Consider the following 56225-nt stretch of genomic DNA (forward strand, 5'->3'; position numbering starts at 1 on the left):
TGCGTCGGCGAGATCCTCGAGGTCGTCCTCGTCGAGTTCAGGGGCCAGAAACCTCATGACAAGGGAGTGCTGGCCTCCGCGCTGGAGAACCTCGAGTTCGCGGAGGCGGCTCTGAAGTCGCTCGCGCCGGCGTCGCAAGGACCGGTAGATGGCCTCGGGCGAAGAAGCCAGTCGCCTCTGCAGGATGGTCAGAGCGAAGCCAACGGTGCCGGCTCGTTTCGCGTTTGCAAGTGCCTCAGCCCGGTTGAACTCCTCGCGCACGTAGGCGGTGACCGCGGCATAGAGACGGGCTTCCTCGTCGGACAGCCGGAAGGGCACGGTGTAGGCGATCCGCTCGGGGAACAGCGGCTTGCCGTCGAACTTGAGCAGCCGCTCCTTGACCATACGCCGCATCAGGTCGGAAACGTCCGTGGTGTGAACGCCGTCGCGGAAGCGGCCCTCAAAGCGGTCGCCGTCAAGCAACGCCATGAACAGCTGGAAGTCCGTCTCCTTGCCGTTGTGCGGCGTCGCCGTCATCAGCAGGAAGTGGCGAGTCAGGCCGGAGAGGAGTTGGCCCAGCCGGTAGCGCTTCGTGTACTTGATCTCGTTGCTGAAGTACGTCGCCGAGAATTTGTGCGCCTCGTCACAGACCACAAGGTCCCACTCGGCCTCCGGCACCTTCAGCTTCTGCTGAACGTCTTCGTCTCGCGACAGCTTGTCCAGGCGGGCAATGACGAGGTTCGCTTCGAGGAACCAGTTCCGCGTACGAGCGGCTTCCAACTTGTCGTTCGTCAGGATCTCGAACGGGAGATGGAACCGGCTGTACAGCTCGTCCTGCCACTGCTCGGCCAGACCGCCAGGGCAAACCACAAGGCAGCGCTCCAGGTCGCCCCGCGCGATCAGTTCCTTGATCAGTAGACCCGCCATGATCGTCTTGCCTGCCCCCGGGTCGTCGGCGAGGAGGAAGCGGAGGGGCTGTCGCGGAAGCATCGACTCGTAGACGGCGGTGATCTGATGCGGCAACGGATCGACGACGGAGGTGTGGACCGCCAACACCCGGTCGAACAGATGCGCGAGCCGGATGCGCTGCGCCTCGGAAACCAACCGAAACAGGGCGCCGTCCCCGTCGAAAGACCACGCTCGACCCTCCTCGACAAGCTCCAGCCTGGGCTCGTCTTCACGGTAGAGAAGCTCGGCGGCGACATCGCCGTCCAGCTTCTTGTAGGTCAGCTCGATCGCCTCCGAACCGTGCCAACGGACGTTGACGACCTCGACCGGCTCGTCAGGGTGAACGCCACGGACGGTGCAGCGTGGCTGGAGGTCTTCAAGGCGCACCGGCGGACGGTACCACTGTGGGCCGGGCTTCCAATCAGTCGATAGGCCTGGCCTGAGGCTTCGAACACCAAAAGCGAATCGAGACTACCCGCGCCCGTATCGCCGCCCCACCCTGGCTGCTACTGGCGGGATGCCAACGAGAGCCCCGAGGGTGCCTCCGCCTTCCTCCGATGGCGGTCGAGGCCGCACGGTTTCAACGATCGACTTGTCTCTCCTAGACGTCGTCGCTGACCCTCCAAAGCCGGGGCCACCAAGCGTCGTCGTGTCCGAGCTTCGACAGCTGCACCTTGATGACTGCGCGGAGCAGGAACTCGGCTGTGGCAAAGAACGAGCCGGCGTAGGCGGAGTTCGGACCGGAGTACATCAGTTCCGGCACCCTACCCTCATGGATGATCGTGTTCCGAGCTTTGCCGAACTCCATGAACCAGTGCTCCAGGTCGGTGATGAGTGTGGACTGAGCGTGACCCCACCGGTCCTTCCAGTGCCGCGGGTGAACAGGCTCTTCCTCCGGCGACCAAACCAAGATCTCAGAGTCCTCACGCGTTGTGTCCGGCAATGCCTCGAACATCTCCCGGAGCCAGCGGGCGCTCTTCCAGTTGTTGCTCGTGCCTGTCAGCGCTTCAAAGGCTATCTTCAAGTACACGAGCCGCTCCGCGTACTCTACGGTTGAAGTGTTCCGCCAGGCTCTGGCGAACCAGTCGACAGCGACTCGAAGCGCATCGGAACCACGACTCGCGCCCGGAAACCGCAGTGATCCCAGAACTGCCTCGTAGATGCCAGTCAGAATCAGAGGATCCGGGCTGTAAGCAAAGGAAGGCATGTGCAGGTCGACTGGTGGGCTTAGGACCAGTCCGCGATCACTGCCACTGGGAGCGACGGCGCGCGTTTCCACCAAGAAGCCGGTGCTCGTTATGACGCGTCCCTGTTCCAGGTCAATAGGCCACGCGTGTAAGTCCGCGTTGTCGGCCGTCACCATGGCCCAGCCGTGCTCGCGGTTATCGGGGCGGCTCCGTGGGTTGCCGTCAAGGAATGCGAAGACCAGGGAGAGTTGGAGGGCCCCCACCTCTTCCGGCGACGCCGCTTCACCGTCTAGTGACCGCCCTTCCCTGCATAGAATTGCCGGGTTTCTAATCGGCTTGCTGTCTGTTCCAACGAACTTGCTCAAGAAGGAGAGGGCCTGACGCTTGAACAGGGGATCGGCCCAGCGCTCCTGGAAGCACTCCTGTGGTCCCACTTCCCAGCCGGCGAACGTGACAGGCTCGTCCATTCGAAGGTAGGGGCAGAACAGCAGAACAGGATGTGACACTTCTGGTCCTTGGTCGGTGGTGAAGCGTGAGGCAATCGCAAGTAGAGATCAAGTCCGCCGAAATGCTAGTCGGTACCGGCTCAAAGACCGCCCCCTGTCCCGGTAGGCGCGGGTGCCTCCTGAGTGTGACTGCGGCTAAGTCGATACCGTCCACGGGGTGGCATAAGGGACGATCTTCGGCCGCCCCGTACCTGCTGGAACGCGTACGGTGGCCGAACCAACGATCCGCAATCGCAGTGGCGGCTTCCCCCTCTACACCTGCCTGTCAGTAACGCGCTGTAGGCAACGACGCCGGCTCCTTAGCAGGAGGCTCCGGAAAGTGGCATCGAGGACCGCCATTCAATGGTCCTCGCAGTACCAGCCGCGGAGCCGAAGAAGCTCGCGCGGTGGCTCGGAGATTCCCTGCCAGCCGCTCCCCTTGACCGCCCACAGGCACCGGGCCGCTTCTCCGAGCGGTACGTCGTCGAGCAGCTCAAAGCCGCGAGACGGTTCCGTGTAGTCTCGCCCAAGACGTGGGACACGAGAGGGGACACCCCACCGTGGCCAAACAACTGAGCGCAAAGTTCGTCCGCACCGTTAGTCGCCCCGGCAAGTATGGGGACCAGCACGGCTTGATCTTGCGGGTGAAGCCATCCGGCTCCAAGCAGTGGATCTGGCGCGGGACTGTTCGCGGCCAGCGGGTGGACCTAGGCTTGGGCGGGCACCCGTACACCAGCCTCAAAGAGGCACGAGAGCGGGCGTTCAGCTACCGGAAGCTGGCGCGGGCCGGCGGCGATCCGCGGACGCTCAGCCGCACGGTTCCGACGTTCGAGGCCGCGGCCGAGAAGGTGATCAAGATTCGCCGCGCGAGGTGGCGACCGGGGAGCAAGAGCGAAGCGCAGTGGCGGGCGAGCCTGAGGGACTACGCGATGCCGAGACTAGGACAGGAGCGGATCGACACGATCACGACCGCCGACGTGATGGCAGTCTTGCTGCCAATCTGGAGCGAGAAGCCCGAAACCGCGAGGCGGGTGCGACAGCGCATCGCCGCCATCATGCGGTGGGCGATCGAGCAGAGCTACCGGCCCGACGATCCGGCCGGACCGGCGCTAGGCGCCGCACTACCGAAGCACTACGGCCAGCAGCGGCACTCCAAGGCATTGCCGCCGAGCGAAGTCGCTACGGCGCTCTCGAAGGTGCGGGAGTCGAAGGCGAGGATGACCACCAAGCTTGCGTTCGAGTTTCTGGTCCTGACTGCGGCACGGTCCGGTGAGGTTCGCGCAGCGACCTGGGCCGAAGTTGACTTCGACGAAGCGGTGTGGACGGTGCCGGCGGCGCGCACGAAAGCCGGTCGACCGCATCGTGTTCCGCTGTCGTTTCGAGCATTCGCGGTGCTCGAAGAAGCCCGACAACTGGCGGACGACTCCGGACTGATCTTCCCGTCCACAACCGGGCTGGCCCTGTCGTCCGAAGCGCTCTCGAAGCTGGTCCGAGAGCTTGGTGTTCCGGCGGTGCCGGATGGCTTCCGCACGGCCTTCCGGGGCTGGTGCGCCGAAACCGGCGTCTCTCGCGAGGTCGCCGAAGCGTGTCTCGCTCACGCGATCCGCGACAAGGCCGAGGCCGCCTACCAGCGCTCCGACCTGCTTGAAGCGCGGCGCAAGGCTCTGGAAGCGTGGTCTGAGGTCGTCCGTGCAAGTCTGCCTGGGTCGGGGGTTCTCGAGTAACTGGAGTACGGCGGCCTGTACGCCCGCAGTGCCTGGGCGGAGCACGGTGGCAGCGGCTCCCAATAGAGTGGCCGCTTGGACACTGACGAGGGACCGTTCGGTCTTCGCTTTCTGGTCCACGACGAGTTGACTGGCGCTGCCGGCGTCTTGGCAGCGCTTCTATCCGGAGGCGCAGAGGAATGACGACTGACGGAACGATGGAGACGCTGCTGTACGTTTCGGCCGAGACGGGTCAGGTCCGCGAGGTGCAGCGGGCCGGGCCTTCCGAGCCCATGGTGCAGGTGGCCCTGGGCGAAGTACTGGAGGGTCGGAGATACAGCCGCGTTTCTGGGTGGGGCTGGCGGTTGAAGGCGGACGAGAGCTACGACGTGCTGACGATCCGGCTGTGGCCGCCGAGAATGGACTTGGCCAAGCCGTGCGGCGTGGCTGCGCGTATCGAACGCGGAAGTGCAGACTCCGCCCCGCGGTTGACCGTGAGTATGGCGGGGTTGGCCGACGCCGTGGCGGCTCTAGACGCCGGCGTCCTGGTGCAGGCGGTGGCCTGGGCCTGGCTGGACCGTGGGGACCCTTGATCGCGGTCACCGCGACGGGCGGAAGACACCGTAGGTGGGGCCCACGGCGCGTTACACCCGCCTCCCAGGTGCAGGCGACCGACGCGGCCGTGCTCTAGGCATGGCGCGGCCGGGCCATCGTGAACAAGACGGCGGCGGACGCGCCGCAGGACGTGACCGAGGAGGCGGTTGTTCGCTTCGCCGGCCACATGCACGACCGGGACCCGGCCGCCACCGCCGGCTACCTCAGCGAGAAGCTGGGACGAACGCACGCTTCGAGGCCCGTTCGCTTCCGACCCTGTCCGGCCGGGCGCGGGCGTTCAGCCGATAGTGGGCGGTGGCATGGACGCGCCGCGGGCCGCGGCGGTACGTGTACTCGGTCGGGCCTGCCAAGGCACTCATGGGCGAGGCCCCCTTCCGTGGGGACCACGGGTCGACAATCAGCGCCCGAACAGGTGGTCGAGTCCCCGGATGAACGCGGTAAGCAATCCGTATCCGCCAACTATCGCGGAAGGACCGACCAAGAGGTACATCGCCGAAGTGCGTTGAGCTTCGTCGCCGTAGAACAGGAAGTACAGGCAAAGCCCAACGTACGCGACACCGATCCCCAAGAGGCACGACACGAGACGCATGCCGAAGCGGCGCTTCTTCTTGCGGTCGTCGTCGTCGCGGCGGAGTTTCTCGGTGTGGAACTCGTACTGGCGTTGGTCGGAAGCATCCCTGAGGGCGATCACCTGACTCGCAAGATCGACCCGCTGGCGCTCGTTGTCGATCCGTTGCCGCTCTAGCGAGAGGAGTTCGGGCCAAAGCTCCTGTTGTAGAGCGCCGCCGCCTTCTGAATCCTCGCGCACGACGAGGTTGGTTCGCGACTCCTCGTCTTCGCTCATCGGTATGCCGCGGCCTTACGGCCACTAGCCAGTCCGGCGCCTGGTTGCAGCGGCTTCACCAGTTCATCGGCGTAGATGTCGACTGGAATGCTGTAGACGCGGTAGCCACTACCGTATGGGGACTCTTCGTGTTGGGTGATGTAGGCGTTGCCTTCGGGATCCGCCTTGCGACGGCGCTTCTCCTCAAAGACCTCCTCAAGGGTCTCGCAGTAGACATCCTTGAACATGAGCAACCTCCTGGAGATAGTTCTTCCAACGGGGAAGAGGCACCCCGTACGACAGCCAATCAGCCATGGCAAGCAGCGGAGCATACAGTGTACAACGCGGTTCACTGTCGCCAACTTCCCACTGTTCGGCGTAGCTTAGCCTCTTCTCCTGCTTGCACGTGCAAGCCAGTATCGACGGTGAAACGTGGGACACAAATGGGTACTCCAACGCCTGGCGATCCCACTAACCACTCTATCTTCCGTCTCTTTCGTCGTCTTCTTGGCGGAGAGGGAGGGATTCGAACCCTCGGTCCGAGTCACCCCGGACAACTGCTTAGCAGGCAGCCCTGTTCGACCACTCCAGCACCTCTCCCGGACGGCGGAGTGTAGCAGCGGAGGGCGCTGTCGTGGGTGGGCGGACGTCCGGTTGCAAGACTCTCATCCGGCATGGAACTCGCTTGACCTCCAGACGGACGGGAATGAACCCGCACGCTGGAGGTGGCATGACCGACACTCGCGGCATCGAGCGGAACCTGTACGAGATTGCGCGTCAACTGGCGGCGCTGCGGGCCGTGCTGGAGCGGATTGAGCGGAGGTTGCGGTAGTCGCGCGGTCTGCGGACCAGTGTCGTCGCCGCTTCGCGGCGCGTTTCTCCGGCCGCCTGCGGCGGCAGCCGGCGGGGACGCCGGCGCACCCAGTGTGCGGGCGCCGTACCGAGGACGGCGCGCTCACTGTGCGGGCGAAGCCGCGGAGCGGCGCAGCCCGAAAAAGACACAGCCGCCGGCCGGCGACCTTTACCGCGGCGCTACGCCCGCGCCGAAACGTCGACCCGCGCCTGCGCGGTATCCACGCGGTCCTTCAGGGCACCCTGCTCCTCGAAGCTGGCGCGGGCGTACTCCGCCGCCAGCTCGTCGCGCTCGGTCGTGGCGGCAGCGGCGTCGATGTCCTCGGCCGGCTCCGCGGTCTCGGTCAGCACGGTCACGGTGTCGTCCGCGACCTCGCAGAAGCCCGGCGCCACGGCGACGAAGCGGCGCGCGCCGCCGTCGGCCGGCTGGTAGCTGAGCTCGCCGGGGCGCAGGGTGCTGATCAGCGCCGCATGGCCGGGCAGGATGCCCATGTCGCCCTTGCGCCCGGGCAGACCGACGTCCGAGCACTCGATCTCGAGCAGCTTCTCGGCGTGGGTTACGAGGATCAGGTTCAAGCCGGCCACGTTCGTTCGCTCCGCTGGTTTCGCCTCTGCGCCGGCTAGGCCGCCAGGAGCTTCTTGCCCTTGTCGACCGCCTCGTCGATGGTGCCAACCATGAGGAAGGCCTGCTCAGGCAGCTCGTCGAGGTCGCCGGAGAGGATCGTCTTGAAGCCCTCGACGGTGTCCTCGATCTTCACGTAGCGGCCTTCGAGGCCGGTGAACTGCGTCGCCACGAAGAACGGCTGCGACAGGTAGCGCTCGATCTTGCGCGCCCGGGCGACGACGAGCTTGTCCTCTTCGGACAGTTCCTCGACGCCGAGGATGGCGATGATGTCCTGCAGGTCCTTGTAGCGCTGGAGCACCTGCTGCACCTGGCGCGCGACGGCGTAGTGCTCGTCGCCGACGATGCCGGGCTCGAGGATCTTGGAGGTCGAGTCGAGCGGATCGATCGCCGGGTAGATGCCCTTCTCGACGATCGCGCGGGACAGGGTCGTCGTCGCGTCGAGGTGGGCGAAGGCGGTGGCCGGCGCCGGGTCGGTCAGGTCGTCGGCGGGGACGTAGATCGCCTGCACCGAGGTGATCGAGCCCTTCTTGGTCGACGTGATCCGCTCCTGCAGGGCGCCCATCTCGGTCGCCAGGTTCGGCTGGTAGCCGACGGCGCTGGGCATCCGGCCGAGCAGGGCGGACACCTCGGAGCCGGCCTGGGTGAACCGGAAGATGTTGTCGACGAAGAGCAGCACGTCACGGCCTTCGACGTCGCGGAAGTACTCGGCCACCGTGAGCGCCGAAAGACCGACGCGCAGCCGGGCGCCGGGCGGCTCGGTCATCTGGCCGTAGATGAGCGCCGCCTTGCTGTCCTTGAGCGCCCCGTGGTCGACCTTCGTCAGGTCGAAGTTGCCGGTCTCCTCGTAGTTCTCGAGGAAGCCTTCGCCGAAGTTGACGACGCCGGCCTCGACCATCTCGCGCAGGAGGTCGTTGCCCTCGCGGGTGCGCTCGCCGACGCCGGCGAACACGGAGAAGCCGCCGCCCTGCACCGCGACGTTGTTGATCAGCTCCTGGATGAGGACCGTCTTGCCGACGCCGGCGCCGCCGAACAGGCCGGTCTTGCCGCCGCGGGTGTAGGGGTGCACCAGGTCGACGACCTTGATCCCCGTCTCGAACATCTCGGTCGACGTCGCCTGGTCCTCGAAGGCGGGCGCCTCCCTGTGGATCGGCCAGCGTTCCTGGGCCTCAACCGGGCCCAGCGTGTCGACCGGCTCGCCGAGCACGCTCAGCACCCGGCCCAGGGTCGCTTCGCCCACCGGCACGGAGATCGGTTCGCCGAGATCTTTGGCCTCCATGCCGCGAACGACGCCGTCCGTCGGCTGCATGGACACCGCGCGCACCAGGTTCGAGCCCAGATGCTGTGCCACCTCGGCGGTCAGGTCGATGCTGCCGTCGTCGTTCTTGACGCTGACCGCGTTCAGGATCTCGGGCAGTTGCTCGGCCGGATACTCGATGTCGAGGACCGGGCCGATCACCTGGACCACCTTGCCGGTAGCGCCGGACGAGTTGTTCGTGTCGTTCACGGTTTGTGCCTCTCTTGTCTCTAGCCCTCTAGGGCGTTCGCGCCGGACACGACCTCGATCAGCTCGGTCGTGATCTCGGCCTGGCGCGAGCGGTTGTATTGCAGGGTCAGTGTGTCGATCAGTTCGCCGGCGTTCTTCGTCGCGCTGTCCATCGCCGTCATCCGGGCCGCGTGCTCGGCCGCCTGCGACTCGAGCAGCACCCGGTAGATCTGGAAGGTGACGAAACGCGGCAGCAGCTCGTTCAGGATCTCGGCCTCGGACGGCTCGTACAGGTACGGGCGGTGGCCGTTCGCCGACGCGCCCTCGTCGCCGAGGACGTCCTCGCGGGCGATCGGCAGCAGGCGCTCCCAGCTCACCCGCTGGCTGAGCACCGAGATGAACTCGTTGTAGACGGCGTACACCGCGTCGTACTCGCCGTCGGCAAAGGCCTTGGAGACCTCAGCCGCGAGTTCCTGGGCAGTGCCGTAGTTCAGGTCCTTGAACAGGCCCCGGCGGGCGCCGCGCATCGGCGCGCCGCGGTGGGTGAAGAAGTCGGCGCCGCGGTTGCCGAGCGCCAGGATCTCGCCGCCGCCGTTCAGGGCGGCCATCTCCTGCTCGGTCCGGCGCTGGACGTGGGCGTTGAAGGCTCCGCACAGGCCCTTGTCGCCCGTGACCACGAGAACCAGGGTCTTTCCGGAAGCGGCCCTATCGTCGCCTTCGCCCTCGTGCGGAGTCAGCAGCGGGTGCTCGACTTCGCCCGCCGCGACGGCGGCCAGGTGCTCCGTGACCTTTCGCAGCTCCAGGGCGTAGGGCCGCGTGGCGAGGATCTGGTCCTGGGCCCGGCGCAGCTTCGCCGCGGCGACCATCTTCATCGCCTTGGTGATCTGCTGCGTGTTCTTCACCGAGCGGATGCGCCGGCGAAGATCGATCAGGCTCGCCATCGTTCGGGCCTACCTCGGAACCTTCCCGTTCGTCTCGTTCTAGTTCTCTTCCAGCGCGGCGTCGGGGTTCTCGGCCACGAAGAGCTGGAAGGCCCGGCCGATCGCCTCCATGATCTGCGCGTCCAGCTCGTCGCTCAGCTTGCCCTCCGCGCGGATCCGGTCGCGGAGCTCCGGTTCCTCGTTCACGAAGTGCCGGTGCATGAAGTCCTCGAAGGGCCGCACCGCCTCGACCTTCAGGTCGTCGAGCGCGCCGCGGGTGCCCGCCAGGATCGAGAGCACCTGGTCCGCGATCGACAGCGGCGCGTACTGCCCCTGCTTGAGAAGCTCGACGAGCCGCTCACCGCGCGCCAACTGCTGCAGCGTGACGCGGTCGAGGTCGGAGCCGAACTGGGCGAAGGCCGCGAGCGACCGGTACTGCGCAAGGTCGAGCCGCAGGGTGCCGGAGTTCTTCCGCATCGCGCCGATCTGCGCGTTGCCGCCGACGCGGCTGACCGAGATGCCGACGTTGACCGCGGGCCGCACGCCGGAGAAGAAGAGGTCGCCCTCGAGGAAGATCTGGCCGTCCGTGATCGAGATCACGTTGGTCGGGATGTAGGCCGAGACGTCGCCGGCCTGGGTCTCGATGATAGGCAGCGCCGTAAGCGAGCCGCCGCCATTGGCTCGCGACAGCTTCGCCGCCCGCTCGAGCAGCCGGGAGTGGAGGTAGAAGACGTCGCCCGGGTAGGCCTCGCGGCCCGGCGGACGCCGGAGCAGCAGGGAGACCTCGCGGTAGGACGCGGCCTGCTTCGAGAGATCGTCGTAGATCACCAGCGCGTGCTGGCCGTTGTACAGGAAGTACTCGCCCATCGCGCAGCCCGCGTACGGCGAGATGAACTGGAGCGGCGCCGGCTCGGAGGCCGAGGCGGAGACGACGATCGTGTGCTCCATCGCGCCGTTGTCCTCGAGTGTCTTGACCACCTGGGCGACGGTCGAGCGCTTCTGGCCGATCGCGACGTAGACGCAGATCACGTCGCCGCCCTTCTGGTTGATGATCGCGTCGACGGCGACGGCCGTCTTGCCGATCTGCCGGTCGCCGATGATCAGCTCGCGCTGGCCGCGGCCGATCGGGATCATGGAGTCGATCGCCTTGATCCCCGTCTGCATCGGCTCGGACACCGGCTCGCGGTCGACGACGCCGGGGGCGATCCGCTCGAGCGGGTAACTGTCGGCGGCCTCGATCGGCCCCTTGCCGTCGACCGGGTTGCCGAGCGGATCGACCACGCGGCCGACCATCGCCGGTCCCACCGGCACCTCCATGATGCGGCCGGTGCGGCGGACCTCGTCGCCCTCGTCGACCAGGCGGGACTCGCCCATCAGCACGGCGCCGATCTGGTCCTCTTCGAGGTTCAGCGCCAGCCCGTAGACGTCATTCGGGAACGCCAGCAGCTCGCCGGCCATCGCCTGCTCCAGCCCGTAGACGCGGGCGATGCCGTCACCGACGCTCAGTACGGTGCCGACCTCGGCGACGTCGACCTCGGCCTCGTAGCCCGCCAACTGGCGCTCGAGGACCGCTGCGATCTCATCGGCTCTTACCTGCATGTTCGTTCCACTCCCCTGATAGGTGGCGCTCCGAGGCTGCGGAGCGTCTCCAAATCGTGTCGTTTCTAGGCTTCCGCCGTCGCAGTCGCCGACTCGGCGGTCAATCTGGATTCCAGTACGGCCAACTGGCCCCGAACGCTCGCGTCGTAGCGGTAGCTCCCGAACTGGGCCACGAAGCCGCCGATCAGGCTCGGGTCGACCCGGGCTTCCAGCCGGACCTCGGCGCCGGACAGCTGCTCGAGCGCCTTCTCCAGCCGCGCCCGCTGCTCCTCGTCGAGCTCCTCGGCCGCGGTCACCGTGGCGCTGACCACGCCATGGGCCCGGTCGAGCAACTCGTCGATCGCCTCCAGGATCGCCGGCAGGTGGACCAGGCGGTAGTTGTCGAGCAGCAGCCGCAGCATCCGCTGGGCCAACGCGCCCGCGCCCTGCATGCCGGCGATCTCGTCGACCACGGTGCGCTTGGTCGCCGGCGGCACGCCGGGATTCGAGGCCATGCGGCCCAACCGCGGGACGGCCCGCATCGCCTCCGCGAAGGCGTTGAGTTCATCGCGCGTCGCCTGCGCCGCCTCGAGCGAGCCGGCGGCGCCCATCAGGGCCTGGGCGTAGGGCCTCGCGTACCGGTAGATCATCGTGCGTCGGCTCCGGCCGAAGCGTCGTCCGCCCGGCTTTCCAGGCTGAGCAGTCCGCGGTCGAGAATCCGGCGGCGGGCGGCCGAGTCGACCTCGCGCTCCAGCCGCTCGGCCGCGAGCGAGGTGGCGAGCCGGGCCGCGTGCTGCGCCAGCTCGACCCTGGCGCGGGCCGTGCGGTTCCGGATCTCGGCGCGGGCCTGCTCCAGCATCCGCTCGCGCTCTCTCTCGGCCAGGGCCGCGATCTCGCGCGCGTCGCGTTCGCCTTCCTGCCGGGCGCGCTCGGCCGCCTGGGCGACCTCCGCTTCCAGGGCGGCGAGTTGGTCGTCGAGGCCGGCGTGCAGCTCTTCCGCGTCCGCGCGCTGGCGCCGGGCGGTCATCAGGCTGTCCCGTATCTGGTCCCGGCGATTCTCGAGCGCACTCATTGCCATCGGCCCGACCAGGTAGCCGAGACCACCGAAGAAGACGAGCATGTTGAACCAGGAAAAGACCCAGCGCGGCAGGCCGAGGAAGGTCGTCGACTCGCCGACTTCCGCGCCGAACGCGGCGGCCACGCCGGCGAACAGCGTCCAGAGCAGCGCCAGCGAGGCGACTCTCAGGACCGTGGAGCGCCTCACGAGGGGGCTCCCATCAGCTTCGCGGTCATGTCGGCCGCGAGCCGCTCGGCGCGGGCTTCAAGCGATCGGCGCTGTTCCGCGGTCTCGGCGTCGAGCGCGGCGATCGCCTGCTGGAGTTCGGCATCCGCCTCCTGGCGGGCTTCGGCGACCAGCGTCTCGCGGGCCTGCTGGGCCTCCTTGCGCATCCGGTCGCGGTGCGCGGCGGCCTCGGCGCGGGCTTCCTTCAGCTTCTCGCGCTGCGCCTCGACTCTCGCCTCGACCTCGGCCTGGGCCCGGTCGAACGTCTCCTGGGCGGTCACGATCTCGCTGTCGCGCTCCTTGAGCATGCGCATGATCGGGCGGACGAGGTAGAACCGGACCACCACATAGGTGGCCCAGAAGATCGCCATGATGACCAGGAGGCTGGCGTCGAAATCCACAGCTACTCGTCCCGCGGTCGTCCGGGTCTGTTTCGACGAGCGCAGACCTCTACCAACGCCTGCCAACCTGTCTCGCTCGCGCCCGAAAGCGGCGGTAACGTAACACGGCTGTCAGGGGTGGTCAACGGCCGTTGCGGGCACAGACCGGGCTTCAAGAATGCCGAGCTTCGCGAGCTGCGACCGGCGCTCGGAAGGACCCGGACCAAACGTCGACACTTTCCACTACAGTCGAAAATGTCCACGGGCATTTTCGACTACGGTCGAAAATCTTGGTAGTCTCGCGTGCCGTGGCGACCGCAACCAGGTACCTGGCGGATCAGATCGAGCGAGACCTCGAGCGGAAGATGGTCTTCGTCGCCGGCCCCCGGCAGGTCGGCAAGACGACGCTGGCTCGCAGCCTGCCCGGCGCCGACGACGGCTACCTCAACTGGGACGTCGCCGAGGATCGCGAGCACATTCTGAGACGCGAACTCCCGATCGCCGATCTCTGGGTCTTCGACGAGATCCACAAGTACCGGGACTGGCGGAACTACCTCAAGGGGCTGTACGACGCGCGGGGCGCCGCAGAGCGTCGGATCCTCGTGGTCGGAAGCGCCCGGCTCGACGCCTACCGGTTCGGCGGCGACTCGCTCCAGGGCCGCTTCCATCTCCTCCGCCTGCACCCACTGTCCGCCGCCGAACTCGAGCTGCGAACGGCCGGCGAACTCCGGGATCTGTTGCTGCTCGGCGGCTTCCCCGAGCCCTACTTCGGCGGCAGCGAAGTCGAGGCCCGCAGGTGGTCCCGCGAGCACCGCACGCTGCTGATCCGCGAGGAGGTGACGAGCCTGGAACGCATTCAGGACCTCGGCCGGCTCGAACTACTGATGCTCCGTCTCCCGGAACTGGTCGGCTCGCCGCTCTCGATCAACGCGGTCCGTGAGGATCTGCAGGTAAGCCACAAGGCAGTCGCCGACTGGCTGGGAGCGTTCGAGCGGCTCTACGCGATCTTCCGGCTGTCACCCTTCGGCGCCCCGACGATCCGGGCGGTCAAGAAGCAGCAGAAGCACTACCACGTCGACTGGACCGTCGTGCCGGCGGACGCGCCACGCTTCGAGAACCTGATCGCCTGCCACCTGCTCAAGTGGGTGCATCATCAGCAGGACACCCAGGGTCTCGACCTGGAGCTTCGCTACTTCCGCGACACGGACGGCCGCGAAGTCGACTTCATCGTCACCGACCGCCGGCAGCCTGTGCTCAGCGTCGAATGCAAGTGGGCAGACGGGCGGCTCGACAAGAGCCTCCGCTACTTCAAGGTCCGGTTCCCGGACTGCGAGGCGTGGCAGGTGTCGGCCACGGGGACGAAGGACTTCGTAACGCCCGAGGGCATCCGGGTTGCGCCGGCCCTGGAGTTGCTGGGCCGGCTGGTGTAGCGCGGGCCTTGCGGCCCGGACGTCAGGGAGGGACCTCGCGGGCCTAGTCCGTTGGCGCAGGTGGGCACACGACCACGACCGTCGCGTTGTCCTGCCAGGAAAGCGCCCGCTGCTCGATCCGCCGGATGATTGCGGCGGCGATCCGCGACGCTCCCGCCGACCGGTGGTCGCCGCAAATCGCCGCGACCTCTCTGTCGGAAAGCGCCTCAATGCCGTCGCTGGCGAGAACAACGACATCCCCGGCGGCGAGGTTGACCGCGCCCTCCGCCACCTCGTCGAGTGGCAGGCCCATCACCGCGCTCGTGATTGCGGCGCGTTCCGGGTGAAGGGCGGCGTGCGTTGCGCTGATCTCGCCGCGCGCGGCCCGGGCGTCGAGTTCGCGGCCGTAGGTGTGGAGCGGGTTAACACGCTCCAGGTCGCCGGCGCGCCAGTGGAAGATGAACGAATCGCCGACGCTGAGCCAGCGGAAACGGTCCCTGAAGAACAACGCAGCCACCAGGGTGGTACCCATGCCTCGAAGGGACGGATCGGCCTCGATCGCACGCGCCACCTCGCCGTTCGCGTTGGCGAGCGCGAAACGCAGGCGCTCAGCGGGCGGCTCCGGGATCAGCGCGTAGCTGCCGACGAAGCTACGGATCGTCATCCGGCTCGCCCGGTCGCCGGCCGGCATTCCGCCCAAACCGTCGGCGACCGCCACGAGTAGCAGCTCTTCGTCCGAACCGTCGTCGGACACGGGGCGGACGCTCCACGCGTCTTCCTGGCGTTTGCGCGCGCCGATCATGGTGGCCGCCGCGTAGTGGCGGCCTTCGATCACGCTTCTCCGAGGTCCAGGACCGGGATCTCCATCGCTCTGGCGGCTTCCGCCATGCGACGGTCGTAGGTAGCTAGCTCCACGCCTTGGCGTTGCCCTCGAAAGTAGTCAAGCGACGCCAGGTGCAGGGCGTCCAGTGTGCGAACCGGCGCCGGGAAGGCGCCCAACGCCCGGGTCAGTATGACCGGAGACAGTTCCAGCAGCGCGATCTGGCCGATCGCCTCCTCGGCGGCCTCGCCGTGGGTTTCTGCCCGTCCCCGGGCGTGAAGACGGTTCCAGACTTCGTACTCGACCAATCGGCTCGCCACGAGGCTCTCAGCCCAAAGATGTTCAGGTAGCCGCCGAATCTCCGCAAAGAGGTGCGCCAGCACGACCGAGGAGTCGATGTAGATCACCGGTCTTGCCGATCCGCTTCCAGATCCTGCAGCAGCTCATCCAACGACATGATGGGTGGCGGCTTCACCGGCGGCCCTGCTCCCTTCATGGCCGGCGGCGTCAACAGGCCCTTGCGCACGGCATCGGCCAGCAGCGCGTCGGCAATGAAGGGGCTGCGCTCTTCGCGCGGCGGCACGATCTCGGCGACTACGCGGTCTCTATCCGTAACCAGGATCGTCTCGCCCGCTGCAGCCATTCGCACATACCGGCTGAGCCGGTTGTTCAGCGTCTTGAGTCCCACAGATCTCATGGCGCAGAAATGTAGCTTCCGGTGGCCACCTTCGTCAAGGTCAGGCCGCGTTAGCCTGACCGCATGGTCCGCCTGGAGTGCGTCCCGAACATCAGCGAGGGCCGGCGCCGCGATGTCATCGACGCCTGTGTGGAGGCGGCTTCGACGACTGGGGTGTTGGTGCTCGACGTGTCTTCGGACCCCGACCACAACCGGACGGTTCTGACGTTGCTGGGCGAGGGCGGCGATCTGGTGCGGTCCGTGACGGCGTTGGCGGCAGCGGCGATCGAGCGCATCGATGTGGCCGAACACTCGGGTGTTCATCCGTTTCTCGGCGCGGTCGACGTGGCACCGTTCGTGCCCCTGGAGGCGGGACAGATGCCCGCGGCCGTTGACGCCGCGCTGCGCGCCGCGGACGAGTTGGCCGCGCTCGGCCTGCCGGTGTTCCTCTACGGCGAGGCCTCCTCGACACCGTCGCGAGCCGTTCTTGCCGACCATCGCCGCGGCGGTCTCGCGCGACTCGGCGAGCGGATGGCGAGCGGCGAGTGGCTGCCGGACCGCGGCCCGAACCGGCTGCACACGACCGCCGGCGCGGTGTGCGTCGGCGCCAGGCCACCACTGGTCGCCTTCAACCTGTTGCTCGACACGGACCAGATCGCCGCGGCGAAACGGATCGCGTCGGCGCTGCGCGAGTCAGGCGGCGGCTTGCCGGGCGTGCGCGCGCTCGGCTTCTTCCTTGAGAGTCGCGGGCAGGCCCAGGTCAGCGTGAACCTGACGGACTGCGACCGAACGTCGCTACTCGACGTCGTCCGGAGAGCCGACGAGCTGGCAGCCGCGGCTAGCGTACGCGTCGTCGAGACGGAGTTGGTCGGGCTGGCGCCGCGCCGTGTCGTGCCGGCGGGAGGCGCGGCGGCGCTAAGGCTGCCCGCGCTTTCCGACCAGCAGATCCTGGAGAGCCATCTGTAGACGGCGGGGCATGCCGTCGAAGGACCCCGACGACATCGTGACCAGGACGTCGCCGGGCCGGGCCTCCCCGAGGACCGCCGCGGCCAGTTCGTCGTTCGAGCTGCAGGCGGTGGCCGCCGCACCGAGGCGTTCGATCTCGGCCGCCACCTCCTCCGGGTCGAACCCCTCCTCGCCCAGCCGCTCGCGGTGGAACACGGGCGCCAGGAACACGCGGTCGGCCGAGGCCAGCGACGCCGCCAGGTCGGCCGCGAACTGCCGCCTGCCCGCACTCAGGCTTCGCGGCTCGAACAAAGCGACCAGCCGGCGGCCCGGAAAGCGCTGCCGGAGCGCCGCGAGGGAGGCCGCGACCTCCGAGGCATGGTGGGCGAAGTCGTCGATGACGATCACCCCTGCGGCCTCGCCGATCACCTCGAGCCGCCGCTTGACGCCCCGGAAGCTGGCGAGCGCTTCCAGGACGGCGTCCCGCTCCAGTCCGTCGGCGCGAGCCGCCGCCCACACCGCCATCGCGTTCAGCGCGTTGTGCTCGCCCCATACGCCGAGGTCGACCCGCTGTCGCCGGCCCTCTTCCTCCAGTTCGAACGAGATCCCGCGCTCGCTGCTCTCGACGGGGCCTTCAAGCCGGATATCGCCCGCCCCGGCACCGTAGGTCACGACCCGGCACGGGCTCGCCGGCAAGAGTCGTTCCACCGTCGGATAGTCGGCACAGGCGACCAGCAACCCGGTCGGCGGCAGGCGCTCGACGAGATCGAGGAAGACCCGCTTCAGCCCCTCGAAGTCGGGATAGAGATCGACGTGGTCGTGCTCCAGGCTGGTCAGGATCACGGTCTCCGGCCGGTAGTGCCAGAACTTCGGTCCGCGATCGAAGTAGGAGGCGTTGTACTCGTCGCCCTCGATCGCGAAGCGCGAACCGCCGCCGAGAGCGAACCCCGAGGCCAGACCGATCGGCGCGCCGCCGATGAGATAGCCCGGATCGGCGCCGGCGCGAGAGTAGACCCAGGCCGCCATCGCCGTCGTCGTCGTCTTGCCGTGACTGCCGGCGACGACCAGCGGCCGGCGGTCGCGGAGGACGAATCGGTCGAGCGCTTCGGGCATCGACAGCCGCGGCAGGCCGAGTTCCTCCGTCGCGACGGCCTCCGGGTTCGTCCGCGGCACCGCGTTGCCGACGATCACCAGGTCCGGCCGGGGCTCGAGGTGGGCCGGGTCGTAGCCGACCAGCGGCTCGATGCCCGCGTCGGCGAGGATGTCGCTGGTCGGCGGGTAGAGGGGCCCATCCGAGCCTCGCACCTGATGGCCCAGCTCCCGGAGCAGGCAGGCCAGCGGCGCCATGCCGGTGCCGCCGATCGCGATCAGGTGGATGTCCAGAGTGGCTCCGCTAGCGGCAAGGACGACCAGAGGCCGGCGCTGCGCGCCGGATGCCGGCGGGGGCGCCGGCGCACCCAGTCCCGGAGCTAGTCACGGGGAGGCCGCTTCCAGATGCTGGCCTCGTCCTTCGCCTTGGCCGGACCGCTTCGGCGGCGCTCGAGCGCCTCTTCCATCTCAGCAAGGCGCGGAGCCAGACAACGCTGCTGCAGCTCGGTCAGCTCGGCGATCCCGGCCAGCGCAAGGTCGAGAAGACCGTCGAACTCGGGTCGTGTGAACACGCGGCCCTCCGCGGTGCCCTGAACCTCGATCAGGTCACCCTCGCCGGTCGACACCACGTTCAGGTCGACCTGGGCGTCCCGGTCCTCGACGTACTCCAGGTCGAGCAGCAACTCGTCCTGGCAGATCCCGACCGAGACCGCGGCCACCGAATGGACGATGGGCCACTTCTTCAGGTCGCCCTCGAGCAGCATCCTGGCCAGCGCCGCGACGGTCGCCACATAGGCGCCGGTGATCGAGGCGGTGCGGGTGCCGCCGTCGGCCTGGATGACGTCGCAGTCGACCGCGATCGTGACCTCCGGGAGCTTCCTGAGGTTGACCGCCGACCGGAGCGAACGACCGATCAGCCGCTGGATCTCCGCCGTGCGCCCCGAAGGTCGCCCGCGCGACACCTCCCGCCTCGAGCGGGTCAGGGTCGCCCGCGGCAGCATCGCGTACTCCGCGGTCAGCCAGCCCTGCCCCTTGCCGATCAGAAAGGGCGGCACCCGCCGTTCCACGCTGGCGGAGCAGAGCACCCTGGTGTCGCCGCACCCGATCAGCGCCGAACCCTCGGCGAACTTCATCGCGTCGAGTTCGATCGTCACCGGCCGCAGGGCGGAAGGCGACCTGTCGCCGCTCCGGCTGAAACCGCCGCCTCGATTCGTCACGATGTCTCGACCTCCCTGGTTTCGGTTCCCGGCTCGTCCACGTCGATCCACTCGAGCGTCGCCGACTCGCCGAGGATCCGCTCGGCAAGTCTGGCAAATCGCGGACCAGCGTCAGTGGCGAAGAGTCTCACACTTGCCGGTCCGCGCCCGGCGCCGTCGGTCCAGCCTCCGGCGCGCAGTTCCCGTTCCACCAGGGCGCCGGTCGAGGCGGCGGAGTCGACCAGGGTCACCTCCGGGCCGCACACTCGCTCCAGCACGCCGCGCAGCAGCGGATAGTGGGTGCAGCCGAGCAGCAGCGTGTCTATCCCCTCGGCCAGCAGCGGTTCGAGATAGCGGGCCACGATGCGCCCGGTGATCTCGTCCTCCTCCCAACCTTCCTCGACCAGCGGAACGAGCAGCGGGCAGGCCCGCTGACTGACGCGGAGGCGCGGGTCGAGGCGGCGGATCGCCTCTTCGTAGGCGCCCGACCGCACCGTCGACTCGGTGGCGATGACGCCGATGTGCCGGCTCGCCGCCGCCACCGCGGCCGAGGCGCCCGGCTCCAGCACGCCCCAGTGCGGCGCCCGCACGACGAGGTCGTCGAGCGCCATCGCCGAGGCCGTGTTGCAGGCCACGACCAGAGCGTCGACCTGCCGGCGCTCCAGGAAGTCGACGTTCGTCTGGGAGTAGCGGAGCACCGTTCGCCGCGACTTGGTCCCGTAGGGCAGACGCGCGGTGTCGCCGAGATAGAGGATGGCGGCGCCGGGCAGGCGGCGCCGGAGCGCCGCGACCACGGTCAGGCCGCCGACGCCCGAGTCGAAGACGCCGATCAGGGGCTGTGCTCCGCGCATCGCTCAGAGGTCCGCGGAAGGCTCCACGTTTCGGTCGAGGTCTGGCAGCAGCGGCCGGCTCGTGTCGACGTGGCCGGCGAAGGTCAGGCGCTGTTCGCCGTTCCACATCAGCACGACGCGCTCGATGCCCAGGTTGCTCGCGGTCAGACTGTTCACCAGGCTGTAGACCGCGAGCAGTTCATCGCGCAACCCCATCGCCGGGCGCTCGAAGCCCAGCGCGGAGCCGGTCCGCGCGACGGTCAGGTCGACGTAGGCGACGCCGTTGACCAGGTCGAAGGCCTGCAGCCTGACGGAGGGCGGCAGCACGGGGAAGATCTCGTCGTCCAGCGGGTCGCCGCCGACCGGAGCCGTACCGGGACCGTCGATCAGGGCCTGGACGATCGCCGCCGCCGTCTCCTCGACGCTGCCGGCGGCCGGGATCGCCCGCGGCTCGCAACGGAGCAATCCGTCGGCCGCCGGGAAGCAGAGAATCGCGAAGAAGTCCTCGCCCTCCGGGACGAGTTCCACTTCGCCGTCGAGGTCGCCGTCCAGGTCGCCGCCGCCGCAGGCGCCAAGCAACACGAGCAGCACGACGGCGGCCAGGGGCCAGCGGTTGGAGAGCAGCCGTCTCACGATCGCGTCCCGTCGGCGGTCGTCTCCGCGGCACCGGACATGACGCCCCGGAAGAGCCGGATCGCCCGGCCGATCGCCTCGAAGACCTCACGGCCACGCGGTCCGTCGAAGACCGGCGTCTTCACTTCCTCGACTTCCTCGTACCCGAACTCGATCAGTACCGCCGGCATCGACGCCCCGGTCAACACCCGCAGCGGCGCGCGCTGGAAGCCCCGGTTCCGCAGGCCGAGGACGTCGCTGACCTGGGTCTGGATCAGCCGCGCCAGCAGCGCGCTCCGCTCGAGCTCCGCATCGTGGACCCGGTCCCAGGGTTCGAGCGGCGGGATCACGATCGGCGGCTCCTCTTCCGCCGGTTCCGCCTCGAGGTCGCCGAGCTCCTCGTCCTCGAAGGTCTCCGGCTCCCGATCTCGTCGCGGTTCGTCCTCGGCGACCTTGGGACCGGCTCCGTCTTCCGACTCGGTCGCCTCCTCATCGAGCGACGCCGGAGGCGGATCGAGAACCCAGGTCTGAAACGCGCTTCCCGGCATGGCCGCCGCGGCGGCGCCCACGTGCAGCGACACGAACAGGTCCGCTTCGTACTGGTTGGCCAGGGAGGTCCGGTTCTCCAGCGTGACCGTACTGTCACCGTTGCGGGTCAGCACCACCCGCGCCCCCAGTTCGAACTCCAGATAGGACCTGAGCGCCTCGGCGATCCCGAGCGCGAGGTTCTTCTCGCTCTCGCCGAACGGAGCCCGCACGCCGTTGTCCGTCCCGCCATGCCCCGGGTCGAGGACGATCCGGAACTCGCGCCGTTCCTCCTGCGCGCGCGACGTCGCGCGCGGCTGAAGTCCGGGCCGGCGCCGCGTGATGTCGAAGACGAGCTGGACCCGCGGGGGACGGCCCAGGAGGTACGGCTCGGACGCCTCGGCGAGAGGCGCCAGACCGACGTCGACCGAGCGCTCACGCACTTCGATCCAGCGCACGAGGGGATCGTTCAACCGCACCCGGCGGCGCGGCTCCAGGACCCCGCTCAGCAGCCGCAGCCGCACGCCCGCGCGGTAGCGCTCGACCTGGAAGCGAGGCCGGTTGGAAAACGTCACGACCAGTGTCGTCGCGCCCAGGTCGTGGACACGGTCCACCTCGACGTCGAGGCGGCGTTCGCCCGTCCTGTCGACGCGAAGCAGGCCCCGCCGCCGGTCGAAGTCGAAGCGGTAGCCGAGGGTTTCCGGATACGCCCGCGCCAGCGCGTCGACCGGCACGAACAGCTTGCGCGGCTCGATCGGCTCAGGGGGCAACTCGGGCTCTTCCTCTTCCGGCTCGGGATCTTCCTCCTCGCCGTCTTCCTCCTCCTCTTCGTCGGGGTACTCCGGCTCTGGCTCGATCCAGGGCCTGATCGACAGGCTGTGGACCTCGTCGTCGACCACGACCGTCCTGCTCAGGGGTCCGAGCACGACCACCCGCCCCGCTACGCGCAGCGTGTGCGCCTCGCCGAGCGGTCCCCTCTCGAGGTCCCCTCCAAGCACCTCGACCACGGTACCCAGCGCGACCAGCGGCCCGGAGGAAGAGCGGGCCCAGCGCAGTGGCTCGGAGTCACGGCCGACGACGATCGTCCCCGCCTCGTGGGAGAGGATCTCCGTCTCCGGCTCGTCGTCCCTCTGCGCCGACGCCGGCGCGAGCGGCAGGAGCCCCAGGGCCGCTGCCAGCAGTCCGGAGGCACACCAGAAGATGCCGCGTCGGAGAGACACTACGGCAACCTAACACCACCGCGGGGAGCCCTGATTCCGGGCCCGCCGGGGCGAACCACCCACACGCGCGCTGGTAGCCCGTACGGGATTCGAACCCGTGTTACTGGCGTGAGAGGCCAGCGTCCTAGACCCCTAGACGAACGGGCCACGCGTGCGCAGGGCCGCGCAATTTAGCACAGCGTGCCCGTGGTCAGGGCGCCTCGGACGAAGCACTGCTGACGGCAACCTGCGTGTCAGGATTCAGGTCCTGATTGGGGTCGACGAGATGACCACCCGGGAAGCTGACCGAGACCGCCGGGGCGGACGTATCGAGGCACAGAAGGTGGTTGTTGTCGTTGTCGCCCAGATCCGCGAGCGCCGCCGGGACGATCTCGTCGGTCGAGCCGTCCGTGCGCTCCACGGCCACGCGATAGAGGACGCGCTCGGCGTCGCCAGCATCGGCGCCATCCGGCCGTCGTATGCCGCCGGCCCAGGTCGCCCGGATCACCTGCCGGATGCCTTGCGGACACGTCGACCCACGGCTCTCCGTTGACCATCGGTCCTCGGGTACCACCTCCGCGAGCACGAGAGAGGGCCCGGCATCCAGCGGCGTGACGTCCGTCTCCGTTCCGCGGAAGTTCACCGGATCACCCGTTGCTCCATCCGAGAACAGGTCGCCGACCACGAGCACTCTCGCCGGTGGGTCGTCCGCCGCGTCGCCGAACTCACCGATGAGGAGTACGGTCCTGAGTTCGCCTGGATCGCTGGCCGGCCGGAGGGTTGAGCAGATGGGAGTGCGTTCAGACCCGGACCGCGTGACGATCCGGAAGTCCTCGGCCTGCAGGGTTTCCGCGTCCACGGTATGGGACAGCACGATCGGCATGCCGTCCTGCCCGGATGCGCCTTGGCAGAGGACGTTCGCCACGCCCGGCAGGGCGTTGTCCAACCCGAAGAAGGCCGACAGCGGGCGCGCCGTTTCGCCGTTCGCGGCCTGCGCGACAGGCATCATCGCTGCCAGGCACCCTGCAACAAGGTAGAGAAACGTCTTCATGCGCTACCCACGCGGATCAGCTTACTCCGCAAACCGCCACCTCTCCGGCGCCACGAAACCGTCGCGGTCCTCCCAGAAGATCGGTACGTGCTCCTCGGGCTGCAGCGCACGGAAAGCAAGCGCCTTCCCGATCAGACGCTCGGCGATTTCCGGGTGCTCGGCTGACAGGTCGTGCTGCTCGCCGGGGTCGTCGCCCAGGTGAAAGAGCATGGCCTGGGACTCGGCGAGCGCCGTGCGGTCGAGCGGCTCCGGGCCAATGACGATCAGCTTCCAGTCGCCTTCCATCGCCATGAGCTGCTCGCGCTCGCTGCTCAACTGGCCGCAGTAGGAGTAGAAGTCGCGGTCGCCGGCGACCTCGCCGCCGCGAAGCGCAGGCAGGGCATCGCGGCCGTCCAGTTCAAGGTCGGGGCGATCCGAAGCGGCCGCGGCCTCCATAAGCGTCGGCATGACGTCGAGGTAGTTGAGCGGCGCGGAGACGGCGCCGCCGCCGCTCACCCCGCCGGCGGTCCAGCGGGCCGCCGCAGCTACGCGGATTCCCCCTTCGAAGACGTTGCCCTTGGAGCCACGGAATGGGCGGTTGTCGCCGATGCCCGTGTCGCCGCCGTTGTCCGAGAAGAACCAGACCAGGGTGTCGTCGGCCACGCCCGCTTCGTCCAGGGCATCGAGGATGCGACCGATGCCGACATCCATCGCGTGGACCATCGCGCCGGTGATCCTCCGGTTGCGGAGCCGGCCTTCCACGTCTTCGAGGCGCGCCCGGCTCATGGCGTGACCGCCGAACCACTCGTACTTCTCCGGCGGCACGCCCGCGCCGACGACCGCCTCGATCGGCACCGACTCGAGGTCCTCATAGAGCGGCAGATCCTCTTCCTTCGCCTGGAAGGGTGAGTGCGGCGCGTTGTAGGGCACGAACAGGAAGAAGGGTGCCTCGCCGGCGGCGTGCTCGCGGACGAAGCGCACCGCATGCTCGGAGATCAGATCCGTGCTGTAGCCAGGCTCGTTCACCGACTCGTCGTCGTGAAACCAGTCGACCTCGCCGTAGCGCTCGTGCGTGAAGTAGTCGAAGCCCCAGCCGAGGTGGCCGACGAAGCGCGTGAAGCCGCGCTCCAGGGGGTGGTACTCCCGGCGCGACAGGCCAAGATGCCACTTCCCGACGAGGCCGCGGTGCTCGTAGCCGGCCTCGGCGAGCACCTGCGGCACGATCACAGCCTCGGGATCGAGACCGTAGTCGTGGTACCCCATGACGACGCCGCGCATCATGCCGTAGCGAATCGGATGTCTGCCGGTCATCAGGCCGGCGCGCGTCGGCGAGCAGATGGGCGCCACGTAGAAGCGATCGAGCCTGACGCCCTCCGTGGCGATGCGGTCGATGTTGGGGGTGGCGATCTCGCCGCCGTTGAAGCTGACGTCACGCCAGCCCAGGTCGTCGGCGACGATGAGCACGACGTTGGGCGGCTGCCGCGCCTCCGGCGCCTCGATCTCCTCGCCCGGCGCACAGCCGAGCAGGACGATCGTCATGAGCAGGTTCCACTGCTTCGCCTTCGTCACCAATCCGTTCCTTCGTGGGGTCGGTTTGGAGCATACTCAGTCACGGTCCCAATCCAGGAGAACGAACGATGAGCACAGCCTCCCTCGCCTACCTCGGAGTCCGCTCGGACAAGCTCGACGACTGGAACGACTTCGCCTGCAACCTCCTCGGCATGCAGCAGGTCGACCGGGGCGGCAAGTCCCTGTCCTACCGGATGGACGACTTCGAGCAGCGCCTGCTGGTCTCGGACGAACCGGGCGACACGCTCTCCTTCATGGGCTGGGAGGTCGCCGGAGAGAACGATCTCGAGAGCTTCGCCACGAAGCTCGACGCGGCCGGCGTCGAGGTGGAATGGGGAAGCTCCGAACTCGCCGACCGGCGCTTCGCCGAGCGGCTTATCGTCTGCCACGACCCGGACGGAAACCGCGTAGAGCTGGTGTGGAATCCGATGCGCACGAGCGAGCCGTTCCTGCCGGGCAGGACGATCTCGGGCTTCAAGACGGGTCCGCTGGGCATGGGCCACGCGGTCCTGCACGTCACCGACATCGAGAAGCAACTGGCCTTCTACCGCGACCTGCTGGGCTTCGAACTCAGCGACTTCGGCAACATGCCGGTCCCCATCCACTTCCTGCACGTCAACGGGCGCCACCACAGCCTGGCGATGATCGCCTCCGGACAGAAGGGCTTCCACCACTTCATGGTCGAGTTCCAATCGCTGGACGATGTCGGACAGGGCTACGACCTGGCGGGAGCGACGGACGACCGGGTGGGCTTCACCCTCGGTCGCCACACCAACGACTTCATGACGTCCTTCTACGCGAGGACTCCCTCCGGCTTCTTCGTGGAGAACGGCTGGGGCGGCCGGATCATTGACCCGGCGACCTGGCAGCCCGTCGAGATCTTCGACGGCCCGAGCCTCTGGGGTCACGACTGGGTCGACCTGCCGGACGAAGCCAGGGCCATGGCGCTCAGCCAACGGATCGACCTCGCCTCGCGCGGCGTTCAGTCACCGCCCTTCATCGATTGCCCGTGGCTGTTCGAGCAGGTGGCGAAGACGTAGCCCGGTGGAGACGCAGGTCGCGATCATGGCTCGGGCTTGGATCCGAGGACTACCTGGGCCGCCACCTGCATCGCCTCGCGCAGCACCTCGTGATCGCCGATGTGGTTGGCCAGCAGCAGGATCAGACTGACGTTCAGCGCGTCGCTCTCGTCCCTCGAGCAGCCCTGGTGAAGATCAAGGAATTCCTCGTAGAAGCTGTCGCTATCGGGGATGTTGGCTTTGTTCTGGAGTCGGGTCATGGGTCGTCTGTCTCCCTCGCCCTCGCGCGCCGAAAAGCGTCGGCGATCCGCTCGGGGTCGTAGTCGGTGAAGCGCGCGGCGACGTGCTGGTCGGGGCGGAGAAGATACAGGGCGCCGGGAGCATCGCCCAGGTACCTTTCGTTCAGCAGGGGGTGCCTTCCGGCCGGCTGGCTGACGACTTCCAGGCCGGGCTCGTCGTCCGGAACATCGATGCCCAGCGCGGCAGAAGATCCAGAAGCCGGCGCTTCGCGCCGGATGCGGGCGGGGACGCCGGCGCACCCAGTTTCTGCCGCGCAGTTGCCCAGGGCCAGAAGCTGGAAGCGGTCGCCCAGCCGCGCCAGCAGCCAGCCGTCGCCGAGCGGCGCGTCGACCGCGGGCGAGCCGGGCCGCGTCCGCGCGGGAAGACCGTCCGTGTCCGGGCTCTGGAGGGGCGAGTCGAGATACACGTGGGGCAACGACAGCCGTCCCGAGTTCACCAGGGGCCGCGCCATGGGCTGGGTCTCCGCGAGGTTCAGGACCGCGTCCCGGAACAGTCGGCTGGTCTCCGACTTCGGACTGATGAAGTCCGTCGAGCGCGTCGAGTTCAGGATGTTCTCGTCGGCCGCCGGTACGCGCTCGGCGTCGTAACTGTCGAGGAGCGAATCCGGCGAACGGCCGCGGAGGACGCGCTCGAGCTTCCACACCAGGTTGTCGACGTCCTGGATGCCGCTGTTGGCTCCGCGTGCGCCGAACGGCGAAACCTGGTGGGCCGCGTCGCCGGCGAAGAGCACGCGGCCGTGGCGGAAGCGGTCGATCCGCGCGCACTGGAAGGTGTAGACCGAGATCCACTCGAGCTCGAACTCGACGTCATCGCCGAGCATCTGGCGCAACCGCGGAACGACGTTCTCCGGACGCTGCTCCTCCTCCCTGTCGACGCCCCGCCCGAGCTGCAGGTCGATCCGCCACAGACCCTCCGGCTGCTTGTGGAGCAGGGCCGACTGGCCCCGGTTGAACGGCGGATCGAACCAGAACCAGCGCTCCGTCGGAAAGTCGGCCTTCATTGTGACGTCGGCGATGAGGAAGTTGTCCTCGAACGCCCGGCCCGCGAACTCGAGCCCCAGCTCGCGGCGCACGGTCGAGCCGGCCCCGTCGCACGCCACGACCCACTCGGCCTCCAGCCGGTACGGACCTTCCGGGGTCTCGACGGTCAGGAGCACGCTGGCAGCGGCGGGTTCGACCTTCGTCACCCGGCTGCCTCCCCGCAGCTCGACGGGACGGCCCTCCGACTGGAGATCGCGGAGGCGCCCCACCAGGAGTTCCTCGAGGCGATACTGCTGCAGGTTGATGAAGGCGGGCCGCCGGTGCCCTTCCTCCGCCAGGAGATCGAACTCGTAGATGCAGCGATCGCGGAAGAAGACCTTGCCGCGGCTCCAGGTCACCCCGCGATCGACGATCTCGTCGCCGCAGCCGAGGCGGTCGAGGATCTCCAGCGTCCGCTTGGCGAAACAGATGGCGCGCGAGCCGTAGCTGACCCGGTCGTTCTCGTCGAGCAGCACCACGGGGATGTCGCGCCGCGCCAGGTCGATGGCGGCCGCCAGACCGGCCGGACCCGCACCGACGACGACCACCGGGTGACGGGCCGGCATGGAAGCGTCCTGGTCGGGACTCCGCTCGTAGGGGTAGAGCGGAGTCTCGAAGGTCCTCAATCCTGCAGCGCCGCCCACATCTCGAGGTCGCGCTGCGCGGTCCAGATGCGCGGCGTGTCGATCCCCCGCGCCTCGTCGTATGCCCGCGCGACGTTGAAGGGCAGGCAGTGCTCGTAGATCGCGTAGTCGGAGAACTTCGGATCGCAGACCGCCCGCGTGGCCTCGAAGGCCTCCTTGAGCGTCCCGCCCCGAGCGGCGACCCGCGCTGTCGGCTTGTAAGTCGAGTCGACGAAGTCGCGCGTGCTCTCGATCGCCTCGACCACCATTCGCTCTCCGACCAGCGCGTCGCCGCGGCCGGGCGCGATCGCGCTCGGCCGGAAGGAGGCGATCCGGTCGAGCGTCCCGCCCCAGTCGAGGAAGTGCCCGTCGCCGCAGTAGCAGGCCGAGTGGTACTCCACGATGTCGCCGGTGAAGAGCACCTGCTCGTCCGGCACCCGGATGACGGCGTCGCCGGCGGTGTGGGCGCGGCCCACCTGGAGGATGTCGACCCGGCGCTTGCCGAGGTAGACCGTCATCCGGCCCGAGAAGGTCGTGGTCGGCCAGGTCAGGCCGGGGATCGACTCGTGCCCTTCGAACAGGCGCGGCATGCGCTGGAACTCGCTGTCCCAGTCCTCCTGGCCGCGCTCGGCGACCATCGAGCGGGCGGCGTCGGACATGATGACCTGCTGCGCGTCGAAGGCCGACGCCCCGAGCACCCGCACCGCGTGGTAGTGCGTGAGGACCAGGTGCGTGATCGGCTTGTCGGTCACGGAGCGCACCTTCTCGATCACCTTGTTCGCGAGCAGCGGCGTCGCCTGCGCCTCGACCACCATGACGCAGTCGTCGCCGATGATCACGCCGGAGTTGGGGTCGCCCTCCGCCGTGAAGGCCCAAAGCCCCTCGCCGACCTCGGTGAAGCTGATCTGCTTCTCGGCGAGGTCCCCCGCCGACGCGAACGCCCTTGCCATCAGCCGTCGCTCGGGTCGAAGCGCTTCTCGAGCCCCGTCCAGCAGTCGGTGTAGTCGTCCTGGAGCGGCGCCTCCCGGGCCGCGAACTCGGTCAGGTGCTGCGGGAAGCGGGTCTCGAACATGAAGCTCATCGTGTTCTCGAGCTTCTTCGGCGCCAGTTCGGCGGATGTCGCGGCCTCGAAGGCGTCGGCGTCGGGCCCGTGGGGCAGCATCATGTTGTGCAGCGACAGGCCGCCCGGCACGAAGCCCTCCGGCTTGGCGTCGTAGATGCCGTAGATGTTGCCCATCAGCTCCGACATGATGTTCTTGTGGTACCAGGGCGGCCGGAAGGTGTGCTCCGCGACGCTCCAGCGATCGCGGAAGAGCACGAAGTCGATGTTGGCGGTGCCGGGCACACCCGACGGCGCGGTCAGGACCGTGAAGATCGACGGATCGGGGTGGTCGAAGAGGATCGCGCCGACCGGCGCGAAGGCCTCCAGGCCGTACTTCGAAGGCGCGTAGTTGCCGTGCCAGGCGACGATGTCGAGCGGCGACTGCCCGATGTCGGACGCATGGAAACGGCCGCACCACTTGACCACCAGCCGTGACGGGACCTCGCGATCCTCGAACGCCGCGACGGGCGTCTTGAAGTCGCGGGGATTGGCGAGGCAGTTGGCACCGATCGGCCCGCGGTTGGGCAGCCGGAACTTCGCGCCGTAGTTCTCGCACACGAAGCCCCGGGCCGGGCCCTCGGCGACCTCCACGCGAAAGACCATGCCGCGAGGCAGGATCGCGATCTCGCGCGGCTCGAGGTCGATCCGGCCGAGTTCCGTCCAGAAGACAAGCCGTCCCTCCTGGGGCACGACGAGCAGTTCCGAGTCGGCCGAGTAGAAGTACTCGTCGACCATGCTCTCCGTGGCCAGATAGACGTGGGCGGCCATCCCGACCTGGGTGTTCACGTCGCCGGCGGTCGTCATCGTGCGCATGCCGGTCAGGAAAGTCAGCGCCTCCGCCGTGTGGGGCACCGGATCCCAGCGGTACTGGCCGAGCGAGACGACGTCGTCGACGATGTGGGGCGCCGAACGCCAGTACGGCAGGTCGATGCTCCGAAAGCGCGACGTGTGCCTGACCGAAGGGCGGATGCGGTAGCACCAGGTGCGCTCGTTCTCGCCCTGGGGCGCCGTGAACGGGGTGCCCGAGAGCTGTTCGGCATAGAGGCCGTAGGCGCAACGCTGCGGGCTGTTCTGGCCCTGCGGCAGCGCGCCCGGCAGCGCTTCGGTCTCGAAGTCATTGCCGAACCCGGGCATGTAGCCCGGTGTCGTCCCGCAGGGGGTTTCGGCCTGGACGATCCGGCGTCCCGTCATGGGTCGAGCGCTCCCTCTCGCCGTACTTCGGCTACAGGGATTCTAGCTACTCGCCAATCAAGCCGCGCTCAGATCGACGGGCTCCTGCTTCACGATCTTCCGACAGATCGTGAGGCAAGGCAGAAAGCTGTCCCGCCCCGTCAAGCGCTCGACGAGACCGGCCACACCGGGCCACCGCGACGCGTCGAGCGGCCCGGCGACGAACTCGAACTGGGCGATCTGACACGCGAGCGAGATGTCCGCGATCGTGAGCGCGTCTCCAACCAGGAACGGTCCGTCACCGACTTCGCCCTCGAGATAGTCCAGACGCCGCGGAAGCCGTTCCTCATACGTCTTCCTGGCCGTGTCCACATCGGGCTCCTCGCCCATGAACCGTTTGAACTGGATCGGGCGGAAGATCCCGAGGCCGATCGCCATCGCCAGCTCGGTGTCGCAGTACTCCTCCAGCCAGACGGCGCGGCCGCGTTCGTAGGGATCCGCAGGATAGAACGCGGGCTCCGGGAACTTCTGCTCGATGTAGGCGCAGATCGCGGACGAATCGGGGATCGTGCCCGCCGGGCCTTCCTCGCCCACGTCCGTATCGCGCAACACCGGAATGCGGCGCGCCGGACTGATCTCCTTGAACCAGTCGGGCATCGGCATGATGTTGACGCTCTCGAGCTCGAAAGGCGCCCCCTTCTCACGTAGCAGGGCATCCGCCTTCCGAACGAAGGGAGAGAGGTGGGCTCCGTAGAGGATCAGGCTCATCTTGACTGCCCCGGCGTCGAGTCGGAGGTGGTAGTTGAGCGGCGGCTATCTGCGACGACCCGGCATCACCAGCGGTTCGATCGGCGCCTTGAGCACGACCGTCTCTTCCTTCGGCACGTAGCAGACCGTCTCGCTGCAGGCCTGGTAGACCACGTCGACCGGAATCTCGATCTCGGTCGGCTTGTCCTGAATCGGCCAGTTGAGAATCTCGGCGTTCAGGGCGATCGGGATCGCAATGTCGATCGTGCCTTCCTCGTAGACGTTGAGCGTCACGTCGAGCTGGGGGAACTCGCGCTCGGACGTCGCCGGGTAGACCGGCTCGCCTGTTCTCACGCCCTTGGTCGGCACGACGGTCGCCGTGGACGCGATGAAGCCGTCCGGCAGGGGGTCCGCGTAGATGTGGTAGCCGTCGGCGACCTCGAACCGCACGTGGAGCGTGCTCCTGTACTCGAACTTGAGCGCCTCGTCGGCGAGGAAGACAGACACTTCGACGTGCTCGTCGCCCAGTTCGGCAGCGGGAACCTCGTGCTTGGCGAGGATGCGGCCGATCGCGCTGTCGCGAATCGTCCCGGCCGAAGTGCGCGTCGCGTAGTGGCGGTGGAAGAACTTCTCCGTCACCTGGCCGTCACGGTCCGTGACGTAGACGCCCGGGAAGGGAATCCCGTAGAACCCCTTCTGCGTCGCCCGGTTGAGCACGTCCGCCTCGGGATCGATCGTCGTGTTCAGAATGCCGAAGCGCTTGATGACCGCGGAGTCGGCATCGGAGAGCAGGTCGTAGGTGACGTCCCGATCCTCCGCGAAGGCCTTCAACTGCTCCTGCGTGTCGTAGCTGATGCCGTAGACCTTGATGTCCTCGGCGTCGAAGAGTTCCAGGTTGTCTTGCAGCTCGACCAGCTGCGTGCGGCAGTACGGTCACCAGACGGCGGAACGGTAGAAGACGACGACCGCCTTCGAGTCGCCCCGGTCCGCGTGGAAGTCGATCAGCTCGCCGTCCTGGTTCGGCAGCTCGAATTCGGGCAGTCGCTCGCCGATGGCCGGACCGGTCGGGAACTCGTGTTCCGCCGGGTAGCGGCGGCCCGGGTGGCTCGTCGGCACGGGAACCGTGATGCCGAGATCGTCCTGCCGAGCCTCCGGCAACTGGTTCTCGTGCGCGCCCTTCACTCTCTCGTTCTCGTTCTCGTCGCCGTCCTGGGCAAACGCCGGAACGGCCAGGAACATCGTGACAAGGGCGAGCAAGGCAAGTCGGCCTCTCTTCATGGGTCGAACGCTCCCTCTCTCTGATTCGGATGCCGGAAGCGGCATCCGTCTTACTCTAGCCCTGAGCCCGCCTAGAACGGTGACCAGGCGGGGTTGCTGTTGGATCCTGTGCCCGTCAGTCGCATCGGATTGGAGCCATCCAGGTTCATGACATAGATCTCCCTCCCTCCGCCGCGCGAAGAATCGAAGGCGATCCGGGTGCCGTCGGCCGACACCGAAGGGTTGGAGTCGGCACCTGGGGCGGTGGTCAGACGGCGCTTGTCGGAGCCATCGACGTTCATGATGTAGATCTCATAGTTGCCGTTCTGCGGTGCCCCGTCGCGATCGGTGGAGTAGACGATCTGCCTGCCGTCGGGTGTCCAACTGGGGACCTCGTCAAGAGCACGAGTGAACGTCAATCGCTGCTGGTTGGTGCCATCGACGGCGTTGGCCAGATAGATCTCCGGGTCGTCCCGGTCACCGTCGGCTTCGAAGGCGATCCACAAACCGTCGGGCGACCAGGCGACGAAGTTGTTTACGCGCCCCAGAGGATGGTCTTCGGTGAGCTGCGTGAGGTTGTATCCCCAGTTTCCGGCGTCGACGTTCGTACGCCACACCTGAGAGCTGCCGCTGCGATTCGAATCGAAGGCGATCATCGAGCCGTCGGGCGACCAGGAGGGGCCGCCGTCGTTGGCCGCGTGGCTGGTGAGACGGACGACGTTGGAGCCGTCGGCGTTCATGATGTAGATGTCGGCGTTGTCGTTGCGAGATGATGCGAATGCGATCCGGGTGCCGTCGGGCGACCACGTCGGGGCACCATCGAAGCCCGGATTGTTGGTCAGCCGCGTCAGGTCGGAGCCACCTTCGTTCATGACGTAGATCTCCGGGTTGCCGTCCTGATTGGATACGAAGGCGATCCTGGAGGAGTTGTTCTGTGCAGCCGCTGGCTGCACATGTGTTGCAGTCGTGACGGCAAACAGAAGGCAGATGAAGAGAACGGGACCCATCGCGTTGATCTCGTAGGCTATCGCCCCAACCACTCGAAAGGACGAGAATGATGAATCGATGCGGCGCACGACGCGGCCTGGTCGCCCTCGGACTCGCGGTGGCCTTCGCGGCCGGAACCGTGGGCACGGCTGCACAGTTTCAGCCCGCCGAGATCGGTCCGACCCAGACCATCGACTGGCAGTCCGGCACCGATCCCCAAGGACGGCCCGCCGGCGAGAGACCGCCCAACATCGTCGTCATCCTCGCCGACGACCTGGGCTGGAACGACCTGAGCTGGCTCGGCGGCGGCGTCGCGGGCGGCACGGTGCCGACCCCGCACATCGACTCGCTGGCACGTGACGGCGTCCACTTCGCCAACGGCTACTCGGCGAACGGCACCTGCGCGCCGTCACGAGCCGCCCTGATGACCGGTCGCTACGGCACCCGCTTCGGTTTCGAGTTCACGCCGACGCCGCCGGGGTTCGCCACGATGGTGCCCCGGCTCTCGAGCACGGAAGGCAGACTCCGGCAGACGAGCGGCAACACGGAAGGGGCTTCGCTTCCCATCGACGAGAAGGGTGTGCCGCCGTCCGAGATCACGCTCGCCGAACTGCTCAAGCCGGCCGGCTACCACACCGTGCACATCGGCAAGTGGCACCTCGGTGTGGGCGACGGCATGCGGGCCCACGAGCAGGGCTTCGACGAGAGCCTGCTCATGAGGAGCGGCCTGTACCTGCCCGAGGACGACCCGAACGTCGTCAACTCGAAGCAGGAGTTCGATGGGATCGACCGTTTCCTGTGGCGCTTCATGCGCTACGAGGCGTCTTTCAACGACACTCCCGCCTTCGAACCCGGCGGGTACCTGACCGACTACTACACCGACCAGGCGGTCCAGGTCATCGAGGCCAACAAGGACCGGCCCTTCCTTCTCTACCTGGCGCACTGGGCGGTGCACACGCCGCTCCAGGCGCTGCGCGCCGACTACGAGGCGCTGTCCCACATCGAGGAGCATCGCCTGCGGGTCTACGCCGCGATGGTGCGCTCACTCGACCGCAGCGTCGGCCGGGTGCTCGAGGCGCTGCGCGAGAACGGCCTCGAAGAGAATACGCTCGTCTTCTTCACCTCCGACAACGGGGCGCCGGCCTACATCGGTCTGCCGCGCGTCAACGAGCCGTTCCGCGGCTGGAAGATCAGCTTCTTCGAGGGCGGCATCCACGTGCCGTTCCTCCTGAAGTGGCCTGCTCGCCTCAGCGCAGGCCAGGTCTACGAAGACCCGGTGCACGGCTTCGACATCTTCGCGACCGCGGCAGCCGCGGCCGGAGTCGATCTGCCCGGCGACCGGACAATCGACGGCGTCGACCTGGTGCCGCACGTCCTGGGTGAGGTCGAAGGCGCGCCGCACGACCGTCTCTTCTGGCGCACCGGCGACTATCAGGTCGTCCTCGCCGACGGCTGGAAACTCCAGATCAGCGAACCCCCCGGGGGAGTATGGCTCTTCAACATGAAGAAGGACCCCACCGAGCAGCACAACCTCGCCGACTCCGAGCCGGAGCGGGTCGCGGCCCTGAAGAAGCTCCTCGCCGAGCACAACGAGGAGCAGGCGCCGCCGATCTGGCCCTGGGCCACCCGAAGCCCGGTCAACATCGACAAGACGCTGCTCGACCCGGACGCTCCGGAAGACGAGCACATCTACTGGTACAACTGAGCGCGGATGGATGCCCAACCTTGAGCCGCTAGGCACCCGGCCGCCGACGGAGCGATCAGCTCGCGAGCTTCTCAAGCGTGTCGACTCTTCCCTCAAGTCGATTTAGCGCTACGCGATCGTTGACCGCATCAACCTCGATCGAGTCGAGTCGGGGGAGTCGGAGCCGCGCCTTCCGACGCTTGCGAACGTACTCAAGCCAAACGCCAATCGCGGTCGCCGCGACGGCGATGTCGGCGAGCACTGTAGTGATGGGAGTGGCTTCCGCCAAGCTGTAGTCGCCATCCTTGGCGATCTGCCAGATGCCGATGGCACTGGCAGCAATGAAGCCAATGCCCAGATAGACCACGACGGCGGACCACGTCTGAGCTGCCCAACTCGGTTTCTCCTCTGACATTGCGTTTCCTCCCTTGTTGCCAGCCTACGGTTCTCGGCTCCGCCGTATGCGTCTGACGCCGTGCGGAGCCGGTGCCGGTCTCCGTTCCACCGCAGGTCCGGCTGGTTGAAGTGGCCCGCCTGAGGCCACGCACCTCCGCCTTGGCCCTGGAGGCAGTGTGCCTCTGAGCCTGTTTGAGACGGACGTTCACTACGCCGGTGGGGCCGCCTGGACCGTTCAGCGCGGGCCTCCCGCGATCTTCCGGTTTCCCACAAGTTCAACAGGCGCTCCAACGATGTCGAAGTCACTTGGAGGGTCCTGCGCGTACTGCTCCCACCGATGCAGGTACTGCTGTTCCGAGAGCAGGGTAACGTCGTCGGTTGCACCGGAGCTGCCCGTGTCGAGGCCGGTCCCGAACTGGATGCCGCAGAGGTCGGTCAGCACATAGCGGTTGTGCATCTGGTCCCGGCCTTCTCTCCGTTGGAGCCGCTTGACGACGACACGCAGCCCCTCCGGGGCGCGGCCCGGAAGTTCCGACCTGCATGCGTCGTCAAAGTACGCGTCCCTGCCCCTCTTGCAGGAAAACTCAGTGAGGATGATGAGCTGCTCCGGCGGAGGACCGGGTCGGTTCCGGAACATGCGCTCGCAGAAGCTCTCGAAAACCTGCAGGTTCTCACGTCGTTTCGGCCGGAAGTAGGGATCGACGAGGACGATCCGTTTGCTGAGACGGAGCGTCGAAGCGACGGCGTCAGCCATGGCTTCGGCCCGCCGGTCGACGAGAAGGCCCCGGGGCACTTGCCAGAGTGGGTGTTCGTCAAGGTCGTCGTGGAGCAGAATGTCCGAATGTCCTCCAGGGTTCGAGCCGGCGAGGATCGCGTCAAAGGGACAGCGTTCGTGTTCTCGCAGGGCGCCGGCGAGCCATCCGGCGGCCTTGTCCGGGTTCGGCTCGCCCCCTGGGCGACCAATCGTTCGGCCCTTGAGCTTGCGCAGAAACAGGCTCAACTGCTTCTTGCGTCGCGTACTTCCTGAGTACTCCGACTCATTGAAGGCGTTCAGTACGTCGTTGCGCCACTGGGCCGGCCAGCGGGACACGACGCGGCCACCGTCCATCGAGAACTGGCTCCGGTAGTAGCGCGCCTGATCCTCGTTCCATGTGCCGACCAGGTGAGGCTCCAACGCAAACTCCCGGATCATCCTCAGAACAGTTCCTCTTCGCGTTCGTCGAAGAACCCGTCCGGCCAAGGATGCGCGAAGTCGCCGTCGGGTGTGATGGGAATGTGGACGACTTCCGCACCCTCGGAACCCGGCTCCACATAGAGCACCGCAACGTCCTCCGGCTTGACCGGGAAGCCGACTTCCTCGCCGTCGGAGGTCTCGCGGATACGACGCAGAATCCTCAGCATCAGGTGCTCGCTGTGCGTCTCGATCAGAAAGCGGTTGCCGGCCTCACCCAGCGCAGACTCCAGGAAGACGTCGCCAAGCTCCGCCTGCAGTGCGGGATGCAGGTGGATTTCCGGCTGCTCGATAGCGATCCACTTGTCACTGGAGGCAAACGCCGCGACCAGCACGGGTAGCAACTGGCTTACGCCGATGCCGACATCGCGATGGCTCACCGGTGTAACGGATCGCTTGTCGATCAATGAGAGTTCAGAACGTGCTTCGCCGCGCCTCCCGGCGACCGCGTCCCGGATCCAGCCCTCGGCGACAGTGTCAGACTCGATGATGTCGCCAACGACGTTTGCAATCTCGCCGTCGAGAACCTCGTTGTCGGCAGCTGACCGTTTATCCGTACCTTGGCGAATCAGTTCCAGCACCCTGGCTAGAGACTCGCCTTGGTCGGAGAACGGCGTCGAGGCCAACTCGGACCGGGCGGCCTGGGACTCACTGCGCTCCACTTCCTCAAGCAGTTTCAGCGCAGCTTGGTCCAGCGTCTCGCCAAGTCTCAATCCCAGTTCGAACTCCAGATCTCCGGCGGGAAGCAGCTCCTGAACCTGGAGCTCGTACGGCGTCTTCAGACGGCCGGTGTCTCCCAGCCACTCGTTTACCCGTCCCCTGACGCCATCGTTCGTCCGAACCACGTCCCACGCATGGCCTCCTCCGGCAAGCCAGTTGGGATCGACGGCTCCGGAAGACGAGTTCAACTGCCGAGGCGGGTATGAGCGAAGGGGGCCCAGATAGCGGAAACTGCCGAGAGCTTCTTCGACCGGCGCCGCGGCGCCGTCGAGTAGCTGCCTAAGGCGATTCTCGCGCCCGGATTCGAGAGCTCCAGCCGGGCGCTGGTGTCCCGACGCCCGCCTGAAGCGAGGAAACAGCTTGCGACCCGGTTCAGCCCCGGCCCCTACGACGGCCTCGGCTGCCGGCAGGAGCTGGCCAGTGCGCGCTATCGAGGCCGGCACCAAAGGGGGGCGTTGGCTGAAGACACCCTTGAACGCCGAGTGGTCTGCGTCGAGCAGATCAAGTACCAAGACGCCGCCGCTTCGAGCGCTCATCGTGAGCAGCGGCGCTCCGTCTACCAGCAGGGCGTAACGGGACACGAGCGCACCTGCCACACTGTCAGCCCCATCTGCCGAGATGCTCAACTCAATGCCGACACGGCTTGCTTCGGGGAGCCCCAACCTTCTGGCCGCTGTACCATCCGACCATTCGAAAGCGAGTTCGACCTGATGGTTCCACCAGTACCTCCGGTGGACGTAACTCCGATACCCTCCCAAGTCGATGGAGTCGCCGCCGACGCTGGTCCGATGGACGTCGACATCACCCGTCTCGGCGGCGTGCTGCGCCAGCGCGAGGGAGTGGATCACGCTGGACTTGCCGGAGCTGTTCGCGCCAAACAGCAGCGTGATGGGCCGCAACGGCACGCGCTGCGTACGACCGAAGGCCTTGAAGTTGCCGATACGGAGAACGTCCAGACGACTCATGGCGTGTCCCCGCAGAGGGCCGCCGATCGCGCCGACGCCTCCTCATTGAGCACGGGCGCTCCGGCCTCACGGGAAGCGGCTCCCCTGGGCTCCGGGAACCACCGAGCAAGGTCGGTCAGGTGATCGCCCACGACGCCCGCTCGGCGCCGGGCTTCCTGCAGTCGCCGCGCCGCCTCGCGAAAGTCGCTCTGACGTTCCATCGGAGGGATGGGAAGCCGAACGTCCTTCACGTCCGCGACGAGGAGACTCCGAAGCGGCCCCTGACCGAGAGACCGCAGCCACGAGCGACGGAGCCTGAACCAGGCGAAGAGGTACCAGGAGTCGATCGCGTCGCCGCACACGAAACCTAGGACACCCGGTCCTGCAACTACGTGTGTCCCGGCAATCGCGATGAGTCCGATCCTACCCGCGGCGCTCAGCAGCACGGATCCCGCCGGGAGAAGCCCGTTGCCGAGGTGCTTCGCGCTCTCGTCCTCGAGCGAGCGCGCGGTTCTGGTCACCACCCATGCGCCGTCGCGGGCCAAGTCCCTCGGGGTTACCCATGGAATGCCGCCACCACGATGCTCCGGCGAGACTCGTTGGGCCGGCCCGCCTAGGCGGACGTCGCAGACAGTGCCCAAGGCACCTTCTGCCCAGCCCATCGGGTTCGCGAACGGGTCGCCGAGACAGCGTACGAAAAACGCGTCAAGAGCACGGCCCGTCATGCGGTCGGCCTCGGCGCGAAGTTCGAGCAGGCCGTCGATCTGATCTCGTAGCCGTTTCGCTTGGTCGCCCTCCATCGGAGGTCGGACGCCGTCCACCGTTGCGCGATGTGACTCGGGCATGGTCACGCCTCCACCGCGCGCAGCACCTGCTCGAGACCGGCGACCAGCTTCCTCTCGATCTCGATCGCGTCGCGGATCAGCTCGGCCGGGTCTTCGTCGGGAAGCGGCTCCGGGACGACGGGCCTGTAGCGAGAAGCGGCGAGAACGCAGCCGTTCTCGGCGATCATCTCGAACGGCGCCCACCAAGAACGCGGTTCTTCGCTGCTCCGGGGCAACACGGCAAGGGCCTCGTTACCTACCGGCTCACGGAAGCCGGACGCTCGGTAGGCCTCCCATTGAGTGAGCAGGGGGGCAACGCCGCTTGAGTCCGCCGTCACCTGGTCGGCACGGCAGCCTCGGCTGCTTGCAAGAGCATCGCTGCCAAGCTCGTGAAACCAGACGCAGCGGGTGGCCGCCGCTGCCTGCCGCTGACTGAGGGCCGGACGTCGGAAGAGGACGACGGACGCCCTGAGGCTGCTGTATGGCCGAAAGGTGGAAGGCGGGAGGGACACGACGGCCAGGATCTGGAACCGCCGGAGGAGCCACTGGCGCAGTTCGCCGTGCGTTCGTGAGCGGCCCTGCAACATGAGGTCGGGGACCACCATTGCACAGCGCCCGCCCGGGGCCAGAGACTCCGCCAGAAGCAGCGGAAACAGCATGCCGATTCTGGCGGACGAGACCGGCAGGTCGCCGCGCACTCTTTCCCTGCGATAGCGATTGCCCATCGGCGGGTTCGAGAGCACAACGTCGTACTCGTTGCGTCGCCCCGCAAAGAGCGGCTCGCCGAGATCGTCGAGTGCGTCCCCGTTGTCGAGCCGCGCCCCTCGCAGTCCGTGAAGCGCCAAGTTCGCCGTAGCGATCCGGGCGACCGTTCGATTGAGTTCCGTGCCATGCAGGAACCTGCCTCTTCCGGCTGGTTCGGGCAGGTCCTCTCCAGCCCCTCCGGTCTTACCCCGAACGTGCTCCGCTGCGTCGACCAGAAATCCTCCCGTTCCGCAAGCCGGATCGTGGATCGTCTCGCCAGCGGCAGGGTCGAGCATTTTGACCATCAACTTACGGAGGCGTCGAGGAGTGCGGAACTCGCCGATGGGTGAGGACCCTGTGTCCTGGAGGTTCGTCAGTACGTACTCGAGCGCCTCTCCTCCATCATCAGTCCTAGACTGGTTCAGGGTGATCGCGTCGACCTCGTCGACGATCCGCCGGAAGGTCTCCGGATCCTCGATCCGGAGCGTGGTGCCGCGGAAGAACGCAGCGGTCTGGCGATCCATCCCCCCGAGCGACGCCATGTAGGGGAGCACGTCGTCCCGCACGAACGCGAGCCGGTCCTCTGCCTCCAGCGAGCGCCATCGGCTCCAGCGGTAGCGCTGCGTCTGGTGGGGGAAGAGACCCTCCTCCACCAGGGCTGCCCCCCCGCGCTCCGCGCCTATCCGCAACCGGTCTTCCTCCTCCTCATCGAGCAGCTTCAGGCTGATCAGCAGGGCGATCTGCTCGACAGCGTCGATGGGTTCAAGAAGATCGTTCTCGCCGGCCCCGCCACGAACGAGGCTCGTCAGGAGGTCGAGTCGGTCCTGGAGTTCCTTCTTCATCGTCGGTTCGGGGAGGGGCGGCATGCCGGGCGTGCGGGCGGGCCGGGAGCCGGCGGTGGTGCAAGCCCCCTGCCATCACTGCGTCAGACCATAACGCTTCATCCAGTTGGTGAAGGTCTGGTAGCTGGGAAGGCCCACGAGCCGGGCCGCCTCGGTCTTGTTTCCTCCTGTCTGCTCCAGGGCTCGCTCAAGGTAGTGGCGGGCCACATCTGCCAGGAGTTCCCTGAGATCCAGGCCTTCTTCCAGCGGACGGTTCAGTACCGTCTCGCGCCGGTCGCCGGCGGCCAGAGGAATCAGAGCCTCCCGCATGTCCTCAGCGGTCAGGGTCTCGTCGGAGGACCAGATGGCGGCGCGGCGGAGGGTGTTCTGGAGTTCACGCACGTTGCCGGGCCAAGCGTGGGAGAGCACCACTTTTCTTGCGCCGACAGACAGTTTCTTGTTCACGAATCCCGGCTGTTCCGCCCCTTCGCGGTTCACCTGTTCCAGGAACCGGTCGAGAAGGAGCGCCAAGTCGCCCGGGCGCTCGCGCAGCGGGGGCAGGCGCAGTACCGCCACGGCCAGACGGTAGAAGAGGTCCTCTCGGAAGCGGCCGGCCGCCACCTCGGACGGCAACGAACGGTTGGTCGCGGCCACCGGCCGGACATCGACCTTCAGCGGACGCGAACTTCCCACCGGCAGGACCTCGCCTTCCTGGAGCGCGCGCAGGAGCTTCACCTGGGCCGGCAAGGGCAGTTCACCGATCTCGTCGAGGAAGAGGGTTCCGCCATCCGCGCTGACGAAGTGACCTCTGCGGCGCGCCGAGGCGCCGGTGAAGGCGCCCTTCTCGTGGCCGAAGAGCTCGGACTCGACGAGTTCGGGCGGCAGGGCGCCGCAGTTGACCGCCACGAAGGGCCGGTCACCGCGGGGGCTTGCGCGGTGGATCGCTCTCGCCAGCAGTTCCTTGCCGGTGCCGGTCTCTCCCTCGATCAGGACCGGTACGGAGCGCGGAGCGACGCGTCGCGCACGCAGGACGACGCGCTTCATCGCCGGGCTCCGGTGGATGATCTCCTCGAACTCCGGCGCCTCCGGCGGAAGTCCGGCCGCCAGCCGTTCCAGTTCCCGGTCCGACTGCCGCAGAAGGTCGGGAAGGAAGTCGGCGCTGATGTCGAACGGGACGGACACGTCGCGGACGCCGTGCTCGCGGGAGGACTCGATGAGTGCGGCAGGAAAGCGCGTGTTGGCGAGGATGAGCCAGATCGCCGCCATGGCCGGCGTGCCGGGGCTCAGGTGGAAGGTGAGAGAGGTTTCGGCCGCGTTGTCGATCGCTCCCTCGCACGCGCGGACCGCGGCGGCGTAGATCTCGCCGAAGTCGGTCGGGCTGGTCAGATTCTCATGGACCATCCGAATCCGCACGTCGCGTGATCGCGCCCTCAGCCAGGACCGGTAGCGGCTCGCGGCGTCCGGCTCCTGGTTCGTGAGCAGGCAGGCCTCATCGAATCGCCGTGCTGAAAGCGCTTGGGCGACCGGCCCCGTGCCGACCTCGGCATGCTCGTTGGGAGCGCGGAGATCCGCGGTGCCGATCCAGGAGACGAGGACTCTGTGCATTAGTTGAGAGTACAAAGATCATTGTTGTCTTCGCAAGTTGTCTTAGGGCGCAGAGCCCCGCCGAAGTAGCCGAGTCCGAAGCGGTGTGCGCCGCCTCCCCCAGCCACTAACCCACGCCGGATCACGCATCGCAAACCGAGTTCTGAATGGGATCCGAGGCGCACGAGCCGGAGCGTCCCGGGATCGGGCTTCTGGTAGATCAGCACCAGGTCCGGCTTGACGTGGCGGTCCCTCTGGCCGCTCCAGTTGCCGCTCAACGCATGGTCGTGGTGCCGTGGCTCGAGTGAGCGGTCGCCGGCCAGGGCCTTCAGGACCGGTACCAGGACGGCATCGAGTGACTTCCGATGCCGGCCGCGAGATTCGCGCTTGAACTGGGAGATCCGCTCAATCGTCCGCATGCAGATCGTCGAGCAGCTCCTCGACGCTGGCGAACCGGGGAAGTCCGCCTCGACGGGCTTCCTTCATGGCCTCGATGGTGGCGGGGTTAGGCACCAACGGCGCGAACGGCAGCGCCTTCTCGTTGACGACCTTGGTCAACAGGAGGCGTACCGCGTCGGAGACGGTCAGACCCATGGCGGCCAGGACGGCTGCCGCTTCCTCCTTCACGGCCGGGTTGATGCGAGCTTGCACGAGGTGGTTTGCCGCCATGGGACTTCCTCCTGTGCATGACACTATCAGTCGCCGGTAGCGATCAGGTTCGCGGCGTCCCGGCGATGGCGTCGGAACCGTACTGCGCCGAGGCGCCGTCGCGGAGCACCTCGACCTGACGCAGCGCGATGGCCGGGATGACCGCCAAGTCCGGCCCCTGGGCGCCGATCGAGACGGCGTCGCCGTCCCAGTGGATCACCGCGGTGCCGATCCAGGAAACGAGGATTCCGTGCATGCATCGAGGGTACAAGGATCGTTGCTTGTTCCGCTAGATGTCTTACGCTGGCCGAACCCTCCCATATGGGGGGCGACTTCGTCGGGGACGCTTTGGAATAGTAGGCTTGTTCTCGTTCAGAGCCACTTGCTGGCCGGTTCCCCACGATCGAACCTCACCTGAGCCGTGAAGCACTTGTTCCCACTGGCGTTGCTGCTGTCTCTGGCGATCGGCCCTGTCGGCGCCGAGACGCTCTACAACAAGGACGGCGTCCAGATGTCGGCGACGGCGCGTCCCATCGAGCCCGGCGCGGCGACCTGCCGCATTCGGGAGGAACGTCATTCAACGGCGGAGTACGAACGGCTGAAGCCGAACGACGGGCAGCCCCTGGACGTGTGGCGAGTGGAGCTCGTGGTCGCCAACTACTCCGGCAGGGTGCTCGACTACCTGAACGCCCATCTCAACGTGAAGTCGGACTGGCCGCCCTGCGACCACTGGGACGGGCCGGAATCCAGCTACGGGCCTCAACAAGTCAAATGGACCGGTCCCCTGATGACGATCCACGAGGTGGGGAGCGTGCAGCCGGGCGAGGAGCGGCGCGAGATCAGGTTCGTGCTGGCGTGGCACGACGACGATCCGGTGCTCGGGCGCTGGGACATCAACTACACGTTCGAGGACTCACCGCCTGAGGCCGGCGGCGGAAGCGAAGCGCCTGTGCGACAGGCAATCCCTGATCCCTTGGACCCCGCTCGCGGCGGCGCCCAGTTCCAGCCGGACGAGACGTGTGCGGATGTGTCCTTCCGGAAATCTTGTTGGATAGAGATAGAGAACCACCCGGGCTGCTACGTTTGGAATCCGTTTCCCCAAACGGAAGAGACGATCACCTGGAGCGGCGGTTGCACAGGCGGTCGGCCCAGCGGCACAGGTGAGCTGGCATGGAGCTTCACGGACAGCGGCGGCAAGCCGCGAACCTCCTCCCACATCGGTGAAATGCGGGACGGCCAGAGGCACGGCCACTGGGTCGACCAAAGCGCCTCTTTCGAAGGCTACGTCGATGAAGGCTCGTACGTGGACGACAAGAGGCACGGCTACTGGATCAGTAAGGACGACGAGGGTCATGTGTTCTTCCACGGACCCTACGTCGGCGGTAAGGCGCACGGCCGCTGGACCTCGGACATCGGCGGCGTACTTTCGTACACTTGTTACTCTGACGGGGACGAGGTGCCGTGCCCTTAGAATCTGCATCAGGGCGCTGCTGATGTTCCATCCACCCGACGTTTCCACGCCTCTCGCCCCTAGCGTCATCCCGGCAGACTGCACCCGCGCCGCGTACCGCCAGCAGGCCGTGCTCAGTCGTACCGAGCAGCTGGCGACGACAATCAGAGCGGAACTGTGACTCTTGTCGCCATCGCGATTGGGATCCATGCGCTCGCCGTCGTCGTCACGATCGCCATCATGGAGTACTTCCGCCAGACGCACATTGACTTCGGCGAGTACGACGACGTCCAAGGACTGTCGTTCGTGAAACAGCCTGGCTACTGGAAGTACCGGCTGGTGAAGCAGCATGATCACGAATGGGCTAGCAAGCCGCGTGCGGCCGGGGCCTTGCTGAAGCAGGAGAGCATTAACCTCGGGTGTGCTGCGAGCGTCACCAGGACTGGCGTCACCCTCAAGCCGGGATATGCATGGGACGGAAGTTCTGGGCCTGCAAAGGACACCTGGACCGGCATGCGAGCCTCCGCTCTACACGATATCTGGTGTCAGGCAATGGCAAACCGAATCTACGTCCGGGGTTTCCACAACTGGTCTCTCGGTGCTCGGGAGTACCGGCGAGTGTGCATCGCCGACCACATGCCAAAGTGGAGGGCCTGGGGCCGGTACGTGGCGGTATGGTGTTACGGTCGCTTGAAGTACAGGCACCTCCGGCGATGACCCGAGCACAGCTTCATGAATGACATGGCAATGGTGCTGACGGTCGCGAAGGCCAGCGTTCCAGAGGGAGCAGTCACGCTCCAAAACGGCGCAGCCGCGGCCTGGCTGGCGGCTGTAGTGGCGTTTCTATCCATGGTTTGCTCGATCTTGTTCGCCGGAAGGGCCGAAGTCAAGGCCCGGAGGAATCTGTCGCTCCGCGAGTTCGAGATTCAGCAAGCCTACCGCGCTCGAGTGATAGAGTGGGCCAATGAAGTGGTTGCCGTGATGTCTGTCGCTACGATCATGTGCGAACTCGACCCAGCCAGAGTGCCGGATTTCTTTTCCCAAAGGAACGTCATCCGGACGAAGCTCTCCGAACTGATAGATCGAGGAAGGTGGTTCTTCGAGAACGACAAGAGTTCCGATTACGGCACTTGGAAGGAAGATGCGTATCAGGGGCTCTCTCCCGCGGCGATCAGCCACATCAAGAAAGTGGAACAGTTAATCTCAGGACTGAACTATAAAGAAGCGGACCACAACCCGTGTCAACGCCCACTGATAGTGTCCGAGAAGAGAGCCTTTGTTAGCGAGATACAGAAGTTCGCCGGTCCAGCGCAAGCCCACAGGGAACTGGCGAAGTTCCGCACCCCAGCTCCCGGATGAATGGCCGGCTACAAAGGAAAGGCCAGGAGCCGGTAGCGGAAGTGGTGTTGGGTGTGGCAGGCGGCAGACAGACTCTTGGCGGTGTGGAGAGGCGGCGCACTAGGGCCGTCTGGTGGTCGCTGGCGCAAGAACTTAGTGTTTTCCCGGCAGAGGCGCGCAGAAGGTCCAGCGCCTTACAACGAGCAGGATTACGGCGAGGGTGACTCGGCGCTTTCCGCGCGTAAGGCGCTTCAGTTGTTGGGCTCTGCGTTCACCCTGATGGCCTTGGTTGGCCTGGGGGTCGCCCAGCAGGCTCGGCCATCGGAGAGCGTGAAGTTGGCGAGTTTCGCGAACGATGCGGGCGCGGTGGGCGGCACCTGCGAGCCGGACGCCGAGACCCTCTGCCTCCACGACGGTCGCTACGAGCTGCAGGCGGACTGGTGGACCAGCGATGGCAACAGGGGCGCCGCACAGGTCGTTCCGAAAGCGACGAGGGACTCCGGCCTGTTCCGGTTCTTCGATGCCGACAACTGGGAAGTCCTGATCAAGGTTCTCGACGGCTGCGCCGTCAACGGCCACCACTGGGTGTACGGCGCCTCGACGACAGACCTCGGCTACGAGATCCGGGTGAGCGACACCGCGACTGGTGACCTCAAGACGTATCGGAACGAGCCCGGCCGGCCAGCCCCCGCGATCACGGACGCCGAGGCGTTCCAGGCAGTCTGCGAAGCAGGCGTGTCGTCCTCGGTCGCTTTCCCCGATTGGGGCTTCAGGGGCTCACCGGGCAAAGAGCTGATCCCTGTTCCGCTGATCGACGAGTCGGTGTCCGGCTGCGTGACCGACGGCACGTCGCTGTGCCTGGCGGACAGCCGCTTCGCGGTAAGCGTCGACTGGTCCACGGCAAGCGGAGCCGAGGGATCCGCGAGCACGGTTCCCGGCGGCACGAACAACTCGGGCCTCTTCTACTTCTTTGATCCGAACAACTGGGAGATGCTGATCAAGGTGTTGGACGGCTGCGCGATCAACGGCCACTACTGGGTGTACTCGGCGGCCGCCACGGACCTCGGGCTCGACATCACGGTGACCGACACGGCGACCGGCGCGACATGGACCTACGAGAAGGAACCCGGTCCGCCGGCTGCCGCCATCACGGAGAGCGAGGCGTTCCCCGACAGTTGCGATGCGAGGCCGCTGCCGGAACTCGTTTCGCCCGGGTCGCTAGCCATCGAGAGGAGTGTTTGGGGGGCCAACGTGGCCATCAACGACGTCTACCTCCTTCCGTTCGCGGCCGACTTCGACGGAGACGGCGACGACGACGTGCTGCTCGCACCGTCGGACAACATCCTCAGTCCGGCGTCCGGTGTCATCCTGATCAACAACGGTGATTTCACGTTCGAGGTGGCAGCCGGAGACCGACCGAGGGGCATAGCTCACCGAGAGATCCTGATGGCGGACTTCGACGGCGACGGGCGGAACGATTTCTTCATCGCCGACCACGGCTACGACAGGGAGCCATTCCCCGGCTGGCACAACCAACTCCTGCTGTGGACAGCGACCGGCTACCTTGACGCCACCGACCGGCTTCCGACTGACCCGACCGGATTCACGCACAACGCCGCAGTCGGCGACATCGACGGCGACGGCGACGTGGACATCCTGGTGGCGAATCACGGGGGCGACTGGATTCCTGGGCCGTACTTCCTGATGAACGATGGCGAGGCCAGCTTCGTCGCCGACACAAGCGGGCTGCCTGACAGGATGGAAGCCGAGTGGGAGCGGTGGCCCTGGGCGGTCCAACTGGCAGACCTGGACAACGACGGTCACCTGGATCTTCTTGCAGGCGCCAGCAGTTTTCTCTCGAGCGACGAGTCCTTCGTGTACTGGGGTTCAGCGGCAGGGGAGTACCGGGACGAGGATGTGACGGTGTTGGCGATGCCGGGGTTCATTGCTGCCTACGGTGACGGCGCGGTGATCTCCACGGCGCTGCACGACTTCAACGGGGACGGTCGGACCGACATCCTGCTTGGTGGCTACGACGACGGGTCCGGGGCGCTGGGCCGCCCACCGCGGCGCGGTGCGCAACTGCTCGTGAACGAGGGTGGGCGAGTGTTCGTCGACGAGACGCGGCGCCGCCTTGGCTCAAGCGCCTGGTCGGAGTCGGTGGAAAGCTGGCATCTCGGGCACCGGTTCTTCGACTTCAATGGCGACGGAACGGTCGACATCGTCCCGCAAGTGTTCGACGTCGACGATGGCGAGAACGTTCTCGCGTGGCTGAACGACGGTACGGGGCGGTACGCGGTCCTCAAGAGCACCGACTTCGACAACACGGAGACGATGCGGCACACGTTGCGGCACTTTGCGTCCGGCGTGACCGTCCATGCCGCTGGGAGCTTCAAGTACCTGTGGTTCCACAACGACGGCACCCATCTGGTGGCGCACGCGGGTGTCGTGGTTGAGGGTGCCGCGATACGGCGCCAGGACTGATGGCTGGCGCCAGCGCCTGGGCGGTCGGGGAAACCTGGCACGTGGAGCATCGCTTCTTCGACCTCAACGGCGATGGCACGATCGACATCGTGCCGCATCTTCTGCTCGACCATGGCGAGAACGTGCTGGCCTGGCTCAACGACGGAACAGGACGCTATGCGGCTCTCAAGCTCAGCGACTTCGGCAACGCCGAGGAGGTGTTCGACGCGCTGGGCAACTTCGCGTACGGTCCGAAGGTCCAAGCCGGCGGCGTCTTCAAGTACCTGGGGTTCTATGGTGACGGCACGTATCTGGCAGCGGATGCTGGAGTCGTCGTCGAGGGTGCCGTGATACACCGCCAAGACTGATGGGCCAGAGGCGCCGGTTGCACACTCCGTAGTGGCTGCTTCCGGGCCGCTCAGCGCTCCGGGACAAGCTCCGCAGGCTTTGGCGTCCTGAACGAACCCTCGGTAAGCTCCTTCATCGTGGGAGGGACAGGCAGGTGCAGCCCCTCTAGGCGTGTTTCCGCTGGCCTCCTACCGTGTCCTGGGATCCGATATCGGGTTCGTGCCGGAGCGTGGCACGAGGACGATCCGGTGATCCGGCGCCGGAGCATCGGGGCGCTCAGTGACCTAGCCCTCGCGCCTGAACCTTGAAGCTGCCGAACGCTGACCAGGCGATCGTCGATGAATCGAAAGTGGTCGAGTACCTGCTCTCCGCGAGCCACCCTGAGGGCTAGAGCAAGGCGGCCTTCTTTTCGACGTTCGGATTTCGCTCACACCTTTGGAAGAGGTTCGCACGGGCGCTGCGCGATCACGGAAACGTCGGCGAGGCAACCGACGTGTCAAGATCGCACTACGGAACGAGGTACAGCGTGGACGGCCCCATCGAGACTCCGAGTGGCCGCGAACCCCGAGTGCGGACCGTCTGGGTCATTGACAGGGAACTGGAGGTTCCACGCCTCGTCACCGCCTATCCGCTGAGGAGACGAAATGCTCGCAGAACATGACAGGATCGTACTCACGGGGGACCTTCGGGATGACCGCCTGAAGGGCGGAGACGTCGGCACGATCGTGCACGTTCACCGTGATGGCGAGGCCTTTGAGGTGGAGTTTCTGGCCCTGGACGGCAACACCGCAGCGGTGGCGACCGTGCCGGCATCGAGGCTCCGCCCCGTGACGGCTACCGACCTCACCCACGCGCGGGTGTTGAAGAAGGTCGGCTGAAGGCCCGCATTCCAAGATCGGGCGGCCCGCTGGCAGCCCGGGCTGCGTACCCGGACCGGCGGCCGGGCGCCTCCTGGCGTCGTCGTCGTGCTCGTTGTAGGGTTTGATCCAAGGTGACTCGGCTCTTCTGAACACCCAGGTCGCTTGGGCTGTTAGGCGCCGCCTTCGCCTTGATCGCCGTGGTCGGGCTCGGTGCCGCCCAGCACCCTCGATCGCCGGAGAGCGAGCGGTCAACGGCCATCACTGGGTGTACGGCGCCTCGACGACGGACCTTGGCTACGAGATCCGGGTGCGCGACACTGCGACGGAGGACGTCAAGACGTACCGGGACGCGAACGCAACGGTCCTGCCGACTCCGGGTTTCTTCACCGCCCTGGGGCGCGGCCAGGTGGTGTCCGCTTCCGTGCACGACTTCAGCGGGGACGGCCGACCGGACATCCTGCTCGGCGGCTACCGATTCGGCTCGTGGGTGCGCGGTGTGCAGGTGCTGGTGAACGCGGGCAACCGAACCTTCTTGAACGAGACGCTCCACCGGCTCGGTCCAAGCGCCTGGTCAGCGACCGAGAGCTGGCACGTGGGGCACCGCTTCTTCGACTTCAACGGCGACGGCTCGGTGGACATCGCGCCGCAGTGGTACGGAGTGGGCGCGCACGTGATGGCGTGGCTCAACGACGGAACGGGGCGCTACGCGGCTCTGAAGACCACCCGGTTCAGCGACGCGGACGCCGTGCTGCCCTTCGCGCACGGCGTTGTCGTGCGCGCCGGCAACGCGTTCAAGTACATGGAGTTCCTGGGCGACGGGGTCCGCCTGCACGCGAACGCGGGGGTAGTAGTCGAGGGCGCGACTGTGCGCCGTCCGACACCCTGACCGCCGCGCGCAGCCTCCAACAGGCCGGCCTGGACTCCGCCCAGGCCGGGGCCATCACGGGCACCACCGCCGCTCCTGCTCTTCGGGAGACGCCTGCTTGAGGAAGAGCTCCAACGCCGCCCGCAGATTCTCTCGCGCTTCGCGTCCGGTGGCCCCCTGGCTGACTACGTCGAACTCCGGGCAGCGGGCGACGTAGAGGTCATCTTCACGTTCGATGACTGCGGTCAACGTTGTGTTCATGCTCTCTCCCTCCAAGCTCCGTGAGCCCTTGATTCTACGGCCTCGGTCGTTCCCCGGAGCGCCCCGGCTGAGGCCTGCTCGATGACGCCGCGGTGCTCTACCGGGACAGGTGCCGGTCGAAGAAGCGCACGATCACGTCGTGCACCTCGTCCGACTCCGGCAGGCGCGGGTTGAACGCGAAGATCGCGTGCCCGAGGCCTTCCCAGACGTGCAGGTCGGAGCGGCGGTCTTCCCGCGATAACTCTAGAGGCCGAAGCCTGAATCGGTTGCACGAGCGAGCCCCTGATCCGTGATCTGACCGGGAACCTCCGTCAATCCGCTATGGCCAGCGATCCGCAGCCAAAGCCGTCTTACGCTCGACCGGCAATGGAACTCGCATAACCGCCCTGCGATCAGTCGCCTATCTCGACTTCCGTAACCCGTCGACGCTCCGTTCGCACCAAAGCCGTCTGTTCGTTCCAGCGCACGGAGTAGGTCCCTTCGGGGAGGTTCGTGATCGATTCTCCCGCCCGGAACGTTCTCGCGCCGCCGAACCAGATGCGCAACGCGCCAAGATCCCAGCCTCCGGGGCCCGTGACTTCCACTCCCGCCACCGGCGCTTCGCCAACGAGCATGATGGCGGAGTCCGATTCGCGGGCGTCGAGATCGACCCCTCGATCCAGCGCGGCCCGAAGATCCTGCCAGCCGGTGAGAACATACCGCCCGTCAGTCTGGCACGCGATTCGGACTCGTTCCGCCAACGGCGGCAAGGGCTTCTGTCTGGCCCTCCCCGCGTCGATTCGGATCATCTGAGACGCACCCGACTCCATCTCCACGAAGCAGAAGCCGCGGTCACCGCCGACGATGCGAATCTCCAGTTCCTCGTTCGGCGGTTCATCCACCAGGAGGAGTTCCACCGCCTCGCGGTCAGCGTAGTCCCGCAACTCAACGTTCAGGAGAGAGGACCGTTGATGACGCAACCGCGCCCGCAGTTGGTAGGCACCGGGCGAGAGACCCAGCACCTGGAATCTACCGCTGGCGTCCGCCACGACCGCTCGACGGCCTGGGAACACATCGACCGTGGCTTCAGCGGCCAGACCGCCTTCAGCGTCCATCACCGCGCCCTCAATCACTGCCCCGCTGTAGTCGAAGTTGTGGACGAACTCCTCGCCAGGAGCATTCGGCACGGCCACCCCGCGAACCTCCTGCCGCACACCCTCGAATGACATCCAGATCACCTCCCAAGCGCCGGGAAGCACATCTCTCATCCGGTACCTTCCCTCCGCATCCAGCAGCGCCCGCCTCTCCTGCGGGCGACTTGTGACGGCTTGGGTCGTGGGCAGGCCCCGGCCGACCGTTCTGATCACACCCTCCGGAAGCTCGTCGTGTCGCTTCTGCTGCCACACCAGCACGCCATCTCCAGGAAGACCTCCGATCGCGACCCGGCCGGACACGATCATCGTGCTCCGGTCGCAGCGCACGTTCACGTCGCCCGTCTCACTCTCCTCGGCCCGCTCGCACACCGGAACGCCGTCATCGACGACCGTGAGGCGAAAGGACCCCAGGGGCACACGGTCGACTACGGCCCTGCGATCGACCAAGGCAGCCGTCATCCGGTCCCTCGGATGGCCCAAACCTCCTGTGTCGAGCACGACCTGGCCAGCTTCCACGTCCGACTGCACGGTCACACGGCGGCCTCGTGACAACTCGATCGTCCCCGCGTCGAGCCATTCCAGCCCCTCGGCCTCAACCCCGAACTGCAGAGGCGCGAAACCCTCCGCTTCCACGCGAAGAGTCGAAGCGCCCGGCGCCAGCCCAAACAACTCGAAGTACCCTTCGGCGGTCGTCTCGACGGTATCGAATTCGCCCAAGGCCCAAGCCATCAGCGGACCGAAGGCAGCCGCTGGCATATGCGACACTTCGGCGCCGAACACGGGTTCGTACTCTGGACTCACGACGTAGCCGGACACCCAGGCCGAGGCAGGAGCAATGAGGTCACCCAAGTCCCGCGTCTCCCCTGCCAATCCCGTCACGTCGAGCCGTAGCAACCCCGCGTTGCCAGCCGAGAGTTCAAGGGTCCAGGAACCCGGACTCAGTTGAATGGAGAAACGGCCGTCCGCCTCGATCGCTGCGAAGTTACTGCTCGTCACCCCTTTGTGCCTCCGGAGGGCCGTAACCCGACCCGCCGCCGCGGGCGTGCGCCCGTCCGCTGCCAGGAACCTGCCTTCAACTTGCAACGCGGCCGCAAGCGGGATCACAAAGGGCTGCTGGAAGGTCGCGCCTGCGCCCTCGGGCAACTCCAAGCGTTCGAGATGGTAGCCCTTGGCTTGCGCAACGACCTCCCGGCGTTCAACGAGCGACAGGCGGGCCAAACCCTCCTCGTCGACCTGCCATTCTGAGCTGCCGGCCCGAACACGCGCCTCGGCAATCGGCGACAGTCTCCCGCTGTCGACGACGCGGACCCAAACGTGCTCGGCTTTCATCAGCACGACCTGCCCCAAATCCAACGAGGCCTCGAGGTCCAACATCCGTGAGAACGAGAGCTCACCGTGGTCCGCTCGGACCGATGCGACGCCCTCCGAGAACCCGGACAGGTGGAACCGGCCATCGGGCGTAGATTCCCCGTCGTGGCGTTGCATCAGTCGCCCACCACCCGGGATCCGGGAGAAACCAACGACACGGGCACCACCCAACGCCCCCCCGGCATCGTTCAGCGCACGACCGCTAACGCTTAGTCCCGGGTGAAGTTCCACTCTCGGCGGCACGTCGCCTGGTCTTCGAAACACTGTGGCGCTTCTGCCCTTTCCCGCAACCACGATCAGAGAGCGCTCCTGTTCGGGCAGCGTGAGGCCGACCCGGCCAGAGTCACCCACATGATCGAAGACGAGAAGCTCCTCAGGACGCCTGGGGCCTTTGGCTGGACGCACCAGGGAAAGACGCGCACTGGTCAACGGCGCATGCTCAGCGGTGACTTGCACGTCGAGACGAATCGAGGGCTGCAGGACCAACTCCACCAGCCCCTCCTCGGGAAGCACGTCCCGCCACACCGAGGCTCTCCCGTCCATGCGGGCCTGCACTCGCCATGATCCGGGATTCCGAGGCACAGAGAACGAAGTCAGCGGATCTGCACCCACGAACGGCAACAAGCTGAAAGGCACTTCCCGCCACATGTCGACTGGGGCCGCCGTGACTTCCACGCGAGCGGGCGAATCCGAAGGTGCGCCGATCGCCTGGGGAACTCGGACCCGAAACTGCAAGCGGCGGTCCGTTTCGCACCGGCTGGTCGGGTCCTCCCCGGGTAGAATCCGACTCACCGGACAAGCCCGGCCCCACGACCAGCAGTGTGTCAAGGCCTCTCCATCCGCGAGCCCTTCCAGGACCGACCAAGTCTCTTGTGGCGACGCCACGATCAGAGGTTCCGAAGAGACGGCCCGGCGGTCCACGTCCAGACACACGAACTGCATCGTCGCAGTGCCCTGGCCGAGCGCAGCCCCGGGCAACACAATGGCGCCAACCACCGCGGCCAGAACCCGCATCGCGTCAGTCCGAGGGCGCCAGCAGGTGAGTCGTGAAGATCTCTGACGGCCGCCCATACCTCGGACTGAGCGCATCGCTCTTGAGCAGGACGACCGCCCGTTCGCCACGAAGGTCTGCCCGGAGGCGGGCGTCACCGAGGTTCGACATGATCGCGCACGGGAGTCGGGTCACGTCGCTGAAGTCGTCAGAATGAGCATGGACCAAATCCCAGCAGACCCGGCCCCTCGGAGGATAGTCGGATGCCTCCCCCGAGATGTCGGGGGCCGGTTCCCTCGCGGCAATCAGAGATCTCATCTGCTCGATCCGCTTCTCGACCGCTTCCTCGAGCGGTTCGCCGGCATCGCGAAGCGCGGTCACCAGTTCCTCCAGATCCTGCTCCGTACGTACCAGAATGGGGGCGGACTGACCATCTTTCGCCCGCTTGATCTGGTCAGCGACGCTCTCGACGCTCCCTAGGCCGGCACTCCCAGGCGCCGGTAGCGGGGTGGTCGACGAAAGGGAGGAAGGCGGCTGGTCGGCAGAGAAGCTGCGAACGAAGAAGTAGACGTTGCCTACACCGTCGGCGACAACCTCATCGATCACCCGCCGCCGGTTCAGCCAAGCCGTTCTATAGGGTGCGCCCGCCATCAGAAGCGACTGTTCCTCCCCGATCTCGCAGCCCGAATCGGCGAAGAACGACTCGGAAGTCAGACTGTCCATGAGGGAGCCGTCCCGGTCATAGACGAAGACCCCCCGTTCGGCACCGGGCACGACCAGCAAGCGATCTTCTGAGAGGAAGCGGATCACCGACAATTCCGCCTGGTAGCAAAGAGCCATAGCCAAACCCTCATCTCGAGTCGGCAAGAGCGGACGCACCCCCGGCCCGTCAAAGAGCCAGGCCACATGATTCTCCCAGCTTCGGTCCTCCGTTCTGCTCAGGCCTACCGTTGCGGTCAAACTGGCCTTACGGTCGATATCGCCAACCAACTCAACATCCTTGAGAAGTCGGATTCCTGTTGGCTCGTGGATGTAGACGCCGAACAAGCTGTTGCCGAAGGCAAAACCGTCCGAACCCGTGCCCCCCAAGCGGCCGTAGTCAGGGCGACCGGGCACACGGTACTTGGTCCCGAACAGCCTGACTTCGCGCCGGGCTTCGTCCTCGCCGATGCGCCAGGAGAAGACCCCACCCTCTACGACCCCGAGCAGGAGCACACCCTCGCCGAACCAGCGCACGTCGGTTGCCCGCGCCACAGGCCCCGGCAACTCAACGGCGCGCAGGCCATGGATCGCCGGGCCTGCAAGGTCACTTTGGGCGCGAAGCTCTGCGGAGACGCAGAGCTGCAGGCCGAGGACGAGACTGAAAGTCGCATACCGGCCCAAGTGACCGGTACGCCACCAGTCGATCATCTCCTCAAGGCGCGGGTACCGGGTCCAGGTATCTCCTCGTCCGAGCACGAACGGGCGAGGACGGAACGGCAGCCTCCTGGACTCTCTGGGCCAGGGCATCGAAGATTCGCCCGTCTTGCGCGCATGAACGCAACGCCTGTACGGACTGGTAGGTCGGCACCGTCCAATCGTCCGACTCCTGCGGGTCTACCGCGGCTGCCAGCTCCGGGCCAAGACGCGGCGGCACCGATGGTCCGCCGGGGGTAGGCGAGTAGAAGATGATCGTGATCCACTCGTCGTCGATCTCGAAGTTGCACTCCATGCAGCCACGTCCGTGCCCGGCGCAGCTACTGCCCCCGAAGGTCGAGTCCGGGTAGAAGTTGCACGGGTCGCGATCCTGGGCTTCGGCGGGCGACGCACCCAGAACCCCCACGACGAGCACGATGCCCACCGCCACAACCTGAACCAAGACGCTCTTCTTCATCGACGATCTCCATGTGTTGCGGGACATCCCAGGTTCCCGGGAATCCCGCCAGTTGAACCTTGTGTTCGTTGAAAGCGGCCGAACGCTAGATTCCGCGTTCCAGTTTGTCAAGAGCGAGTGAGCGTAGCCCCCAGCACCCATCGCCTCGAGTACATGGGCGTGCGCGGCGCAAGGTCTTACCGGGACAGGTGCCGGTCGAAGAAGCGCACGATCACGTTATGCACTTCGTCCGACTCGGGCAGGCGCGGGTTGAACGCGAAGGTCGCGTGTCCGAGGCCTTCCCAGACGTGCAGATCGGCCTCGACGCCGAGGCTGACCAGCTTGTTGTGGCTGGCCAGGACGCCGCCCAGCGCGAAGTCGCGGGTGCCGCTGATCAGTAGCGCCGGCGGGAAGCGGGCGAGCAGGTCGTCGTGGTCGCCGGGAGCGACGACGGGGTCGCCGGCTTTCACACCGCGGAAGTAGCCGCTCGGCTGGGGCGGCTCGGCCGGTTCGACCGGGCGCGGGAAGCCGTTGATCGCCGAGACGAGGAAGGCGCTCTCGCTGCGGCCCATCTTGAACACGCCCGGGGTGTCGCCGTCGGTCGTCGGTATCCCGGCGCAGAAGAGACCGATCGCGCCCGGCAGCGGCAGGTCGTTCTCCAGGATGTAGGCGACCGTCTGCGCCGTGAGCATGGCGCCGGCCGAGCAGCCGTAGAT

54 protein-coding genes, 2 tRNA genes and 3 pseudogenes (2 of these 59 only partly in view) are annotated in these 56225 nt (G+C 66.9%); 13 read left to right on the forward strand and 46 right to left on the reverse strand.

Annotation, left to right across the window (positions count from 1 at the left end):
• Both OXI49_17515 and OXI49_17520 read right to left on the reverse strand, forming a co-directional pair.
• Window positions 1–1314, reverse strand: partial view of a helicase-related protein gene (locus OXI49_17515; protein MDE2692300.1) — the 5' end (the start) only. It extends 2262 nt beyond the left edge of the window; 1314 of the gene's 3576 nt are visible here — the first part of the coding sequence; it begins with the start codon at window positions 1312–1314; its stop codon lies off the left edge, out of view.
• Between the two features lie 214 nt (window positions 1315–1528).
• Entirely contained in the window at window positions 1529–2581 is a 1053-nt protein-coding gene (locus OXI49_17520; protein MDE2692301.1) for a hypothetical protein, read from the reverse strand.
• Window positions 2582–3159: 578 nt separating this feature from the next.
• Between OXI49_17520 and OXI49_17525 the strand changes: the two genes are divergently transcribed.
• Together OXI49_17525 and OXI49_17530 are read left to right on the forward strand one after the other, a co-directional pair.
• Entirely contained in the window at window positions 3160–4323 is a 1164-nt protein-coding gene (locus OXI49_17525; protein MDE2692302.1) for a tyrosine-type recombinase/integrase, read from the forward strand.
• A gap of 179 nt (window positions 4324–4502) precedes the next feature.
• On the forward strand, window positions 4503–4895 hold the full coding sequence (locus tag OXI49_17530) for a hypothetical protein (protein ID MDE2692303.1): 393 nt from the start codon (window positions 4503–4505) through the stop codon (window positions 4893–4895).
• Window positions 4896–5314: 419 nt separating this feature from the next.
• Here OXI49_17530 and OXI49_17535 read toward each other — a convergent pair whose 3' ends face one another.
• From OXI49_17535 to OXI49_17580, 10 genes are all read right to left on the reverse strand, one after another.
• Window positions 5315–5761, reverse strand: a complete 447-nt coding sequence (locus OXI49_17535; protein MDE2692304.1) for a hypothetical protein — start codon at window positions 5759–5761, stop codon at window positions 5315–5317.
• Window positions 5758–5988, reverse strand: coding sequence for a hypothetical protein (locus tag OXI49_17540; GenBank protein ID MDE2692305.1), 231 nt, complete (start codon window positions 5986–5988; stop codon window positions 5758–5760). Before OXI49_17540 ends, OXI49_17535 begins: the two co-directional genes overlap by 4 nt.
• 260 nt (window positions 5989–6248) lie before the next feature.
• Window positions 6249–6340, reverse strand: a tRNA-Ser gene (locus OXI49_17545).
• Between the two features lie 432 nt (window positions 6341–6772).
• Window positions 6773–7177, reverse strand: a complete 405-nt coding sequence (gene atpC, locus OXI49_17550; GenBank protein MDE2692306.1) for an ATP synthase F1 subunit epsilon — start codon at window positions 7175–7177, stop codon at window positions 6773–6775.
• A 35-nt stretch (window positions 7178–7212) separates the two neighbouring features.
• On the reverse strand, window positions 7213–8721 hold the full coding sequence (gene atpD, locus OXI49_17555; protein ID MDE2692307.1) for a F0F1 ATP synthase subunit beta: 1509 nt from the start codon (window positions 8719–8721) through the stop codon (window positions 7213–7215).
• A gap of 20 nt (window positions 8722–8741) precedes the next feature.
• A complete protein-coding gene (atpG, locus tag OXI49_17560; GenBank protein MDE2692308.1) occupies window positions 8742–9641 on the reverse strand; it encodes an ATP synthase F1 subunit gamma in 900 nt (299 codons plus the stop codon).
• A 39-nt stretch (window positions 9642–9680) separates the two neighbouring features.
• Window positions 9681–11219, reverse strand: a complete 1539-nt coding sequence (gene atpA, locus OXI49_17565) for a F0F1 ATP synthase subunit alpha (GenBank protein ID MDE2692309.1) — start codon at window positions 11217–11219, stop codon at window positions 9681–9683.
• A gap of 65 nt (window positions 11220–11284) precedes the next feature.
• Window positions 11285–11848 carry an ATP synthase F1 subunit delta gene (gene atpH / locus OXI49_17570; GenBank protein ID MDE2692310.1) on the reverse strand — a complete coding sequence of 188 codons (564 nt, stop codon included), beginning with the start codon at window positions 11846–11848 and terminating at the stop codon, window positions 11285–11287.
• Entirely contained in the window at window positions 11845–12462 is a 618-nt protein-coding gene (gene atpF, locus OXI49_17575; protein ID MDE2692311.1) for a F0F1 ATP synthase subunit B, read from the reverse strand. The genes atpH and atpF overlap by 4 nt, the downstream gene beginning before the upstream one ends.
• Window positions 12459–12881 (reverse strand): ATP synthase F0 subunit B, encoded by a 423-nt coding sequence (locus OXI49_17580; GenBank protein ID MDE2692312.1) that lies wholly within the window; start codon window positions 12879–12881, stop codon window positions 12459–12461. The genes atpF and OXI49_17580 overlap by 4 nt, the downstream gene beginning before the upstream one ends.
• A 287-nt stretch (window positions 12882–13168) precedes the next feature.
• On the opposite strand from OXI49_17580, the gene OXI49_17585 reads away from it, so the two are divergent.
• On the forward strand, window positions 13169–14290 hold the full coding sequence (locus OXI49_17585; protein ID MDE2692313.1) for an AAA family ATPase: 1122 nt from the start codon (window positions 13169–13171) through the stop codon (window positions 14288–14290).
• Window positions 14291–14333: 43 nt separating this feature from the next.
• Here the strand turns inward: OXI49_17585 and OXI49_17590 are convergent, their stop codons facing one another.
• From OXI49_17590 to OXI49_17600, 3 genes are read right to left on the reverse strand one after another with little or no spacing between them, the layout of a single operon-like run.
• Window positions 14334–15104, reverse strand: a complete 771-nt coding sequence (locus OXI49_17590; GenBank protein MDE2692314.1) for a protein phosphatase 2C domain-containing protein — start codon at window positions 15102–15104, stop codon at window positions 14334–14336.
• The gene (locus OXI49_17595) at window positions 15101–15496 is read right to left on the reverse strand and encodes a PIN domain-containing protein (GenBank protein MDE2692315.1); all 396 of its coding nucleotides are present in this window, start codon (window positions 15494–15496) and stop codon (window positions 15101–15103) included. The genes OXI49_17590 and OXI49_17595 overlap by 4 nt, the downstream gene beginning before the upstream one ends.
• Window positions 15493–15786 (reverse strand): type II toxin-antitoxin system Phd/YefM family antitoxin, encoded by a 294-nt coding sequence (locus OXI49_17600; GenBank protein ID MDE2692316.1) that lies wholly within the window; start codon window positions 15784–15786, stop codon window positions 15493–15495. The genes OXI49_17595 and OXI49_17600 overlap by 4 nt, the downstream gene beginning before the upstream one ends.
• A gap of 63 nt (window positions 15787–15849) precedes the next feature.
• Between OXI49_17600 and ftcD the strand changes: the two genes are divergently transcribed.
• Window positions 15850–16731, forward strand: a complete 882-nt coding sequence (ftcD, locus tag OXI49_17605; protein MDE2692317.1) for a glutamate formimidoyltransferase — start codon at window positions 15850–15852, stop codon at window positions 16729–16731.
• Here the strand turns inward: ftcD and OXI49_17610 are convergent.
• From OXI49_17610 to OXI49_17645, 8 genes are all read right to left on the reverse strand, one after another.
• Complete coding sequence (locus OXI49_17610; protein MDE2692318.1) at window positions 16681–18078, reverse strand: Mur ligase family protein; 1398 nt, start codon at window positions 18076–18078, stop codon at window positions 16681–16683. The genes ftcD and OXI49_17610 overlap by 51 nt on opposite strands.
• 101 nt (window positions 18079–18179) lie before the next feature.
• A complete protein-coding gene (rph, locus tag OXI49_17615) occupies window positions 18180–19016 on the reverse strand; it encodes a ribonuclease PH (protein MDE2692319.1) in 837 nt (278 codons plus the stop codon).
• On the reverse strand, window positions 19013–19846 hold the full coding sequence (murI, locus tag OXI49_17620; protein MDE2692320.1) for a glutamate racemase: 834 nt from the start codon (window positions 19844–19846) through the stop codon (window positions 19013–19015). The genes rph and murI overlap by 4 nt, the downstream gene beginning before the upstream one ends.
• 3 nt (window positions 19847–19849) lie before the next feature.
• Window positions 19850–20458: a GerMN domain-containing protein gene (locus OXI49_17625; protein MDE2692321.1), complete on the reverse strand. Its 609-nt coding sequence runs from the start codon at window positions 20456–20458 to the stop codon at window positions 19850–19852.
• Window positions 20455–22182: an N-acetylmuramoyl-L-alanine amidase gene (locus OXI49_17630; GenBank protein ID MDE2692322.1), complete on the reverse strand. Its 1728-nt coding sequence runs from the start codon at window positions 22180–22182 to the stop codon at window positions 20455–20457. Before OXI49_17630 ends, OXI49_17625 begins: the two co-directional genes overlap by 4 nt.
• A gap of 71 nt (window positions 22183–22253) precedes the next feature.
• Window positions 22254–22329: transfer RNA gene (locus OXI49_17635), tRNA-Glu, on the reverse strand.
• 43 nt (window positions 22330–22372) lie between these two features.
• Complete coding sequence (locus tag OXI49_17640; protein MDE2692323.1) at window positions 22373–23212, reverse strand: hypothetical protein; 840 nt, start codon at window positions 23210–23212, stop codon at window positions 22373–22375.
• Between the two features lie 21 nt (window positions 23213–23233).
• Window positions 23234–24760: an arylsulfatase gene (locus tag OXI49_17645; protein ID MDE2692324.1), complete on the reverse strand. Its 1527-nt coding sequence runs from the start codon at window positions 24758–24760 to the stop codon at window positions 23234–23236.
• Window positions 24761–24828: 68 nt separating this feature from the next.
• Between OXI49_17645 and OXI49_17650 the strand changes: the two genes are divergently transcribed.
• Window positions 24829–25800, forward strand: coding sequence for a VOC family protein (locus tag OXI49_17650; GenBank protein MDE2692325.1), 972 nt, complete (start codon window positions 24829–24831; stop codon window positions 25798–25800).
• A gap of 23 nt (window positions 25801–25823) precedes the next feature.
• On the opposite strand, the gene OXI49_17655 is transcribed toward OXI49_17650, so the two are convergent.
• The 9 genes and pseudogenes from OXI49_17655 to OXI49_17695 form a co-directional block, all read right to left on the reverse strand.
• Entirely contained in the window at window positions 25824–26039 is a 216-nt protein-coding gene (locus OXI49_17655) for a DUF2783 domain-containing protein (GenBank protein ID MDE2692326.1), read from the reverse strand.
• Window positions 26036–27724, reverse strand: a complete 1689-nt coding sequence (locus OXI49_17660; GenBank protein ID MDE2692327.1) for an FAD-dependent oxidoreductase — start codon at window positions 27722–27724, stop codon at window positions 26036–26038. Before OXI49_17660 ends, OXI49_17655 begins: the two co-directional genes overlap by 4 nt.
• Entirely contained in the window at window positions 27721–28671 is a 951-nt protein-coding gene (locus OXI49_17665; protein ID MDE2692328.1) for an MBL fold metallo-hydrolase, read from the reverse strand. Before OXI49_17665 ends, OXI49_17660 begins: the two co-directional genes overlap by 4 nt.
• Window positions 28671–30014: a homogentisate 1,2-dioxygenase gene (hmgA, locus tag OXI49_17670; protein ID MDE2692329.1), complete on the reverse strand. Its 1344-nt coding sequence runs from the start codon at window positions 30012–30014 to the stop codon at window positions 28671–28673. The genes OXI49_17665 and hmgA overlap by 1 nt, the downstream gene beginning before the upstream one ends.
• A 57-nt stretch (window positions 30015–30071) precedes the next feature.
• The gene (locus tag OXI49_17675; GenBank protein MDE2692330.1) at window positions 30072–30761 is read right to left on the reverse strand and encodes a glutathione S-transferase family protein; all 690 of its coding nucleotides are present in this window, start codon (window positions 30759–30761) and stop codon (window positions 30072–30074) included.
• Between the two features lie 45 nt (window positions 30762–30806).
• Complete coding sequence (locus tag OXI49_17680) at window positions 30807–31247, reverse strand: protein-disulfide reductase DsbD family protein (GenBank protein MDE2692331.1); 441 nt, start codon at window positions 31245–31247, stop codon at window positions 30807–30809.
• Between the two features lie 135 nt (window positions 31248–31382).
• Window positions 31383–31658, reverse strand: a pseudogene (locus OXI49_17685) (redoxin domain-containing protein).
• Between the two features lie 15 nt (window positions 31659–31673).
• A complete protein-coding gene (locus OXI49_17690) occupies window positions 31674–32018 on the reverse strand; it encodes a hypothetical protein (GenBank protein MDE2692332.1) in 345 nt (114 codons plus the stop codon).
• A 71-nt stretch (window positions 32019–32089) separates the two neighbouring features.
• Window positions 32090–33073, reverse strand: a complete 984-nt coding sequence (locus tag OXI49_17695; protein ID MDE2692333.1) for a hypothetical protein — start codon at window positions 33071–33073, stop codon at window positions 32090–32092.
• Here OXI49_17695 and OXI49_17700 point away from each other — a divergent pair.
• Window positions 33055–34689: a sulfatase-like hydrolase/transferase gene (locus OXI49_17700; protein ID MDE2692334.1), complete on the forward strand. Its 1635-nt coding sequence runs from the start codon at window positions 33055–33057 to the stop codon at window positions 34687–34689. The two genes, OXI49_17695 and OXI49_17700, sit on opposite strands and share 19 nt — an antisense overlap.
• Before the next feature lie 55 nt (window positions 34690–34744).
• On the opposite strand, the gene OXI49_17705 is transcribed toward OXI49_17700, so the two are convergent.
• The 9 genes and pseudogenes from OXI49_17705 to OXI49_17745 all read right to left on the reverse strand — a co-directional run bounded on the left by OXI49_17705 (window position 34745) and on the right by OXI49_17745 (window position 42803).
• Window positions 34745–35083, reverse strand: a complete 339-nt coding sequence (locus OXI49_17705) for a hypothetical protein (protein MDE2692335.1) — start codon at window positions 35081–35083, stop codon at window positions 34745–34747.
• 216 nt (window positions 35084–35299) lie between these two features.
• Entirely contained in the window at window positions 35300–36256 is a 957-nt protein-coding gene (locus OXI49_17710; GenBank protein MDE2692336.1) for a hypothetical protein, read from the reverse strand.
• Between the two features lie 2 nt (window positions 36257–36258).
• Complete coding sequence (locus OXI49_17715) at window positions 36259–37980, reverse strand: DUF3696 domain-containing protein (GenBank protein ID MDE2692337.1); 1722 nt, start codon at window positions 37978–37980, stop codon at window positions 36259–36261.
• Complete coding sequence (locus OXI49_17720) at window positions 37977–38621, reverse strand: restriction endonuclease subunit S (protein MDE2692338.1); 645 nt, start codon at window positions 38619–38621, stop codon at window positions 37977–37979. The genes OXI49_17715 and OXI49_17720 overlap by 4 nt, the downstream gene beginning before the upstream one ends.
• 185 nt (window positions 38622–38806) lie before the next feature.
• A complete protein-coding gene (locus OXI49_17725) occupies window positions 38807–40393 on the reverse strand; it encodes a class I SAM-dependent DNA methyltransferase (GenBank protein ID MDE2692339.1) in 1587 nt (528 codons plus the stop codon).
• A 51-nt stretch (window positions 40394–40444) separates the two neighbouring features.
• Entirely contained in the window at window positions 40445–41953 is a 1509-nt protein-coding gene (locus OXI49_17730; GenBank protein MDE2692340.1) for a sigma 54-interacting transcriptional regulator, read from the reverse strand.
• 131 nt (window positions 41954–42084) lie between these two features.
• Window positions 42085–42351 (reverse strand): annotated as a pseudogene (locus OXI49_17735) (type II toxin-antitoxin system YafQ family toxin).
• Window positions 42338–42601, reverse strand: coding sequence for a type II toxin-antitoxin system RelB/DinJ family antitoxin (locus tag OXI49_17740; GenBank protein MDE2692341.1), 264 nt, complete (start codon window positions 42599–42601; stop codon window positions 42338–42340). The pseudogene OXI49_17735 and the gene OXI49_17740 overlap by 14 nt, the downstream one beginning before the upstream one ends.
• Window positions 42602–42659: 58 nt before the next feature.
• A pseudogene (locus tag OXI49_17745) lies at window positions 42660–42803 on the reverse strand (TonB-dependent receptor plug domain-containing protein).
• Window positions 42804–43001: 198 nt separating this feature from the next.
• Here OXI49_17745 and OXI49_17750 point away from each other — a divergent pair.
• The 7 genes from OXI49_17750 to OXI49_17780 all read left to right on the forward strand — a co-directional run bounded on the left by OXI49_17750 (window position 43002) and on the right by OXI49_17780 (window position 49925).
• Window positions 43002–44051, forward strand: coding sequence for a hypothetical protein (locus tag OXI49_17750; GenBank protein ID MDE2692342.1), 1050 nt, complete (start codon window positions 43002–43004; stop codon window positions 44049–44051).
• 156 nt (window positions 44052–44207) lie between these two features.
• Window positions 44208–44747, forward strand: coding sequence for a hypothetical protein (locus tag OXI49_17755; GenBank protein ID MDE2692343.1), 540 nt, complete (start codon window positions 44208–44210; stop codon window positions 44745–44747).
• A gap of 24 nt (window positions 44748–44771) precedes the next feature.
• Window positions 44772–45389 carry a hypothetical protein gene (locus tag OXI49_17760; GenBank protein ID MDE2692344.1) on the forward strand — a complete coding sequence of 206 codons (618 nt, stop codon included), beginning with the start codon at window positions 44772–44774 and terminating at the stop codon, window positions 45387–45389.
• A gap of 315 nt (window positions 45390–45704) precedes the next feature.
• Complete coding sequence (locus tag OXI49_17765; GenBank protein MDE2692345.1) at window positions 45705–47852, forward strand: VCBS repeat-containing protein; 2148 nt, start codon at window positions 45705–45707, stop codon at window positions 47850–47852.
• Window positions 47852–48199, forward strand: a complete 348-nt coding sequence (locus tag OXI49_17770) for a hypothetical protein (GenBank protein ID MDE2692346.1) — start codon at window positions 47852–47854, stop codon at window positions 48197–48199. The genes OXI49_17765 and OXI49_17770 overlap by 1 nt, the downstream gene beginning before the upstream one ends.
• 624 nt (window positions 48200–48823) lie before the next feature.
• On the forward strand, window positions 48824–49057 hold the full coding sequence (locus OXI49_17775) for a DUF4926 domain-containing protein (GenBank protein ID MDE2692347.1): 234 nt from the start codon (window positions 48824–48826) through the stop codon (window positions 49055–49057).
• Between the two features lie 289 nt (window positions 49058–49346).
• The gene (locus OXI49_17780) at window positions 49347–49925 is read left to right on the forward strand and encodes a VCBS repeat-containing protein (GenBank protein ID MDE2692348.1); all 579 of its coding nucleotides are present in this window, start codon (window positions 49347–49349) and stop codon (window positions 49923–49925) included.
• Between the two features lie 54 nt (window positions 49926–49979).
• On the opposite strand, the gene OXI49_17785 is transcribed toward OXI49_17780, so the two are convergent.
• From OXI49_17785 to OXI49_17805, 5 genes are all read right to left on the reverse strand, one after another.
• Window positions 49980–50165 (reverse strand): type II toxin-antitoxin system HicB family antitoxin, encoded by a 186-nt coding sequence (locus OXI49_17785; protein ID MDE2692349.1) that lies wholly within the window; start codon window positions 50163–50165, stop codon window positions 49980–49982.
• 392 nt (window positions 50166–50557) lie between these two features.
• Entirely contained in the window at window positions 50558–52672 is a 2115-nt protein-coding gene (locus OXI49_17790; GenBank protein ID MDE2692350.1) for a carboxypeptidase-like regulatory domain-containing protein, read from the reverse strand.
• A 1012-nt stretch (window positions 52673–53684) separates the two neighbouring features.
• Window positions 53685–55067: a hypothetical protein gene (locus tag OXI49_17795; GenBank protein MDE2692351.1), complete on the reverse strand. Its 1383-nt coding sequence runs from the start codon at window positions 55065–55067 to the stop codon at window positions 53685–53687.
• 4 nt (window positions 55068–55071) lie between these two features.
• Entirely contained in the window at window positions 55072–55530 is a 459-nt protein-coding gene (locus tag OXI49_17800; GenBank protein MDE2692352.1) for a hypothetical protein, read from the reverse strand.
• Between the two features lie 176 nt (window positions 55531–55706).
• Window positions 55707–56225: the 3' portion of an alpha/beta hydrolase gene (locus tag OXI49_17805; GenBank protein ID MDE2692353.1), read on the reverse strand. Its footprint extends 639 nt past the window's final position; the window shows 519 of its 1158 coding nt (coding positions 640–1158); the start codon falls outside the window, past its right edge — the gene reads right to left on this strand; its stop codon occupies window positions 55707–55709.

The sequence above is a fragment of the Acidobacteriota bacterium genome, from assembly GCA_028875725.1.
Taxonomy (GTDB): domain Bacteria; phylum Acidobacteriota; class Thermoanaerobaculia; order Multivoradales; family Multivoraceae; genus Multivorans.

What these genes read in the sequence shown, in the direction of transcription:
- OXI49_17770 (MDE2692346.1), top strand. Translation starts at nt 47,852, where the DNA reads ATGGCTGGCGCCAGCGCCTGGGCGGTCGGGGAAACCTGGCACGTGGAG.
- OXI49_17720 (MDE2692338.1), bottom strand. Translation starts at nt 38,621, where the DNA reads ATGGGCTGGGCAGAAGGTGCCTTGGGCACTGTCTGCGACGTCCGCCTA.
- OXI49_17640 (MDE2692323.1), bottom strand. Translation starts at nt 23,212, where the DNA reads ATGAAGACGTTTCTCTACCTTGTTGCAGGGTGCCTGGCAGCGATGATG.
- OXI49_17795 (MDE2692351.1), bottom strand. Translation starts at nt 55,067, where the DNA reads ATGATCGACTGGTGGCGTACCGGTCACTTGGGCCGGTATGCGACTTTC.
- murI (MDE2692320.1), bottom strand. Translation starts at nt 19,846, where the DNA reads ATGCGCGGAGCACAGCCCCTGATCGGCGTCTTCGACTCGGGCGTCGGC.
- OXI49_17725 (MDE2692339.1), bottom strand. Translation starts at nt 40,393, where the DNA reads ATGCCGCCCCTCCCCGAACCGACGATGAAGAAGGAACTCCAGGACCGA.
- OXI49_17760 (MDE2692344.1), top strand. Translation starts at nt 44,772, where the DNA reads ATGGCAATGGTGCTGACGGTCGCGAAGGCCAGCGTTCCAGAGGGAGCA.
- OXI49_17710 (MDE2692336.1), bottom strand. Translation starts at nt 36,256, where the DNA reads ATGATCCGGGAGTTTGCGTTGGAGCCTCACCTGGTCGGCACATGGAAC.
- ftcD (MDE2692317.1), top strand. Translation starts at nt 15,850, where the DNA reads ATGGTCCGCCTGGAGTGCGTCCCGAACATCAGCGAGGGCCGGCGCCGC.
- OXI49_17690 (MDE2692332.1), bottom strand. Translation starts at nt 32,018, where the DNA reads ATGAAGAGAGGCCGACTTGCCTTGCTCGCCCTTGTCACGATGTTCCTG.
- hmgA (MDE2692329.1), bottom strand. Translation starts at nt 30,014, where the DNA reads ATGACGGGACGCCGGATCGTCCAGGCCGAAACCCCCTGCGGGACGACA.
- OXI49_17800 (MDE2692352.1), bottom strand. Translation starts at nt 55,530, where the DNA reads ATGAAGAAGAGCGTCTTGGTTCAGGTTGTGGCGGTGGGCATCGTGCTC.
- OXI49_17740 (MDE2692341.1), bottom strand. Translation starts at nt 42,601, where the DNA reads ATGGCGGCAAACCACCTCGTGCAAGCTCGCATCAACCCGGCCGTGAAG.
- OXI49_17665 (MDE2692328.1), bottom strand. Translation starts at nt 28,671, where the DNA reads ATGGCAAGGGCGTTCGCGTCGGCGGGGGACCTCGCCGAGAAGCAGATC.
- atpA (MDE2692309.1), bottom strand. Translation starts at nt 11,219, where the DNA reads ATGCAGGTAAGAGCCGATGAGATCGCAGCGGTCCTCGAGCGCCAGTTG.
- OXI49_17540 (MDE2692305.1), bottom strand. Translation starts at nt 5,988, where the DNA reads ATGTTCAAGGATGTCTACTGCGAGACCCTTGAGGAGGTCTTTGAGGAG.
- OXI49_17785 (MDE2692349.1), bottom strand. Translation starts at nt 50,165, where the DNA reads ATGAACACAACGTTGACCGCAGTCATCGAACGTGAAGATGACCTCTAC.
- OXI49_17600 (MDE2692316.1), bottom strand. Translation starts at nt 15,786, where the DNA reads ATGAGATCTGTGGGACTCAAGACGCTGAACAACCGGCTCAGCCGGTAT.
- OXI49_17775 (MDE2692347.1), top strand. Translation starts at nt 48,824, where the DNA reads ATGCTCGCAGAACATGACAGGATCGTACTCACGGGGGACCTTCGGGAT.
- atpG (MDE2692308.1), bottom strand. Translation starts at nt 9,641, where the DNA reads ATGGCGAGCCTGATCGATCTTCGCCGGCGCATCCGCTCGGTGAAGAAC.
- OXI49_17705 (MDE2692335.1), bottom strand. Translation starts at nt 35,083, where the DNA reads ATGTCAGAGGAGAAACCGAGTTGGGCAGCTCAGACGTGGTCCGCCGTC.
- OXI49_17535 (MDE2692304.1), bottom strand. Translation starts at nt 5,761, where the DNA reads ATGAGCGAAGACGAGGAGTCGCGAACCAACCTCGTCGTGCGCGAGGAT.
- OXI49_17730 (MDE2692340.1), bottom strand. Translation starts at nt 41,953, where the DNA reads ATGCACAGAGTCCTCGTCTCCTGGATCGGCACCGCGGATCTCCGCGCT.
- OXI49_17790 (MDE2692350.1), bottom strand. Translation starts at nt 52,672, where the DNA reads ATGTTGGACCTCGAGGCCTCGTTGGATTTGGGGCAGGTCGTGCTGATG.
- OXI49_17530 (MDE2692303.1), top strand. Translation starts at nt 4,503, where the DNA reads ATGACGACTGACGGAACGATGGAGACGCTGCTGTACGTTTCGGCCGAG.
- OXI49_17675 (MDE2692330.1), bottom strand. Translation starts at nt 30,761, where the DNA reads ATGAGCCTGATCCTCTACGGAGCCCACCTCTCTCCCTTCGTTCGGAAG.
- OXI49_17715 (MDE2692337.1), bottom strand. Translation starts at nt 37,980, where the DNA reads ATGAGTCGTCTGGACGTTCTCCGTATCGGCAACTTCAAGGCCTTCGGT.
- atpH (MDE2692310.1), bottom strand. Translation starts at nt 11,848, where the DNA reads ATGATCTACCGGTACGCGAGGCCCTACGCCCAGGCCCTGATGGGCGCC.
- OXI49_17520 (MDE2692301.1), bottom strand. Translation starts at nt 2,581, where the DNA reads ATGGACGAGCCTGTCACGTTCGCCGGCTGGGAAGTGGGACCACAGGAG.
- OXI49_17700 (MDE2692334.1), top strand. Translation starts at nt 33,055, where the DNA reads ATGAATCGATGCGGCGCACGACGCGGCCTGGTCGCCCTCGGACTCGCG.
- OXI49_17650 (MDE2692325.1), top strand. Translation starts at nt 24,829, where the DNA reads ATGAGCACAGCCTCCCTCGCCTACCTCGGAGTCCGCTCGGACAAGCTC.
- OXI49_17655 (MDE2692326.1), bottom strand. Translation starts at nt 26,039, where the DNA reads ATGACCCGACTCCAGAACAAAGCCAACATCCCCGATAGCGACAGCTTC.